The organism is Mycobacterium sp. P7213, assembly GCF_900604305.1.
Classification (GTDB): domain Bacteria; phylum Actinomycetota; class Actinomycetes; order Mycobacteriales; family Mycobacteriaceae; genus Mycobacterium.
The window spans coordinates 1-55578 of sequence record NZ_UWOA01000020.1 but is presented as its reverse complement, the minus strand read 5'-3'; the positions used below and the strand labels follow the sequence as shown (position 1 = coordinate 55578).

Sequence of the window (55578 nt, the reverse complement as noted above, 5' to 3'; positions counted from 1 at the left end):
AGCCAACCGTCGTCCTCCGCGGTGGCGTTGGGCCGCGGGGTGAAGACGGGCTCGCAGAAGCTGTCGCCGGTCCCCTGGGCGGTGTAGGTGGTTTCGGTGCGCTCGATCAAGTCGAGCTTGGTGATCGAGTCGTAGAACGAGCCCAGTCGCCTGCGGCTGCTGACATAGGCGTATCGGTGCGGCCGTCCCTCGTAGCCGCCGTGGTGGCGGGGAAACTCGCAAGGCGTGTCACTCAACGGTTCACGGGTGACACGACCCGATGCGGTGATGCGGAATCGGGTGAACTCCGACCGGGCATCCACCAGGGTGCTGGTGTGAAATCGTGCGATGCGCTCCAGCAGCCGGCCGTCGGCGTAGGTGATCGAGTCGACGACCACATCGCTGCCGTCGTCGTAGGCATTGCTCAGATGGAACTGGAGCACGGGGTCGCACCCGACCTGGCGGATGTCACCGCCGTCGCGCGGGACCAGGATGAACGCGCTGCCACGCTCGGGTCGATAGTGCATGGCGTCGCCGAGCGGCTTGAGCCCTAAGGCGATCGGCACCGCGTCGGGAATGATCGGCGACACCAGGAACACCAGGTAGCGCTCCGTGAGCGCGAAATCGTGCACCATGGCGACGTAAGGCAGCCCCGCCGAGCGAAAGTGCGTCAGGCGTCCACGCACATCGGTGCGGTAGATGCGCAGGTGCGGCCGCGGGATGAATTCGACCCCGAAGTTGAACATCTCCCCGCTGCGGGGGCACAAGCTCGGGTGCGCCGAGTAGGAACCCATCCATCGCAGCCGCCCGCCGAATCGGCGAACGCCCCGCGTCTCCAAGGTGACGGGGTCGATCTCGTGTGGCGGACCGCCCTCCCACAGTGCATAAAGGTGGCCGGCATGCTCAACAATGTTGGTGTTGGCCAGATTTGGCGGGATCCTGCCGATGTTGGTCCGCCAGCCGCCGGCCGCGGCAGTGCCCAAGTGTCGGGTTCCCGTTTTGCCGAGGTAGTGGCGCGTGCGGACGTAGCGATTGCGGTAGTGCACGTTCCCGTCGCCGATGGTGAACGCCGAGACCATGCCGTCGCCGTCGAAGAGGTGATGCAGCGGCCGCCCGGTGTGGTCCTCCCACCGTCCGGGGCCATTGCGATAGAGCGTCCCAGCCAAGTCGGCGGGCAGCGATCCCTCGATCTCGGTGACGCGGTAGTCGTACTCGACGGGTTGCGGTTCACTGACTCCGAGGCTGCAGTAGTCGGCGTCGGCGAGGCCGGCGAGCCGTGCTGCCGCACAGTGCCGCTCGCCGGTCGTCAACGTCGCCAGATATCGCTCCAGGCCCGGGTGCGCGGCGGAGGCTGCATTCGGCGTCGGACTGTAGGACCTCACGGGAACTCCTCACCTAGCGGCGCTCGCCAACGAACCAAACTGAAGACGCAGCTGCAGATTAGTCTCAGTTTGAGCGCCGGAGCATCGACACCGTCGTTGACACGATCTGGCTTGCCACAAAACGAGAAAAGCCACCTGTCACCAGGTGGCTTTCTTGTGGTCCCGGCTGGGATCGAACCAGCGACCTTCCGCGTGTGAGGCGGACGCTCTCCCCCTGAGCTACGAGACCGGATGAACGAGGACGAACACTAGCACGCCGAACCCGCTAAGCATCAATGCGCAGGCCGCCTTTCGGGCGACTCGCCGCTCTGACATGCAAAGTTGTGTTGTCTCACATCAGTCGGCTAATGTTCTGCATCGCGCCGGGCGACGATCTCGCCCGAGGCACGCGGATGTAGCGCAGTTGGTAGCGCATCACCTTGCCAAGGTGAGGGTCGCGGGTTCGAATCCCGTCATCCGCTCGAGGGTGTCAAGTGGCATCAACCCCTTGCGGTGGAGTGGCCGAGTGGTGAGGCAACGGCCTGCAAAGCCGTGCACACGGGTTCGATTCCCGTCTCCACCTCCGTCCCAAGGCTCTAAGCGCGGTTAGCTCAGCGGGAGAGCGCTTCCCTGACACGGAAGAGGTCGCTGGTTCAATCCCAGTACCGCGCACCAGACTCAACACTGTGAAGACCCCTGCCGCCACCGCGTGACGACAGGGGTTTTTCCGTTTCGAACAACTAGGCCTTGTTCGCCTTTGAGCGCCATGCCGACGAGCGCGGTCACGATGGTGCCCCACACGCTGCCCCCGACCAGCCCCCCGAGGCCGCAACCGAGCAGACTCCCCAGCCCGCCCGSACGGGGACCTTTGCCGAGGTGTCGACTCTGTTGCTCCCGTGCGGGCCGCCGTAGCACCTGCGAGCAGCGAATCGAGCATCGCCCGGACCATCGCGGACGTTGCGCGGCTTTGTTAGCTGCATCCACAGACCGGATCACGCTGCACAAAGTCGCATTAGCGGCAGATCGAGCGGAATCCCGGGCCGGGACGAGGCCATCAGCCGGGAAGCACCACAATCGTTAGCAATGCACGAAGCGGGAATTGCGAAAGGTGGCCCATGAATCGACCCATCGCCGCCCTGTCGGTATTGGCCCTGGCCGCCGCCATGTCAGCGGCATGTTCGAGCCACACCGACTCGACGAGTGCGCCACCCGCGGCCGGCACCCTCAGCGGATCGAGCCCGGCCACCCCGAAACCTGCGGGGCACACCGGCGACACTCTGTCCCTGACCCGAGTCGATGGCAGCACCGTCACCGTCACCTTGGACAAGGTGATCGACCCCGCGACCATCACGCCCGGCCCCGGCGACCCGGGCATCAGTTACATCGCAACGCAGTTCACGATCGCCAACCCGGGAACCGCAACCATGAACGGCGACGTCAACACCAACGTCTGGGCGTTCGGTTCCGACGGGCAGCGCTACGCGCCGAATCTCAAAGATGTCGGCGAGTGCACGAACTTCGACGCCGGCATGTTCCACATCGCCCCCGGCGAGTCCGCGACCGGCTGCGTGGTGTTCGCCTTGCCTGCGGGTGTCAGCCCGGCGAAAGTCAGGTATGCCCCGTCATCCGGGTTCGCCGACGGCTTCGGGGAATGGCTGTTGCCCTCCCCCAGCCGTGCCGTCCCGTCCCCGGTCGTCAACTAACCGTTGACGATTCTCTAGCGTCAACCTAACGTTGACGGCATGGCCGATCCGACGCCGCTCGTGCCCTCCGTCCGCCTCGACGACCTGATCAACGCCATCACCGGCGTGCACGACGACGCCCTGAAGCGGTTGACCGATGCCGTACTGGCCGCCGAGCACCTCGGCGAAGTCGCCGACCATCTGATCGGGCACTTCGTCGACCAGGCGCGCCGATCAGGGGCTTCGTGGACCGATATCGGAAAGTGCATGGGCGTCACCAAGCAGGCGGCGCAGCAGAAGTTCGTCCCGCGTCCCGAGGTCGCCACGCTCGATCCCGAACAGGGCTTCGCCCGCTTCACCCCGCGGGCGCGCAGTGCCGTGGTTGCGGCCCAGAACGCCGCCCACCGAGCACGCAACACCGAGATCACCCCCGATCATCTGGTCTTGGGACTCCTGCACGATCCCGGCGCGCTGGCCACCGCATTGCTCACCGCGCAGCAGATCGACCCGCAATCCCTTGCCGCCGCCGTCACCCTTGAGCCCGGCGACACCGAACCGCCCGCACTCATCCCGTTCAACGGCCCAGCCCGCAAGGCACTGGAGCTGACCTTCCGCACCGCACTTCGCCTCGGCCACAACTACATCGGCACCGAACACCTGCTGCTGGCGCTGCTGGAAGCCGAGGATGGCACCGGCCCCTTACACCGTGCCGGCGTCGACCGGGGCCGGGCCGAAGCCGATCTGGCTCGAGCACTGGAGGCGATCACCGTGAACCCGGCCTCCCCCGGTCCTGAAACCGCGAACTGACCCGTCAAACCCCAAGGCCGCTGCACCCGCGATCTCGATGTGCCATCATGCCCAGATGCACCGCTGGATTCTGGCCCTGGTCACTTCCGTCGTCACCGCGTTGACTGCCCTGATTGCGCCGGCCGCCGGGTACGCCACGCCGACCACCACCCCGGAAGCGCCGATCGGTCGCCTCGGCGACACGCTGCGCATCTCCTACCACGATGAGGCATTCGGCCCGATCGTCGCCGACGTCACGGTGCATGACGTGGTGCCCAGCGAGATCCCCCCGGGCTGGGGCGCGAACGGCTCGCCGCGCTGGCGCAACCAGGGCGGGCCGTGGCGGGCGAACGTGACCGTGCACCCGATCTCGGTGCCCAACCCCTACATCATGGCGGCCTCAGTCACCTTCGACGGTGTCACGCCCGGCGGCGACGCATACGTGGCCAAGCACACCGATGACCCGACCACCCTGGACGCGGTGCTTACCAACGCTCCCGCGGGCTCCACCGTCGACGGTGGCGTGTACTGGGACGTCTACCGCGGCTTGGTCACCCACGTGGTGATGCTGTCGCGCAATACCGGCCTGCGCCTGGCCCAATGGAATCTGTGAGTCCTACGTCGAGGCTCGCTAACCCCCGGGTTTGATGCGGTGGTCCAGCGTCGCCTCTCCTACGTCGAGGCTCGCTAACCCCCGCTGCTGAGCGCAAGCAGCCGGGAGGTGGCCCGCAGGTACTTCTTGCGATAACCGCCCGCCAGCATCTCGGCGCTGAAGATCTGGTCGAGTTTGGCCCCGGACGCCACCACCGGAATGCCCGCGTCGTACAGACGGTCGGTGAGAGCGACCAACCGCAGTGCCACATTCTGATCGTCAATGGGGTGCGCACCGGTGAGAAACACCGCGGTGACCCCCTCGATCAGAGTCAGGTAGCGCGACGGATGCATGGTGGCCAGGTGGACACACAGCCCGTCGAAGTCGTCCAGTGTCGCCCCGGGGCTCGCCGCTGCGCGCTGCGTGACCTGTTCCGCTGAGGGCGGTTCGGGCGCCGGCGGCAGATCCCGGTGCCGATAGTCCGGACCGTCCACGCGTACCGGGGTGAAAATACTTGCCAGCGCACTGATCTCGCGTAAAAAGTCCTGCACCGCGAAACGACCTTCGCCGAGCTGCTCAGGCAACGTATTCGAGGTCGCGGCAATCGAGACCCCGCGCGCCACCAGCTCCGACAACAACCGTGACACCAGGGTGGTGTTGCCCGGATCGTCGAGTTCGAACTCGTCGATGCACACCACGGTATAGCCGCCGAGCAACTCGATGCACTCGGTGAAACCGAACACCCCGGCCAACTGGGTCAGCTCCATAAACGTCGCAAATGCCGTGCCAGGCGCCTGCCCAGCGCCATCGCCGGCGCCGGTGATCGTGTGATAGATCGAGGCCAGCAGGTGCGTCTTGCCGACACCGAAACCGCCGTCGAGGTAGATACCCACTCCCGGCAACACCTCACGCTTGCCCAGCAGCTTGCGCCTTCCGGCGCGCCGGGTCACGGCCTGCGCGCAGAACGCGGTGCACGCGGTCACCGCGGCCGCCTGGCTGGGTTGCGCCGGGTCTGGCCGGTAGCTGGCGAAGCTGGCACCCGCGAACGTCGGCGGCGGCTTGAGCTGCGCGATCAACCGTTCTGGGGATACCGCCGGATGCCGGTCCACCAGATGGTCTATCGACTCGGCGGCTGGATTGGGCACGCACGAACTGTAGTCACATGGTGCAATCGAGGCCATGTCCGACCTCACCGCAGACCCCGGATTCATCCTGCTGGGCTCCACGGCGCCCGTCGACGACGCCGAACTGGGCCGGCTGTACGCCTATCCCGAAACCGACGCGCCACGCGTGTGGCTGCGCGCCAATTTCATCGGCAGCATCGACGGCGGCGCAACGGTGGCCGGCACCTCCGGCGGGCTGGCCGGAGCCGGTGATCGATCCTTGTTCATGCTGCTGCGGGCGCTGGCCGACATCGTGCTGGTCGGCGCGGGCACGGTCCGAGTCGAGAACTACGGCGGAGCGCGGCTCGGTGTTGCCCAACGCCAGGGCCGCCGTGACCGCGGACAGTCCGAGCTACCCCGGCTGGCGATCGTCACCCAGTCCGGGCAACTGGACCGAGACCTGCGGGTGTTCAACGACACTGAGCTGGCACCGCTGGTGTTGACCTGTTCCGCGGTCGCCGACGACACCCGGCGGCGGTTGGCCGGTTACGCCGAAGTACTGGACTGTTCGGGCGATGACCCCGGGCGGGTCGATGAAGCCGTAGTGCTGGCCGAGCTGGCGCAGCGCGAGCAGTTCCGGGTCCTCACCGAAGGCGGCCCGACCCTGCTGGGATCGTTCATCGAGCGAGAGCTGCTCGACGAGCTGTGCCTGACCATGGCCCCCTATCTGGTCGGTGGCCTGGCCCGCCGGATCGCCACCGGCCCGGGTGAGCTGACGACGCCGATGCGATGTGCGCATCTGCTCTCCGACGAATCCGGCTACCTCTACGGCCGCTACGTCAAAAGCGCGCGCCTATAAGGTGAACGGCATGACCAGCTCTTCGAGGTTCGCCCGGATCGCGGTGGTGACGGCTGCCGTCGTGCTGGCCGGGTCCGCGCCCCTGCTGGCCGGTTGCGCGCCCGGGCTGGCCGCCGACCCGCGTTTCGCAACCAACTCCGGCGCGGGACCCCAGGGGCAACCGGAATCCACCTCGGATCACGCCGGGCCGCCGCCGGTGGAGGTGCCCAAGAACGACCTGCCGTGGCATGACTGCACCGCCCGGGTCTTCGGCGACGCCGCGGTTCCCGCCACACCCGGGGTGCGGCTGGACTGCGCCAGTTACGACGCCGACGTCGACCCACTCGGCGGCGGCTCCGGGTCGATCGGCATCGGGGTGGTGCGGGCGCGCTCCGTGCAGACCCCGGGCGATGCCGGTCCCGTCGTGTTCACCACCGGCTGGGACCTGCCGTCGTCGCTGCAGCTGCCGATCTGGCTGGCGCGGGCCGGCGCGGACGTGCTCAAGAGCCACCCGATCGTCGCCGTGGACCGGCGCGGCATCGGGATGTCCAGCCCGGTGGATTGCCGCGATCGCAGCCAGCGCGACGAAATGTGGAATCAGGCGCAATTCGCCCCGGGCGACGACCCGGTGGCCAGTCTCGGCACGGTCACCATGGAAGCCACCACCGACTGCACCGACTCCATCTCGCCGGGTGAATCCTCCTACGACAACACCCACGCCGCCACCGATCTCGAACGGCTACGCAGCATTTGGGACATCCCCGCGCTCGCGCTGGTCGGCATCGGCAACGGCGCTCAGATCGCCCTGGCCTACGCCGGTTCGCATCCCGGGAAGGTGGCCCGGCTGGCACTGGACTCCCCCATCCCGCTCGGAGTCGCCGCCGAGGCCGCGGCCGAGGAACGGGTCAAGGGCCAGCAGGCGGCCTTCGAGGCGTTCGCCGCGCAGTGCGTCGCGGTGAGCTGTGCACTGGGTCCGGATCCGAAGGGTGCGGTCAACGCGGTGCTGGACTCCGCCCGCTCCGGGCAGGGTCCCGGCGGCGCCTCGGTGGCCGCGGTGACCAATGCGATCGTGACGTCCCTGGGTTATCCCACCGGCGATCGCGTCAACACCACCAACGAGTTGGCCAAGGCGCTGGCCTCGGCCAATTCCGGCGACGCCAACCTGTTGAACAACCTGATCAACCGGGCCCAAGGCACCACCGGCAGTGACGGCCACTTCATCAACTCATGCGCCGACGCGCACAACCGGCCTACGCCAGACCGGGTCCGGGAACTGGTGGTCGCCTGGGGCAAGGAATACCCGCAGTTCGGCACGGTCGGCGCGCTGGACATGGCGCAATGCCTGAGCTGGCCCAGCAGCAGCACCCCGGACCTGCCCAAGGAACTCAAAATCGATGTGCTGCTGCTGGGAGTGCAGAACGATCCGATCGTCGGGGAGGAAGGTGTGGCGGCCACCGCCGCGGCCGTCATCAACGCCGGATCGGCCAGCAAGCGGGTGATGTGGCAGGGCATCGGCCATGGCGCCGCGGTGTATTCGGCGTGCACGCTGCCGCCCCTGATCGGCTACCTCGACAGCGGCAAGTTGCCCGACACCGACGTCTACTGCCCGGCCTGACCCGGACTCCTGAGTCCGGTCCGGGGTACGGTTCGCTGGTGACGGCAGCCGACTCCTTGACACACCGGGCGGGCAGCGCCCTACAGGCCGCGTTCCGGCCCCCCACGTCCCCGCCGAGCACCGCCACCGTACTGCGTTCGGTGCTGTGGCCGGTGGCCATCATGTCGTTGATCCATCGGGCCATCATCCTGCCGCTGAACGGCAACATCACCGATGACTTCAAACCGGTGTACCGGGCCGTGCTGAACTTCCGGCACGGCCTGGACATCTACAACGAGCACTTCGACTACGTCGATCCGCACTACCTGTACTCCCCCGGCGGCACCCTGCTGATGTCACCGTTCGGGTATCTGCCGGAGACCCTGTCGCGCTACACGTTCATCGCCACCAACACGATTGCGATCGTGCTCGCCGCCTACCTGCTGTTGCGGATGTTCGGATTCGGATTGAGCTCGGTGGCCGCGCCGGCCCTGCTGGCCGCGATGTTCCTCACCGAAAGCGTGAGCAGCACACTGGTGTTCACCAACATCAACGGCGTGATTCTGCTGGCCGAAGTGTTGTTCCTGCGTTGGCTGCTGGACGGCCGGGAGAGCCGCCAGTGGTGGGCCGGTGTCGCCATCGGGCTGACCATCGTGGTCAAACCGGTGCTGATACCGCTGCTGCTACTGCCGCTGCTGAGCCGGCAGTGGCGGCCGTTCGTCGGGGCGATAGCGGTGCCGGTGTTGTTCAACGTGGTGGCGTTCCCGCTGGCCAGCGATCCGAAAAGCTACTTCACCCAGACGGTGCCCTACATCATGGGCACCCGCGACTACTTCAACTCCTCGATCCTGGGTAACGGCGTGTTCTTCGGGCTGCCGTCGGGTCTGATCCTGTTCCTGCGGGTGCTGTTCACTGTGTTGGCCGCCGTCAGCCTGTGGTTGCTCTACCGCTACTACCGCACCCGCGACCCCCGGTTCTGGATGCTGACCTCGTCGGGTGTGCTGCTGACCGCGTCGTTCCTGGTGCTGTCACTGGGGCAGGGCTACTACTCGATCGTGCTGTTCCCGTTCCTGATGACCGTGGTGCTGCCGAACTCTGTGCTGCGCAACTGGCCGGCGTGGCTGGGGGTCTACGGCTTCATGACCCTGGACAAGTGGCTGATCTTCCGGTGGATGAACATCGGACGACCGCTGGACTACCTCAAGATCACCTACGGCTGGTCACTGCTGCTGATCGTGATCTGCACGGTGCTGTGTTACCGCTACCTGGACGCCAAGGAGCAGGGCCGCCTGGATGACGGGATCGATCCGGCGTGGCTGACGGCGGAGCCGGGCGCAGCGGGTCACCGCGAACGCTAACGTGGAGGCATGACCTCTCCCAAGGTGTCGCTCACCGACGACGAGTGGCGCGCGAAACTGACCCCCGAAGAGTTCGCGGTGCTGCGCCGCGCCGGTACCGAACCGCCCAACACCGGCGAATACACCGACACCACCGCCGAAGGCGTCTATGAATGCCGGGCGTGCGGTGCCGAACTGTTCCGCAGCACAGAGAAATTCCCTTCTCACTGCGGTTGGCCCTCGTTCTTCGACCCGGCCGATTCCGACGCGGTGATACTTCGCTCTGATGACTCACTGGGGATGCGGCGCACCGAGGTGCTGTGCGCGTCCTGCCACAGCCATTTGGGCCACGTGTTCACCGGCGAGGGTTACCCCACCCCCACCGACCAGCGCTACTGCATCAACTCGATTTGTCTGCGGTTGGTGCCGCCGTCCTGACGAACGCGTCGCGTCCTGAACACCGAGCCTGTTGTTACCGTGGCCACCACCTAGCACTTTCCCGCGCTAACTACAGCTTCGAGGGCCGCTACGGCAGCGACGCCACCAGTTGGTCTACCTCGACCCGGGGGCCGGTGAAGAACGGGGTTTCCTCCCGGGCATGCAACCGGGCCTCGGTGTTGCGCAGATCGCGCATCAGGTCGACGATCCGGTCGAGTTCGGGCGCCTCGAACGCCAGAATCCACTCGTAGTCCCCCAGGGCGAACGCGGGCACGGTGTTGGCCCGCACATCCTTGTACTCCCGGGCCGCCATGCCGTGCTCGGCCAGCATCCTGCGGCGGTCCTCTTCGGGCAGGACGTACCACTCGAGCGACCGCACGAAGGGGTACACGCAAACGTACGCACCTGCCGGTTCACCGGCGATGAAGGCCGGGACATGACTGCGGTTGAACTCGGCCGGCCGGTGCAACGCCACGCTGCTCCACACCGGCGCGCAGGCCCGGCCCAGTGCGGTGCGGCGGAACCCGGCGTAGGTGGCCTGCAGATCCTCGATGCGCTCGGCGTGCGTCCAGATCATGAAGTCGGCGTCGGCGCGCAGACCGGCGACGTCATACACCCCACGGACCACCACGCCGCGCTCTTCCTGCTGCTTCAAGAAGGTGGCGACCTGGTCGGCGATCGCCTCTCGGGTCTGCGAACCCGCGTCGAGTCCACTCGGATTCACCGAGAACACCGAGAACATCACGTAGCGGAGAGTGGAGTTCAGCTTGTCGTAGTCGAGGTGCGCCATGGCCCATATGCTGCCACGATGCGCTGTGAAGTTCGCTAGGGCGCCGGGGTGGCGCTGATCACGGCCGCTACGGCCCGGTCGGCCGCGGCGATGCAAGCCGGCACCCCGATGCCGTCGAGGTAGTTGCCGGCCACTGCCACGGTCGGTGGCAGCGCGGCGCGCAGTCCGGTGACCAAAGCGGCATGGCCGGATCGATATTGCGGCATCGCCGCAGGCCAGCGTTGCACGCGCACGTCGATAGGGTCCACCGTGAGGCCGAAGACGGCTTCCAGGTCCTGCACCGACCACGCCACCAGTTCCGCATCCGAGGCGCTGGTGCGGGGGTCGCCGAACCGACCGAAGGACAACCGCAGCACCTCGACCCTGCCGCCGTATCCCCGGTCGCCCCATTTGCGCGATGTCAGAGTGATCGCCTTGGCGTGCAGTCGTTCCCCGGTGGCAACCAGCACTCCGGAGTTGTTCGGGAACGCCGCACCGGCGGGTACCGCCATCGCCACCACCACCGAGGACGCGCTGCCGATCCGGCTGGCCGCTGCCGATGCACGCGGCGCGAAGCCGGTGGCCAACCGGGCCAGCACGGGGGCGGGCACCGCGACCACCACCCGGTCGGCGCGATGATGCCCGCCGCTGGCGTCTCGTAACAGCCAGCCATCGCCGGTCGGGTCGATCTGGGTCACCGCCGACTGCACCCAGCGCGGCCTGGCGCTGCGCACCAGCGCGTTGACCAGCACTTGATACCCGCCGGTGATCGCCCCGAACACCGGCCTACCAGTGGTCGTGGGCAGTGCTCGCCGCACGGCCTCGGTCAGACTGGACGCACCCTCATCGAGCAGGGTGGCCAGGCCCGGAACCGCCGAGCGCAGCCCGATGGTCGCCGCCGAACCCGCATACACCCCGCCGATCAGCGGATCCACCGAGCAGGCGACCACCTGTGCCCCGAATCGGTCGGCCACCAGCGCTCCCAGAGCCGGATCACTGCCCGGTTCGAACGCCAACGGCCGGGTGGGCTCGCTTGCCATCCGGGCGAGAGTTCCGTTGTCGACCAGCCCAGCCATCGACTCCGGCGACGACGGAATCCCGCTCAGGGTGTCCGGCGGCAACCGATGCAGCAGCCGGCGGCTGTAGAGCAACGGCCGCACTCCGGTGGTACTGCGCTGCCGATCGGCCAAACCCAGCTCGGCCAGCAGTACCGGTACTTCGGGCCGGCGGGCGATGAACGCCTCGGCACCCACGTCCACGGCCATCCCGCCCAGGGTCTCGGTGCGCAACAGCCCCCCGAGCCGGTCGGCCGGATCGAAAATGGTGATGTCGACTGCGTCGCCGAGTGTCGCCCGCAGGCGGTGGGCGGCGGCCAGACCGGAGATTCCGCCCCCGACGACGCAGTACGACGTGGTCACAATGAATGAACCAGCGAGACCAAGTCGGTCAGCACCCCCGGGTCGATCTCCGGCAGCACGCCGTGGCCGAGGTTGAACACGTGCCCCGACGCCCCGGCCGCGACAGCGGCACGCCCGTCGGCGACGACGGCCTTGGCGGCACGCTCCACGGCGGGCCAGCCCGCCAGCAGCACCGCCGGATCCAGGTTGCCCTGCAAAGCCCGACCGGCGCCCACTCGGGCGGCGGCGTCGGTCAGCGAAGTACGCCAGTCCACACCGACGACCGTGGCGCCGGCGGCGGCCATCTCACCCAAGAGCTCACCGGTCTGCACTCCGAAGTGCGTCATCGGCACCTCCCGGTCGGCGAGTGTGGCGAACACCCGGGCACTGTGTGGCGCCACGAAGCGCCGGTAGTCGGCCAGGCACAGCGTTCCGGCCCAAGAATCGAACAACTGGATGGCGTCCACGCCGTGGTCGAGCTGCACCGTCAGAAACGCGATAGTCAAGTCCGTGAGCCGGGTCATCAACTCATGCCAGGTGTCCGGATCGGCCAGCATCATCGCCTTGGTGCGGGCATGGGTGCGGCTGGGGCCGCCCTCGACCAGATAGGAGGCCATGGTGAACGGCGCGCCGGCGAAGCCGATCAGCGGCACCGTTCCGAGCGCGTCCACCAGCAGCGATACCGCCGCCGCGACGGCTGTCACCTGCTGTGGTTCCAACGGCCGCAGGGCGGCGACGTCGGCCGCGGTGCGCACCGGGTTGGCGATCACCGGGCCGACATTGGGCACGATGTCCAGATCCACCCCGGCGCCGCGCAGCGGCACCACGATGTCGGAGAACAGAATCGCCGCATCGACGTCGTGGCGACGGACCGGCTGCAGCGTGATCTCGCAGACCAGTTCGGGGTCAAAACAGGCCGCCAGCATGCTGTGCTGGGCCCGCAGCTGACGATATTCCGGCAGGGATCGGCCGGCCTGGCGCATGAACCAGACCGGTATCCGGTCGGGTTGCCGGCCGGTAGCGGCGGCCAGGTACGGGGAATCAGGCAGTTCACGACGGGCACTCATCGAGCTCAATGCTGCCACGCCGGGTTGCCGCAGGCCGAACCGTGCCGTTTCCTGCGGCGGTCCCGGCTTCCCCTCGCCTCCGCCGACCCTCGCCGAACCGTGCCGTTTCCTTCGGCGGTCCCGGCTTCCCCTCGTGCCGTTTCGGCGCGCCTGTCTGCGCCGATCGGCGACGGGGGTTAGCGTGAGATTCGGTGACCCGCGTCGCGGCGGTGCGCAACAGAGTCCTGTGTGCCGGCCGCCGGCGGCGTGGCGCACGGCAATCAGTTAAGGAGCGGCACCAGTGACATCAGCCGAGCCTGCACCCTTTCGGGAAGCGGTGGCAACGATGCACGCCGCGACCGTGCGGTCGGAAATCGAGCTGGGCCCGATCCGGCCGCCGCAGCGCCTGGCACCCTACAGCTACGCGCTGGGTGCCGAGGTCAAACATCCCGAGACCGACTTCGTCCCGAAAGACTCCGACGGCGACGCCTTCGGCCGGCTGATCCTGCTGTACGACCCCGACGGCACCGACGCTTGGGACGGCACCATGCGGATGGTGGCCTTCATCCAGGCTGACCTGGACCCGCACGAGGCAATCGACCCGTTACTGCCCGAGGTCGCCTGGAGTTGGCTGGTCGAGGCGCTGGGCGCCCGCACCGAGCACGTGACCGCATTGGGTGGCACCGTGACCGCCACTACGTCGGTTCGGTACGGCGACATCTCCGGCCCGCCGCGGGGGCATCAGTTGGAGCTGCGCGCGTCGTGGACCGCCACCACCCCGGAGCTGGGCACCCATGTCCAGGCGTTCTGTGAGGTGCTGGAACACGCCGCGGGCCTACCGCCGGTCGGGATCACCGATCTGAGCTCGCGAACCCGCGTCTGAGATGTCCGACCAGACCACCGAACCGGCCGTCACCGAAGAGCCCGAGCTGACACCACTGCCGCATCCTGCCGATGGGGTGCCGGAGGTGTCGGTCACCCGCAGGCAGATCGATGCCGCCGCCGGCCTGCTGGCAGGCGGCCACGGTCCGTTCGCCGTGGACGCCGAGCGGGCGTCGGGTTTCCGCTATTCCAACCGGGCCTACCTCATCCAGATACGCCGAGCGGGAGCCGGAACGGTGCTGATCGATCCGGTCGGCGCCGGCGAGGACCCCGCTGCCCTGCTGCGGCCGGTGGCCGAGGTGCTCGACGACGACGAGTGGATTCTGCACGCCGCCGACCAGGACCTGGCCTGCCTGGCGGAGGTCGGCATGTGGCCCAAGGCGCTCTACGACACCGAACTGGCGGGACGGCTGGCCGGCTTCGACCGGGTCAACCTGGCCGCGATGGTGCAGCGACTGTTGGGACTGGGCCTGGCCAAGGGCCACGGCGCCGCCGACTGGTCGAAACGACCGCTGCCGGCCGATTGGCTCAACTATGCGGCTCTCGACGTCGAGGTGCTCATCGAACTGCGCCAGGCGGTCGCGGAGGTACTGTCCGAGCAGGGCAAAACCGATTGGGCGGCACAGGAATTCAATCACGTCCGGGTAACCGACTTCACCACGACCACGCGCCGGGACCGCTGGCGGCGGACGTCGGGTATCCACAAGGTGCGCGATCGGCGCGGCTTGGCCGCCGTCCGAGAGCTCTGGACGGTCCGCGACCAGATCGCAGCGCGCCGTGACATCGCGCCCGGACGCATCCTGCCCGACTCGGCGATCATCGCCGCTGCCGTCGCCAACCCCACCACCGTCGAAGAGCTGCTCGCCCTGCCGGTCTTCGGCGGACCCAATCAGCGGCGCAGCGCATCGACCTGGCTGGCAGCGCTGGCCGCGGCGCGTGACAACCCCGAGCCGCCGGAAGCCGGCGAGTCCACCAGCGGCCCACCGCCGCCAACGCGCTGGGCGCGACGCAAGCCCGAGGCCGCCGCACGACTGGAGGCCGTCCGCGCCGCGCTGGGTGCGCTATCCGAGCAGGTGCACGTGCCGACCGAGAACCTGCTCACCCCGGACCTGGTGCGCCGGTTGTGCTGGGATTGGAAACCGGCGGCGCCGAACGCGGCAGCGGTGATCGAGGAGTTCTTGGCCGCCGGCGGCGCGCGCCCCTGGCAGCGCGAGCTGACGGTGCCGGTGCTGGCACAGGCTCTCGGCACCTAGCCGGGCCGAACTCTCGGCAGCCGTGGCCCGGCGCAGCGGTTGCTAGACTTGTCTGTGGAGCAAGCCGTATTCACGTTTCGGCCAGTGCTTCTCACGTCACGCTGACCGTGGACGCGAACCGTCAAGGACTTCCCATGGTTGATTTTCCTGGGAGGACCTCGTGTCACCAATTTTTCGTCGCATCGTCTACGTCAGCAGCTACGAGCTTGTCGCTGTTGCGCTGACCACCTTGGGATTGACCCTGCTGGGGTTCGGCAGCGGCGGTTCAGGTGCCGTCGCGGTGGCGGCATCAACAGTCGCGGTGGTGTGGAACTACGTCTGGACCACCCTCTTCGAGGCATGGGAGCGCCGGCAGGACTCCGCGACCCGCACGGTGGGCCGCCGGATCGTGCACGCCATCGGCTTCGAAGGTGGCCTGGTGGTGCTGTTGTTGCCGATCGTGGCCGCGCTGTTGAAGGTCTCGCTGGCGCAGGCGTTCGGTCTTGAGATCGGCCTGCTGGTGTTCTTCCTGGCCTACACGTTCGTGTTCGCCTGGTTGTTCGACGCGGTGTGGCCGCCGGTCAGGGCAGCTAGTCCAGCCGCTCGCTGACCTCGGCGACGCAGTTGGTGGCGCCCATCGCCGCCACCCAACCGGTGATCTGGCGGGCCACATCCTGAGCGGTCAGGCCGACCTCGGCCAGCAGCTCACCGCGCGAGGCGTGCTCGTAGAAACGCTGCGGCAGCCCTACGTCACGGCAGGGCACGTCGATGTCGGCACGCCGCAGGGCCGCCGAGACCGCCGAGCCGATACCACCGGCCACGCCATTGTCCTCGCAGGTCACCACCAGCTTGTGTGCGCCGGCCAGATCGACGAGCACCTCCGGCACCGGAAGCACCCAACGCGGGTCGATCACCGTCACCCCGATGCCCTGGTTGTGCAGCCGGTCGGCCACCGCCAACGCCATGGGCGCGAACGCGCCGACCGCGACCAGCAGGACGTCTTGGGGCAATCCGTCGGCCGGCAGCGCTAGGACGTCCACCCCCGAGCGTCGCTCGATGGCGGGAATGTCTTCGCCCACATCGCCCTTCGGGAATCGCAAGGCAGTGGGCCCGTCATTGACGTCGAGCGCTTCGCCGAGGGCTTCGCGCAGCCGGATGCCGTCGCGGGGTGCGGCCACTCGGATACCGGGCACGATCCCCAAGATCGACAGATCCCACATGCCGTTGTGACTGGCACCGTCTGGCCCGGTGATCCCGGACCGGTCCAACACCAGCGTGACCGGTAGCTGGTGCAGTGCGACATCCATCACAAGCTGGTCGAAGGCACGGTTGAGGAACGTCGAATACACCGCCACCACCGGGTGCAAGCCGCCCATTGCCAGCCCGGCCGCGGACGTCATCGCGTGTTGCTCGGCGATCCCGACGTCGAACATCCGGTCCGGAAAGCGCTGTCCGAACGGCGCGAGCCCGGTGGGACCCGGCATCGCGGCGGTGATGGCGACGACGTCGCGGCGCTTGGTGCCGTACTCGATCAGCGCGTCGGAGAACACCGCCGTCCAGCCGCGCCCCGCGGTTTCAGTTGCGTAACCGGTCAGCGGATCGATCACCCCGCAGGCGTGCATCTGCTCGGCCTCGTCGTTCTCGGCCGGGCCGTAGCCCTTGCCCTTTTGCGTGACCACGTGAACGATCACCGGCCCGCCGAACCCCTGCGCGCGGCGTAGCGCGGATTCCACCGCGGCCTCGTCATGACCGTCGATCGGCCCCAGGTATTTCAGGCCCAGATCGGTGAAGAGTGCCTGCGGCGCCAGCGCATCTTTGAGACCCGCTTTGAAGCTGTGGATCACCTGGTAGCCGAGTTCTCCAACGACCGGCACCCCGCGGATCGCGGTGCGGCCCCGCTCCAGTAGTCGCTCGTAGGCGGGCTGCAACCGCAGCGCGGCCAGATGGTCGGCGAAGCCACCGATGGTGGGCGCGTAGCTCCGGCCGTTGTCGTTGACCACGACCACCACCGGTCGGTTGCCTGCGGCGATGTTGTTGAGCGCCTCCCAGCACATCCCGCCGGTCAGGGCGCCGTCACCGACAACGGCCACCACATGCCGGTTGCGGTGCCCGGTCAGCTCGAAGGCTTTGGCCAGGCCGTCGGCGTAGGACAGCGCCGAGCTGGCGTGACTGGACTCCACCCAGTCGTGCTCGCTCTCGGCGCGCGACGGGTAACCCGACAGTCCGCCCCTTTTGCGCAGGGTGTCGAAGTCGCGGCTACGCCCGGTCAGCATCTTGTGCACGTAGGACTGATGCCCGGTGTCGAAGATGATCGGGTCATGTGGGGAGTCGAACACCCGGTGCAGCGCCAAGGTCAGCTCCACCACACCCAGGTTGGGGCCCAGATGCCCACCGGTCGCGGCGACCTTGTGGATCAGGAACTCACGGATCTCCGCCGCCAGATCGGTCAGTTGAGCCTGCGAGAGGTGCTGCAGATCGGCGGGGCCGCGGATCCCTTCAAGCATCCGGCCAGTCTACGCATGGCTGCGGGCACCCCCCGTATGGTCGTCGTATGCGCGCCCAGGAGATCACCGAAGACTTCCCAGTGGTGACCATCGACTCCAATGCGTTGGAGGCCGCCAAATTATTGGCCGAGCACCGGCTACCCGGGATCGTCGTCACCGACTCGGCCGGCAAACCGTATGCGGTGCTGCCGGCCTCTCAGGTGGTGCGCTTTATCGTGCCGGGCTACATCCAAGATGACCCATCTCTGGCGGGAGTCCTCAGCGAGACCATGGCCGACCGTGCCGCCGAGAAGCTACGCGGCAAGACCGTGCGCGACGTGCTCCCCGAGCACCTCCATGACTTCCCGACCGCCGATGCCAACGAAACCATCATCGAAGTCGCCACTACGATGGCCAGAATGCGCAGTCCACTAATTGCCGTCGTCAAGGGCGGCGAATTGCACGGGGTGATTACCGCGTCGCGGCTGCTGGCCGCGGCGCTGAAGGTCTGATCCCGCGGATGGCCTTTATCGCGGTAGCGGTGTTTCTGACCGCCTACGCGTTCATCGCCGCCGATCGGATCAACAAAACGGTGGTAGCGCTGACCGGCGCGGCGGCAGTCGTCATCTTGCCGGTCATTTCCTCCGATGACATCTTCTATTCCCGCGAGACCGGCATCGACTGGGATGTCATCTTCCTGCTGCTGGGCATGATGATCATCGTCAGCGTGTTGCGCCAGACCGGCGTCTTCGAGTACATCGCCATCTGGGCGGCCAAGCGCGCCAAGGGTTCTCCGCTGCGGATCATGATCCTGCTGGTGCTGGTGACCGCGGTGGCCTCAGCGCTGTTGGACAACGTCACCACGGTGTTGTTGATCGCCCCGGTGACGCTGCTGGTCTGCGACCGGCTCGAAATCAGCCCCGCGCCTTTCCTCATGGCCGAGGTGTTCGCATCCAATATCGGCGGCGCCGCAACCCTGGTCGGTGATCCACCCAACATCATCATCGCCAGCCGAGCGGGATTGTCGTTCAACTCCTTTCTGCTTCACCTGGCACCGATCGTCGCGATTGTCATGGTGGTGTTCATCGCCATGCTGCCCCGGCTGTTTCCCGGATCGTTTTCCGTCGAGGCCGAACGGGTCGCCGACGTGATGGCCTTGGAAGAAGGTGAGGCGATCCGAGACCGCGGCCTGTTGATCAAATGCGGTCTGGTGCTCGCCGCGGTGTTTTCCGCGTTCATCGGGCATTCGGCGATGCATCTGGAGCCCTCGGTGGTGGCGCTGCTGGGTGCCGGCGTGCTGATCGTGATCTCTCGCTTGGAGCGCTCGGAGTACCTGTCCGGAGTCGAGTGGGAGACGCTGTTGTTCTTCGCCGGGCTGTTCGTGATGGTCGGCGCCCTGGTAGACACCGGCGCGATCGCCGCCCTGGCCAAGGCCGCCACCCAGGTGACCGGCGGTAATGCGCTGCTGACCACGATGGGGATCCTCGGAGTGTCCGCACCGGTGTCCGGAATCATCGACAACATCCCCTATGTCGCGACCATGACGCCGATCGTGGCGGAGCTGAGCACCACCCTCCCGAACGATCTGCATCCCGATTCCCTGTGGTGGGCCCTGGCGCTGGGCGCCGACTTCGGGGGCAACCTGACCGCAGTCGGCGCGAGCGCCAATGTGGTGATGCTCGGAATCGCCCGTCGGGCAGGAAGTCCCATCTCGTTCTGGGAGTTCACCCGCAAGGGAATTGTGGTCACACTGGTGTCGGTGACGTTGTCGGCGCTGTACCTGTGGTTGCGCTACTTCGTATTCGGCTGACAGCGGCCGCCCCCGGATCGCGACCCCAGACCCACCCGCGCTACGCGGCCGCTGGCACCGGGAGTCAGCGGGTTAGCAGCGCCACGCACTCCACGTGATGGGTCAACGGGAACGCATCAAACACCCGGATCTGCTCCACGGCATACCCCTGGGCACGGTACAGACCGATATCCCGAGCGAAAGACGCTGCCTCACAACCGATGTGCACAATTCGCGGTACACCCGCGGCGGCCAGCGCCTCGATCACCTCCCGCCCGGCACCAGCGCGCGGCGGGTCCAGCACCGCGACGTCGGCGCCGGAGTGCGCATCACTCAACACCCTGCGCACCGAATCGGTACGCACCGAAACCTGCGGCAGGTCGGCCAACGCGGCCCGCGCGGCCCCGGTCGCGGCCCGCGACGTGTCGGCACTGATCACCCGGCCCGACTCCCCCACCGTCTCGGCCAGCGCCGCGGCGAAGATCCCGGCGCCGCCGTAAAGATCCCAGGCCGTCATCCCGGTGTCGGCCTGCGCCCACTGGCCGACCAGCGCGCTGTAGAGCGCGGCCGCCCGGCGATGCGCCTGCCAAAACGAGGTCACCGGAATCTGCCAACGCCGCCGGCCCACCCACTGAGTGGCGTGGTAGTCACCCTCCAGGACCTGCGGACGGTGACCGCGCCCGGTGCTGACCACATGCCGGACACCGTCGTCGTCGGCCACCACGTGCAGGTGATCGCCGGGCCGCCAGCTCTGCTCGGCCAGTCCTTTGATCATTCCGGCTGGAAGCTGCCCGCACCGCAGGTCGGTGACCAGCTCATCACTGTGATACCGGTGAAATCCGGCCCGGCCGTCGGCACCGACGTCCAACCGGACCCGGGTGCGCCAGCCGGTCGGACCGTCCTCACCGACGGGTTCGACAGATCCCTCCCAGTCGTAGCCGCCCAGCCTCGCCAGTTGGTTGGCCACCACCTCACCCTTGAGAGCACGCACCGTGGCCGGCTCGGCGAACGCCAGATCACAGCAGCCGGCGCCGTCCACCCCCGCGATCGGGCACAGCGAGTCGATCCGGCCCGCCGCGGGTTCGAGCACCTCGACACATTCACCGTGCCAATACGATCCCCGCTCGGCGGTGATCCGAACCCGAACCTGCTCACCGGGCAACGCGTAGCGCACGAAAACAACTCGGCCGTCGTAGCGGGCCACACAACTGCCGCCGTTCGCCGGTGCGCCGGTCGTCAAAACCAACTGCTGGTCGATCACTCCAAGAAACCTCTCCGGGTGTCGCCGGGCGCGTGATGCGGTTCCAAGACCTTGCGCCGCTCCGAAGAGTTCAGCTGCCAGGGCACCGAGGTGACCATGACCTGCGGCATGAACAACAGCCGGGTCTTGAGCCGCAGCGCACTCTGGTTGTGGAGCAACTGCTCCCACCAGTGGCCCACCACGTATTCGGGGATGTAGACGGTCACCACGGTGCGCGGCGACTCCTTGCTGATGCGTTTGACGTAATCGAGCACCGGCCGGGTGACCTCGCGGTACGGCGATGCGATCACCTTGAGCGGGACGGTGACTTCGCTATCCTCCCACTCGCGCACCAGCGCGCGGGTTTCGGTGTCATCGACATTGACCGTGATCGCCTCCAGTGCGTCGGGTCGCGTCGCGCGCGCGTAGGCCAGCGCGCGGCGAGTCGGCAGATGCAGCTTGGACACCAGGACCAGAGCGTGGTTGCGGCTGGGCAGCACCGCCTGGTCGTCCAGAGCGGCCGACTGCTCGGCCAACTCTTGACTGACGGTGTCGTAGTGCCGGCGGATCATTTTCATCAAGAGGAACAGCACCGACATCGCGACGATCGCGATCCACGCACCGGACACGAACTTAGTGGCGATCACCACGATCAACACCACCCCGGTAGCGAGGAATCCGATCGTGTTCACCACCCGGGAACGCATCATCTTGACTCGGGCGGCATGGTCGGTTTCATTGCGCAACAACCTGTTCCAGTGCCGAACCATACCGATCTGACTCAGCGTGAAGGATACGAAGACCCCGACGATGTAGAGCTGGATCAGCGCGGTCACCTCCGCCCCGAACGCCACGATGAAGGCGATGGCCACCACCGCGAGGAACACGATGCCGTTGGAGAACGCCAGCCGGTCGCCGCGGGTGTGCAGCTGGCGGGGCAGGTAGCGGTCCTGCGCCAAGATCGAACCCAGAACCGGGAAGCCGTTGAACGCGGTGTTGGCGGCCAGCGCCAGGATCAGCGCCGTGACTCCGGCGATGATCCACAAACCGGGCGGAAAGCCCTGGAACACCGTTTCGGCCAGCTGAGCCAGCAAGGTCTTCTGGTCATAGTCCGCCGGCGCCCCGATCAGCTGTTCGTGCGGGCGCGCGGCGATCTTCACCCCGGTCTCGCGGGCCAGCACGATGATGCCCATCATCAGGGTCACCGCGATCACCCCCAGCATCAGCAGCGTGGTGGCGGCGTTGCGGGACTTCGGCTTGCGGAAGGCCGGCACACCGTTGCTTATCGCCTCCACCCCGGTCAGTGCGGCACATCCCGACGAGAATGATTTCGCCACCAGGAACACCAGGGCAACCCCGACCATTTCGCCCTGGGTGGAGTGGATTTTGAACTCGGCCGACTCGGCCTGCAATGGGTTGTCCATCACGAAGATCTGGAACAGCCCCCACCCCAGCATGGCGAAGACCCCGATCATGAACGCGTACGTCGGGATGGCGAACGCGGTGCCCGATTCTCGAATGCCCCGCAGATTGGCCGCCGCCACCACGATCACGGTCCCGACCGCGAACGCCACCTTGTGGTCGGCGATGAACGGTATCGCCGAGCCGATGTTGGCGATCCCCGATGAGATCGAGACCGCAACCGTCAGAACGTAATCCACCATCAACGCGCTGGCCACGGTGAGGCCCGCGGTAGCACCCAGGTTGGTGGTGACCACCTCGTAGTCGCCACCACCGGAGGGGTAGGCGTGCACATTCTGGCGGTAGGAGGCCACCACGGTGATGAACACGAAGGCGACAGCCAGGCCCACCCACAGCGTCATCCGGTAGGCGGCCAGACCCGCCACCGACAACACCAGAAAGACTTCTTCGGGTCCGTAGGCCACCGAGGACAGCGCGTCGGAGGCGAATACCGGCAGGGCGATGCGCTTGGGCAGCAGCGTGTGACTCAGCCGATCGCTACGAAAGGGCCGACCCAGAAGCAGGCGCCGCGCAGCGGTGGAAATCTTCGACACGAGAGCCAAGGGTAAGCCAGGCGGGCACTGGCGGTAGCGTTCACCGAATACGGGCACTATCGCAGTCGATAACCAGCCGAAAGTCGGCCCAGAGGACCTGAAAGGACACAACACGTGCGGGTAGTTGTGATGGGTTGCGGCCGGGTGGGAGCCTCGCTCGCCGACGGGCTGTCCCGGATCGGCCACGAGGTCGCCATCATCGACCGAGACAGCACCGCGTTCAACCGGCTCAGCCCGGAGTTCAACGGTGAGCGAGTGCTCGGTATGGGTTTCGACCGCGATGTGCTGCTGCGGGCCGGCATCGAGGAAGCCGCTGCGTTCGCGGCGGTGTCCTCGGGCGACAACTCCAACATCATCGCGGCGCGGCTGGCCCGAGAGACGTTCGGCGTTTCGCGGGTGGTCGCCCGCATCTACGACGCCAAGCGGGCCGCGGTCTACGAGCGCCTGGGCATTCCGACCATCGCCACCGTGCCCTGGACCACCGACCGGCTCCTCGACGCCCTCACCCGGGAAAGTGAGACCACCAAGTGGCGTGACCCCACCGGCACCGTCGCCGTGGCCGAGGTCGTCCTGCACGAGGACTGGATCGGGCGGCCCGTCACCGACCTGGAGGCCGCGATCAACGCCCGTGTGGCGTTCTTGATCCGATTCGGCACCGGAATCCTGCCCGAGCCCAAGACGGTGATTCAGGCCAGCGACCAGGTGTACATCGTGGCGGTGTCCGGCCGGGTCGCCGAGGCGATCGCGATCGCCGCGTTGCCGCCGAGTGAGGATCTGGACAAATGATGCGCGCCGTCGACGAAGGCGCTGGCGGAGCCCGCGTAGCCCGGGTTGAGGAGCGGCGCAAATGAAGGTAGCGGTAGCCGGCGCCGGCGCGGTTGGACGATCGATTGCGCGCGAGCTGCTCGACAGCGATCACCAGGTGACGCTGATCGAGCGCAACCCGGACCACGTCGACCGCGAGGACATCGCCGACGCGGCGTGGCATCTGGGCGATGCCTGCGAGCTCAGCCTGCTGGAGTCGGTGCACCTGGAATCCTTCGACGTGGTGATCGCCGCCACCGGCGACGACAAGGCCAACGTGGTGCTGTCCTTGCTCGCCAAGACCGAGTTCGCGGTACCGCGGGTGGTGGCCCGGGTCAACGATCCCCGCAACGAGTGGCTGTTCACCGACGCGTGGGGGGTAGATGTCGCGGTCTCCACGCCGCGCATGCTGGCCTCACTGGTCGAGGAGGCGGTCGCGGTCGGAGACCTGGTCCGGCTCATGGAGTTCCGCAAGGGTCAGGCCAACCTGCTGGAGATCACCCTGCCCGACGACACCCCGTGGGGCGGAAAGCCGGTGCGCAAGCTCGTCCTACCGCGCGATGCCGCGCTGGTGACGATCCTGCGCGGGACACGGGTGATCGTGCCGCAGGACGACGAGCCGCTCGAAGGCGGCGACGAGCTGTTGTTCGTCGCATCCAGTGGCGTCGAGACCGAACTGCGCGCGCTGCTGCTACCGGCCCACTGAGCGCGGTTCGGGCTCGGCCTCGCCGACGGCCGGGCGCTCATCCAGCGCGCGCTGCACGTATTTGACCGCCAGGTAGGTGACCACCGCTGCCACCGCGGTCAACGGCCAGCCCATGGCGATGCGCGCCACTCCCAGCCAGCCGGTCTGATCGGCGTTGTAGAGCAGTCGCTGGACCACGAAGCGGGAGCCGAACACCAGCGCCCAGGTCAACGTCGCGAGATCATAGGCGTAAATGGCCGACCGCAGCTCGCGCCAGGTCTGGGGCTGGCCGCTGGCCCATGACCAGATGTAGCCGACCGCTGGACGGCGGATCAGGATCGATGCGGCGAACACGACCGCCCACACCAGCGATGTCCAGATTCCGAGCAGGAAATAGCCCTTGGAGTCGCCCATCAGATAGGCGATCAGGGTGCAGACGGCGACCCCGAAGAACCCGGAGATGGCCGGTTGGCTGGATTGCTTGCGGATTAGGCGCCAGACCAGCACCGCCGCGGCCACACCCAACGCCGCCAGGACGGCGGCGCGCAGTCCGAAGAGATTGGAGGTCGGCACGAACACCACGATCGGTAACGAGGAGTAGATCACCCCGGCCAGGCCGCCGATCTGTTCCAGGAGCCGCTGCGGTCCCTGGGCGCCCTCGGCGCTGTATTCCTCGCTCATCGCTGCACCGGCCCGAAGGAAGGCGCGATCACTGCTGGATTTCGTAGTGGGGGTTGTAGATGGCCTTGCAGCCGCTTTCGAGTTTGCCCAGCCGGCCGTGCACCCGCAACGTGCGGCCGGAGTCGATTCCGGGGATGCGTCGCTGCCCCAGCCATACCAGCGTCACCGTGTCGGTGCCGTCGAAAAGCTCGGCACGGACCCCACCCACGCAGCCCTTGGCGTTGGCTTCGACGCTGCGCAGTACCCCGACCATGGTGACCTCTTGGCCGCGTTGGCAGTCGATCGCACGCTGCGCGCCGGTATTGAGCGCCTCGTCCGACAGCTCTTCGACGTCACGCAGCTCGGGATCTTCTGTCAATCGCCGAGTCAGCCGGCGCAGGTACCCTTTCGGAGCAGCCATTGCCCTCTCCCTCAATCGTGTGCGCACGCTACGGTAGACCTGTTGAATATCGAATGCCACATGACCTGCCCACGGGGTGGCTGACAACACCCAAACACGATCAAGGGGTGGCATGGTTCTGCGCGGCGTGACGGCCGTCCTGCTGCCGGGGACCGGATCCGACGACGACTACATCCGCCGAGCGTTCTCGTCTCCGTTGCAGCAGGTGGGTGCCGAATTGGTCACTCACCGCCCGCAGCCCGGCCGTCTTGTCCAGGGCTACCTCGAGGCGCTGGATGCGGCGGCCACGCGCTGTGGCCCGATCCTCGCCGGCGGGGTTTCGATCGGCGCGGCGGTGGCCACGATGTGGGCTCTGCGCCATCCCGAACGCGTGGTCGGGGTGCTGGCTGCGCTGCCCGCTTGGAGCGGCACCCCCGAGGACGCCCCGGCAGCCCAGGCCGCGCGCTATAGCGCCGGGCAGTTGCGCAGCGACGGCCTGGCCGCCGTGCTGGCCCAGATGCGGGCATCGAGCCCGACGTGGCTCGGCGACGAGTTGACCCGCTCATGGACTGCTCAGTGGCCGCAACTGCCCGACGCGCTGGAGGAGGCCGCGAGCTACGTCGCGCCGACGCACGCCCAGCTGGCGGGCCTGACCGTGCCGATGGGTCTGACCGCGGCGGTTGACGACGCGGTTCATCCGCTGCAGACCGCCGCCGAATGGGCCGCCGCCGCGCCGCGCGCGGCGCTGCGCACCGTCACCCTGGACCAGATCGGCGCCGATCCGGCCGCCTTGGGCGCCGCCTGCGTCACCGCGCTGACCATCGCGGCCGGCTGATCGGCGGTCCAGCTTCGCCTCTCCTGCGTCGAGGCTCGCTAACCGCACCGGCTGATCGGCGGTCCAGCTTCGCCTCTCCTGCGTCGAGGCTCGCTAACCGCACCGGCTGATCGGCGGTCCAGCTTCGCCTCTCCTGCGTCGAGGCTCGCTAACCGCACCGGCTGATCGGCGGTCCAGCTTCGCCTCTCCTGCGTCGAGGCTCGCTAACCGCCGGTGATAGTGCGCAACTGCTGCATCGCGGATCCCTCCACGCTGCGGCGTGCGGCCGGCGCCGGCGGTACGTCCCCGCCGCCGCCGAACACGCCGGCCTGCTGCGCCGCGGCCAGCTGTTGGGCTGCGGCCTGCTGGGCCGCCGCCTGCTGCGCTGCGGCCTGCTGCGCCGCGGCAGCCCGCAACTGCTCGGCCATCGGCTCAGGTAGCCGGACCGGCAGCGGGGTGCGCACCGGCAGCGGAGTGTCGCCACGCCGGACGACCGTGTCCGCCAGCGCGTCTCGGGCCTGCTGTGCGAGCACATCCATGGTCTCGGGCCGACCGTTGATGACACAGCGCACCATCCAGCGGTAGCCGTCGACACCGATGAACCGGACAGCACCGGTGGCCGAACCGAGCACTTCCCGGCCCCACGGCCCGTCGACGATGCTGACCATCGCGTTGTCCCTGCGCAGCGCGTCGGCCAGCTCACCGGCCACCTCGCGCCACAGACCCGGCGACTTCGGCGCCGCATAGGCGGCGATGTTGAACCGGCCGTTGGGCGTCACCAGCCACACCGCGCTGGGGACACCCGCCTCACTCAGTTCCACCTGGACCTGAGCGCCCGCGGGCATGGGCAGCAGCACCGAACCCAGGTCGAGTCGGGCCGTCGTCGCCGCTGCGGGGTCGTCGAAATCTTCGATGTCGAAGGGGCCCTCCAGCTCCTCCGCATCGGATGCGAACTCGTCCGCTGCTCCGGAGGCTTCCGGCTCGGCGCTCGTCGGCTCCTCGGCCTCGCGCTTGCCTTTACCCCTACCGAATGCCATCACAGCCGCCCATCTTCATCGCTTCTTCGTCACAAGCCATCACAGGCTCGCGTGCCCACCGGAGGACCCGTGTCCACCGGAACCACGGGTCGTCGGTTCCAGCCCGGCCTCATCGAACGAGGTCACCTCGACCAGTTCCGGAAGCTCGACCCGCTGTACCAGCAGCTGGGCGATCCGGTCGCCGCGGTGGATCTCGATCGGCACCGCAGAGTCCAGGTTGATCAATGAGACCTTTATCTCACCACGATAGCCCGCGTCGACGGTGCCGGGACTGTTGACAATCGAAAGGCCCACCCGCGCAGCCAAACCCGACCGAGGGTGGATGAGGCCGACCATGCCGAACGGAATTGCCACGGCGATTCCGGTGGGTACCAGGGCACGTTGACCTGGGCCCAACTCGACATCGATCGCGCTGCAGAGGTCGACGCCGGCATCGCCGGCGTGCGCACGGCTCGGCAGTGGAAGATCCGGATCCAGGCGAACAACCGCAAGACTGGGTGACACGAGGCGCAAGACTACTCTTAGCCGGATGTCGGGGTCGCGCGTGAACCATCGGGCATCGCAAACAGTGCGCTACAGCGAACAGCTGTGGGTGCCGTGGTGGTGGTGGCCACTGGGGTTCTTGGGTAACGGTCTGATGGCCTACGAAGTCCGCTTGGGCCTGCGCAATCTGCCCGGCTGGCTGCCGTTCGCGGTGTTCTTCGCGATCACCGTCGGCGCCCTGTTGTGGCTGGGACGCATCAAGGTCCGCGTCGTCGAATGCGGCGGGGAAACGCAGTTGTGGGCAGGTGACGCGCACCTGCCCACCACGGCGATCGCGCGCTGCGCCGAGGTCCCGCAGTCGGCCAAGTCAGCAGCGCTGGGCCGCCAGCTCGACCCGGCGGCATATGTCGTCCATCGCGGCTGGGTGGGGCCCATGATCTTGGCCGTCCTCGATGATCCCGACGACCCGACGCCGTACTGGCTGGTCAGCTGCCGCAATCCGCAGCGGCTGCTGGCGGCGTTGCAGGCCTAGCGCCGATCATCGACGCGACGGGGTCAGGCACTGCGGAACGCCCACACCTACCGGGTGGGCCGGCCCTCCCGGGAAAGGGCCGTCGCCGCCGGACTAAGCAGGATTGAGCGGGACAGGCCCGGTCAGGCCGCGCAGTCGGTGCAGATCATCACACCGTTCTTCTCACTGGCCAGACGGCTGCGGTGCTGAACCAGGAAACAGCTGGAGCAGGTGAACTCGTCGGCCTGCTTCGGAACGACACGCACCGACAGTTCCTCACCGGACAAGTCGGCGCCCGGCAGCTCGAACGACTCGGCCGATTCGGACTCGTCGACGTCGACCACAGCGGACTGCGCCTCGTTCCGCCGCGCCTTGAGTTCCTCTAACGAATCCTCGGAAACGTCGTCGGTCTCGGTGCGCCGCGGGGCGTCGTAATCGGTAGCCATGGTCTTCATCCCCTCAAGTCCCCTCGAAACCCTGCGCGAGCTTTGTACCAGCGTCGAACGCATCCACCAAATGATTCGTGCCCGGATCGCGGTCAGATTAAGTGTGATTTACGTCACATTGCATTCCTGACCACGGTGATCGCCCCCGCGGACGCCCTCTAGAGTGCGTACGTGGTCGCGCAAATCACTACCGGTACCGAGTTCGACAAGCACGGTCGGCCGTTCCGGCGACGCAACAACCGACCGGCCGCCTACGCCCTGGCCGCGTTGGCATTGCTGACCGCCGTGGCATGGGGGGTAGCACTCACCCGGCCGGTCGATATCCATGAGGTCGCGGTGTGCAACGCGCCGCCGGCGCCGACTGAGCCCGACCAGCCCCGCCTGGGCACTCAGGTACCGCGTGCCGCCATGATCAGCACCACCCCCGCCAAACTGGCCGACATCAAGTCCCGCGTCCTCAACGCCAGCGGCCGAGCCGGGCAGGCCGCCGATGTCGCCGACGCGCTGCGCGACGACGGCTTCGCCCAACCGACCGCCGCCAACGACCCCATCTACGCCGAGGACCGGCTGGACTGCCAGGGTCAGATTCGGTTCGGCCCGGCGGGCCAGGCCGCCGCGGCAGCACTGTGGCTGGTGGCGCCGTGCACGGAACTGTTCCGCGACGACCGCGCCGACGATTCGGTGGATCTGGCGGTCGGCAGCGACTTCGTCAGCCTGTCGCACAGCGATGACATCGAGGCCGCGCTSGCCGGCTTGCGGCCGGACGCCACCGGGTTGCCCGACCCCGCATTGCTGACCAAGATTCATTCCGGCACCTGCTGACGACCTCTCGCCGAACAGGAGATCCGATGACCGGCCCCGACCCCGTCCCCGCCCCGATCGAGGACCGTCCGATCGCCGGTGCGCGACGTCAGCGACGGGCCTTCGGCGTCGACGTCGGCGGCAGCGGCATCAAGGGGGGCGTCGTCGATCTGGACACCGGCGCTCTGATCGGTGAGCGGTTCAAGCTGCCCACGCCCAGCCCCGCCACTCCGGTCTTGGTCGCCCAGACCGTCGCCGCGGTGGTCCGGGACTTCGGGTGGACCGGCCCGCTGGGTGTCACCTATCCGGGCGTGGTGGTCAACGGCGTCGTACAGACCGCCGCCAACGTGGACAAGTCCTGGATCGGGCTGAACGCGCAGGAGACGATCGCCGCCGAACTCGACGGTCAGCGGATCGTCATCCTCAACGACGCTGACGCCGCCGGGCTGGCCGAGGAGCGGTTCGGGGCAGGCAAGAACAACAGCGGCGTAGTCGTGTTGCTCACCTTCGGGACCGGAATCGGTTCGGCGGTGATTCACAACGGAAAGCTGCTGCCCAACACCGAACTCGGCCACATCGAGGTGGGTGGCAAAGAAGCCGAACACCGGGCCGCCGCGTCGGTCAAGGAGCGCAAGAACTGGTCCATGGAGAAGTGGGCCAAGCAGGTGACCATGGTGCTGATCGCGATTGAGGACGCACTGTGCCCGGACCTGATCATCGTCGGCGGCGGTATCAGCCGCAAAGCCGATCGGTGGGTGCCGCTACTGGGCAACCGGACCCCGGTGGTCGCCGCGACACTGCAGAACACCGCGGGCATTGTCGGGGCCGCGATGGCGTCATCGGCCGACGTGACCCGCTGAATAACGCCCGCTCGACGATTACTGCCTCACCCTGTCGTTACAATGGTCGACGGCGGCCGCCTAACCGATAGCGGCGACTATCCCAGTTGATCACCAACTGAAATAGAGCCGACATTCGACATACCCGACACTTTCGGTTGCGCACGACGCTGCGACCCGAAAGTCAGTCCGACCGAAGGGGTGGACGTGGCAGCGAGCAAGGCACAGCCGGCGACTGAGGAGCCCAAGAAGGGCAGTGCCACCAAGGCACCCGCCAAAGCCGCCGTGAAGTCGCCTGCCAAGGCTCCCGCCAAAGCTGCCGCCGCGGCGCCCGCCAAGCGGACCGCGGCCAAGGCCACCAAGGCAGCGGCGCCCGCCAAGAAGGCCGCCAAGTCGACGACGCGTGGCGCCGCCGCTGACGGCGCCGCCAAGCCCGCGACCCGGTCGACCCGGGGCCCGGCGAAGAAGGCCGCCAAGGCCACCAAGGCCAGCGCGAAGAACGCCGACGCCGGCGCGGCACCCGAAGATCTCGACACCGACGTAGAGCTGGACGGCGAGCCCGGCGTTGACGACATCGACGACGCCGACCTGAGCCTGGACGAACTCGATGACGACGACACCGACTCGGCTGCCGAGGGCGACGGCGCCACGTCAGGCGCGTCGGCGGACTCGGCCGAGGACGGCGAGGAGGGCGACGACGACGAGATCGCCGAGCCCAGCGAGAAGGACAAGGCTTCCGGCGACTTTGTCTGGGACGAAGAGGAATCCGAAGCGCTGCGGCAGGCCCGCAAGGATGCCGAGCTCACCGCCTCGGCCGACTCGGTGCGCGCCTACCTCAAGCAGATCGGCAAGGTCGCGCTGCTCAACGCCGAGGAGGAAGTCGAGCTGGCCAAGCGCATCGAGGCCGGCCTGTTCGCGACCCAGAAGATGGCCGAGCACACCGAGAAGGGCGAGAAGCTCGCGGTCGCCTACCGGCGTGACATGGCGTGGATCTGTCGCGACGGCGACCGGGCCAAGAACCACCTGCTCGAGGCCAACCTGCGACTGGTGGTCTCGCTGGCCAAGCGTTACACCGGCCGCGGGATGGCGTTCCTGGACCTGATCCAGGAGGGCAACCTCGGTCTGATCCGCGCGGTCGAGAAGTTCGACTACACCAAGGGCTACAAGTTCTCCACCTACGCCACCTGGTGGATCCGCCAGGCCATCACCCGTGCCATGGCCGACCAAGCACGCACCATCCGTATCCCGGTGCACATGGTCGAGGTGATCAACAAGCTCGGCCGCATCCAGCGCGAGCTGCTGCAGGACCTGGGCCGCGAGCCCACCCCCGAGGAACTGGCCAGGGAGATGGACATCACCCCGGAGAAGGTGCTGGAGATCCAGCAGTACGCCCGCGAGCCCATCTCGCTGGACCAGACCATCGGCGACGAGGGCGACTCGCAGCTCGGTGACTTCATCGAGGACTCCGAGGCTGTCGTCGCGGTCGACGCCGTGTCGTTCACCTTGCTCCAGGACCAGCTGCAGTCGGTGCTCGAGACGCTCTCCGAGCGTGAGGCCGGCGTGGTGCGGCTACGGTTCGGCCTCACCGATGGCCAGCCGCGGACCCTCGACGAGATCGGCCAGGTCTACGGGGTCACCCGTGAGCGCATTCGCCAGATCGAGTCGAAGACGATGTCAAAACTCCGGCATCCCAGCCGGTCCCAGGTCTTGCGCGACTACCTCGACTAGCGCGCGGCGATATGGCCAAGACACCCCCGGCGGCAGTGCTCAGTGCCGTCAACGCATTTCGTGGTGGCCTGCAGCGCCTACGCCAGGCCACCGTCCCGGCGTCGGTGGCGATCATGGAGCTGGGCTTCGGCGGATGGCTGACCCAGGCGCTTGCCGCCGCGGTGCGACTCGGTATCGCCGACGCGCTCAGTGCTGGTCCGCTGAGCGCGGACGAGGTCGCCCGCCGCGTAGGCACCGATCCGCGCGCCACCTACCGCCTGATGCGCGCACTGGCCAGCCACTCGGTGCTGAAGCTGCGCCGCGACGGCCGGTTCGCCCTGACCCGTACCGGGCGAGCGCTGGTCTCTGACAACCCGGCCGGCGTGGCGCCGATGCTGGCGTTCGTCGGCCACCCGGCGCACCGGGAGCACTGGTCGAACCTGGAGCACTCCGTACGGACGGGTGAAACCGCCGTCACCAAGGTGCGCGGAATGTCGTTCTTCGACTACACCGACACCGACCCCGAACTGGCGCAGGTCTTCAATGACGCCATGACCGGCGCGTCCGCTATGGCGATCGAAAGTGCGGTTCCCGCCTACGATTTCAGCAAAAGCAAGCTGATCGTGGATGTGGGCGGCGGTCACGGCGCGCTGCTGGCTGCGGTGCTGCGTCAGGCGCCGAATGCCCGCGGCGTGCTGTTCGACCTGCCGCAGGTGGTGGCCGGCGCCGGTGCGACGGTGGCCGACGTGGCGTCACGCTGCGATCTGAGCGGCGGGTCGTTCTTCGAGTCGGTCCCCGCCGGTGGCGACACCTACCTGCTCAAGACCGTTATCCACGATTGGAACGACGAGCAGTCGTTGGCGATTCTGCGCAATGTCCGGGCCGCCATCGCGCCGGGCGGCAAGGTGCTGCTGTTCGAGATGGTGCTGCCCGAGCGCGCGCCAGCCCACCTGGGGATGGTGCTCGACCTGGAGATGCTGGTTGCCGCCGGCGGACAGGAGCGCACCCGGCGGGAATACGCCGAACTGCTGTCCCAGGCGGGATTCGAGCTGCGACGGGTGGTGGCCACCGCCAGCCCGCTGGCGATCGTCGAGGCCCGAGCGGTCTAGGACGCCGATGCCTACGTTGCGGCGTAGGATCGCCCAGCATGCCGACCGAGGACGCAGCGCAGGCGACTTTTGCCGCGTTGTTGAAGCGTGCCGCCACCCACGGCCATCGGGTGCCACCCGAGGCCGATCTCAATCCCGCCGTGCTCGATGCGATCAACGCGGTCGCCGCCGCCTGGCCGCGAGTGCCCGCGATTTTGATCACCAAGGCGCAGACCACGTTCGCCCGTAGCGAACTCACCCGAGTGTCGGCAGCCAAGCCGACGACCCCGTTCCACCTCAACCGGCCGGAGCGAACACACCGTCCGGGCCGGGCCGGTAATCACTGACACCGATCACCGCCTCGACGGGCAACGGCCCGTACAGGTGCGGGAACAGCATGGACTCCGGATCGCTCGGTACGCCTGGCTCCCAGCGCACCGGTGCGCCGACTTTAGCCGGATCCACCTGCAGCAACACCAGATCCGCACAGCCTCGATACAGCCGGTTCGCGGGCAGGTGCACCTGTTGCGGGGTGGACATGTGCACGAAACCCACGCTGTCCAACGACTCCGGGCGCACTGTTCCGGAAGCCTGCGCCTGCGCCCAGTCCCCGGCGCTGCACAGGTGTACCAGCACATCGGGCGGGATCACGGATCGTGTCATGGCACCGATCCTGCCGCACCGGCGCTGGGGTGAGACACGACACAGCCGAACCGGGGAACAACGCCGAACGCTCAAGCGTCTGACACACTTGAGAACAACCGCGAGAAACGGAGGAGCCCATGAACGCGACTCTGACCAGTCCTGAGCTCACTCGGGCTGATCGATGCGACCGGTGCGGTGCCGCCGCACGGGTACGAGCCACGCTGCCCTCCGGTGCCGAACTTCTTTTCTGCCAGCACCACGCCAACGAGCACGAAGCCAAGCTGGTCGAGCTGGCCGCCGTGATTCAGGTCAGCGCAGCGACTGACGCGTAACCGGAGCCGGCACGCAACACGCCCGGCTGCGCGATTGTGCAATAGCAGCACCCGTCAGGAATGCTGGGCTGGTCATGAGTGACCAGATCCCCAAACCTTCCCGTCATCACCTGCTCCGTATTGCACGCCGCACTCTGGTCAAGAGCTGGGACGATTCGATCTTCGCCGAATCGGCGCAGGCGGGGTTCTGGTCGGTGTTGTCACTGCCACCGTTGTTGCTGGGAATGCTGGGCAGTCTGTCCTACATCGCGCCGCTGTTCGGACCGGACACGCTGGCCACCATCCAGGACCGGTTGATCGGTATGGCCAGCAGCTTCTTCTCGAAGAACGTCGTGGTGGAGATCATCGAGCCGACCGTGCGGGACATTGTGGCCAATGCCCGCGGCGAGGTGGTCTCGCTGGGATTCGTGATCTCGTTGTGGGCCGGCTCGTCGGCGATCTCGGCGTTCGTCGACTCAGTGGTCGAGGCACACGATCAGACGCCGCTGCGACACCCGGTGCGACAACGCTTCTTCGCGTTGGGTCTCTACGTGGCGATGCTGGTGATCGCCGTGGCCACCGCGCCGTTGGCCGCACTGGGACCGCACGCGATCGCCGAGCACCTGCCGGCCCAGTGGACCGACGTGCTGCGGTTCGGCTACTACCCGGCACTGGTGCTGGGATTGCTGCTGGCGGTGACGGTGCTCTATCGGGTGTCGCTGCCCAAGCCGCTGCCCTCACATCGGCTGGTGTTCGGCGCGCTGCTGGCCACCACGGTGTTCGTGGTGGCGACGATGGGGCTGCGGATCTACCTCCGCTACATCACCAGCACCGGCTACACCTATGGGGCGCTGGCGACGCCGATCGCCTTCTTGTTGTTCGCGTTCCTGCTCGGCTTCGCCATCATGCTGGGCGCAGAGCTGAACGCAGCGGTGCAAGAGGAGTGGCCGGCGCAGGCCACTCACCTGCACCAGCTGCGTACCTGGGTGGTGTCACGAGCCGGCCAGACCGGTCCAGACCGCGATGACACCGATCCGGTCAAGCCTGCTTGAGCGTCGCGTAGATCTTCTTGCAGTCCGGGCAGACCGGGGAACCCGGCTTGGCCGACTTGGTCACCGGGAATACCTCACCGCACAGCGCCACAACGTGCGTGCCCATGACCGCGCTTTCGGCGATCTTGTCCTTCTTGACGTAGTGGAAGTACTTCGGGGTGTCGCCGTCGGTCCCGTCATCAACGCGTTCCTCGGAATCGGTGCGCTCAAGGGTGTCGGTCTGTATGCCCATATCCCCATTGTGCCCAGAACTGGAGTTGATCCAAAACCCCTCGTGCCACCGAATCGCTCGTGTGGGACAGTGGAGTAATGAAGCACGGCCCCGAGCTGGGTTTCGACGACGACGGCAGACCGGTTCTGATCACCGCGGCCGCGCCGTCCTTTGAGCAGCAGCACCGCGAACGGGTACGCAAGTACCTGACCTTGATGGCGTTCCGGGTGCCTGCCCTGATCCTGGCCGCGATCGCCTACGGAATGTGGCACAACGGCCTGATCTCCCTGCTGATATTGGTGGCGTCGATCCCGCTGCCGTGGATGGCCGTGTTGATCGCCAACGACCGGCCTCCTCGCAGTGCCGACGAGCCCCGCCGCTACGACGCAGCCCCGACCCGCACGCCGCTGTTTCCCACCGGCACCCGCCCTGCCCTGGAGCGGCCGAAGCACCCGGAATCGGGAGACGACGCCCCAGGCGAAGCGCCGCACGGTACCGGTTCTTAGCACATTCTCAAAGTCATTCCCGTATTTCCGCACGTCAAGTGGTGTGGAAAAGCGGTCGGCCGGGAACTCTGCACGCGTGTCGGACGTTGACACCTGTGACAGCAGAAGCCGATCAACGGGAGGCCGCAATGGCAAAGGCAGATGCCACCACCAGTCGGATCGACGGCGATTTGGACGCGCAGAGCCCAGCCGCAGATCTAGTGCGGGTGTACCTCAACGGGATCGGCAAGACAGCATTGCTCAATGCCGCTGACGAGGTAGAGCTCGCCAAACGGATCGAGGCCGGACTGTACGCCCAGCACCTGCTCGACACCCGCAAGCGTTTTGGCGAGAAGCGCAAGCGCGAACTCGCCGCGGTGGTACGAGACGGCGAAGCCGCCCGCCGGCACCTGCTGGAGGCCAACCTGCGCCTGGTGGTCTCCCTGGCCAAGCGCTACACCGGCCGGGGCATGCCACTGCTGGACCTGATCCAGGAAGGCAATCTGGGGTTGATCCGCGCAATGGAGAAGTTCGACTACGCAAAGGGTTTCAAGTTCTCCACCTATGCGACCTGGTGGATCCGCCAGGCCATCACCCGCGGGATGGCGGATCAGAGCCGCACCATCCGGCTGCCGGTCCACTTGGTCGAACAGGTCAACAAGCTGGCTCGGATCAAACGGGAAATGCATCAGCAGCTGGGCCGCGAGGCCACTGACGAGGAACTGGCCGCCGAGTCCGGCATCCCAGCGGAGAAGATCAACGACCTGCTCGAGCACAGCCGCGACCCGGTCAGTCTCGACATGCCGGTCGGCTCCGACGAGGAGGCCCCGCTGGGTGACTTCATCGAGGACTCCGAGGCGATGTCGGCGGAGAACGCGGTGATCTCCGAGCTGTTGCACACCGATATCCGCAGCGTGCTGGCCACCCTCGACGAACGCGAGCATCAGGTGATCCGGCTGCGGTTCGGCCTCGACGACGGACAGCCCCGCACGCTGGACCAGATCGGCAAGCTGTTCGGTCTGTCACGCGAGCGGGTCCGCCAGATCGAGCGCGAGGTGATGGCCAAGCTGCGCCACGGTGAGCGGGCCGACCGCCTGCGCTCGTACGCCAGCTGACACCGCCCGTCCCCGTGTCCGGCGGGCCACCGACCTCGGTGGCCCGCCGGACGCGCGTTGCCGCCGGAGCGCCGAACGTCGCTCGCTAACCGTCTCCTTAGCCGCCGAAGTAGACTCGGCTGCGACGGAAGGTGCGGAATGAATGACCTGGTTGATACCACCGAGATGTACCTCAGGACGATCTACGACCTTGAGGAAGAGGGTGTCACCCCGCTGCGTGCGCGGATAGCCGAGCGACTGGAGCAAAGCGGGCCGACCGTCAGCCAGACGGTTTCCCGGATGGAGCGCGACGGCTTGCTCAAAGTGGCCGGCGACCGCCACCTCGAACTGACCGAGAAAGGCCGCACCCTGGCCGTCTCGGTGATGCGCAAGCACCGACTGGCTGAGCGCCTGCTCGTCGACATCATCGGGCTGCCGCTGGAAGAGGTACATGCCGAGGCCTGTCGCTGGGAACATGTGATGAGCGAGGACGTCGAGCGCCGCCTGGTTCAGGTACTCGACAACCCGACCACGTCGCCGTTCGGCAACCCCATCCCGGGCCTGCCCGACCTCGGCTTCGGCGCGGACTCCGCCGGTTGGGATTCCGATCTGGTGCGGCTGACCCAGTTGCCGGCCGGTTCCCCGGTGGCCGTGGTGGTCCGTCAGCTCACCGAGCACGTCCAGGGCGATATCGACCTGATCACCCGGCTCAAGGAGGCCGGTGTGGTGCCCAATGCCAGGGTGACCGTGCAGGCCGACGGCGACGACGGCGTGACCATCGTGATCCCCGGCCACACCGACGTCAGCCTGCCCTACGAGATGGCGCACGCCGTCAAGGTCCAGAAGGTCTGAGCGCTCCACGGGTCAGCCGGCTTGCTGACTGAACCCCTGCCGCTGCGGCAACGGCACCCCGATCTGCCGGGCCAGACGATAGCCGGTGTCCGCCAGCCCGCGGATGCGCTCCGGCCGCAGCCCGGACTGCAAAGCGGTGTCGAGTAGGCCCGCCATCCGATGCCCCGGCTTGCCGCGCAAGGCGGCCTCCAGTGACACGCCGGCCAGCGGGCCGTCGCCGCGTGCGTAGGCGCTGAACGCCAGCAGCACCAATGCCTCGGCCCGCCACGGCTCGGGCAACGCCCGGGCCAACATCGACCAAAGCCGCTCGGCCTCATCTGCGCGCTCGCTGATTGCCAACGCGCACAAGATGTCCCGGACCACCACATCGACGAGCGGGCATCCGAGCCGGGCCAGCTCCGCAGCGGTGGGCTCCCGGCCGCCCGCCAGCGCGACGATGGCGGCCAACACCTGCTCCACGTCGCGGCGGGCCCGGACCCGGGCATCTCCCTCCCCCGCCGCCCACTGCGCCGCACAGTCCTCGATCGCCGCGGCCACCGCGGCACAGCGGGCCGCGTCATCCGCAGTGATGACCGCCTGCAGGTCTGCTCGCCGGGCGTACAGTCGCCTGCCCTCCAGCACCGCGGCGGCCGCAAGCGGCGACGCCTCCGGGTCGTCGACGGGGCCGCCGGCGCCGCAGCCGTCCACACAGTGCCACCGCCCACCGTGGGCCACCCGGTCCACCACGTGCGCACTGAGCAGCACGATGTTGTGGTCCGACAACTCCTCGCTCAGCGCAGCGATCAGCCGGCGGTGCTGGTCGTTGCAGACCGGGCAGCGCGCCCCCGCAGCATCGACGACCACCGCGATGGCCGCGGCCGGAGCGGCGGCCGCCGCGACCTCCGCGAGCCGGCCCACGCTGTCGACGAGTGTGTCGGACAGGTCGACCCGCAGCACCGAGCCCAACTCGCCCTTGTCGAGCGCCACCAGGATCAGGGACTTCTCCGGTACGAAGCCAAGGATGGCCGGCAGCGCAGCGATAAGGGCGCCGGGCCGATTCAGCGTGAATTGCGATTGTCTGGTTGTCATGGCAGCAACGTTGACGACCACCCCCGTCACCGGGGGCGCGCGTACGCCTGCTCGCCCACCAGGTTGGGGATGAACCGACAACTGTGAACAGATCGCGTTCGAGGTGCACGACCGGGCGAATGGGCGTAAGTGTCTGTGTCATGGATGCCAAGCGCGAGTACGACATCATCGTGATCGGTTCAGGTCCAGGGGGGCAGAAGGCCGCCATCGCATCGGCCAAGCTCGGCAAGTCGGTTGCGGTGGTCGAACGCGGCCGGATGATCGGCGGCGTCTGTGTGAACACCGGCACCATCCCGTCCAAGACGCTGCGCGAGGCGGTGCTGTACCTGACCGGGATGAACCAGCGCGACCTCTACGGCGCCAGCTACCGGGTCAAGGACAAGATCACTCCCGCGGATCTGTTGGCACGCACCCAGCATGTGATCGGCAAGGAAACCGAGGTGGTGCGCAACCAGTTGATGCGCAACCGCATCGACCTGCTGCTGGGACACGGCCGGTTCATCGACCCGCACACGATCGTCGTCGACGGCCATGGCGGCACCGAGAAAACCACCATCACAGGCGATTACATCGTGATCGCCACCGGAACCAAGCCGGTCCGCCCCGCCGGCGTGACCTTCGACGAGGAACGGGTGCTGGACTCCGACGGGATCCTCGACCTGCGATTCATCCCGGCGTCGATGGTGGTCGTCGGCGCCGGTGTGATCGGGATCGAGTACGCCTCGATGTTCGCCGCGCTGGGCACCCGGGTGACGGTGGTGGAGAAACGAGACTCGATGCTGGAGTTCTGCGACCCGGAGGTCGTCGAAGCCCTGCGTTTTCACCTGCGCGACCTGGCCGTCACCTTCCGGTTCGGCGAAGAGGTGACCGCCGTCGACGTCAGCTCCAGCGGCACCGTCACCACGTTGGCCAGCGGCAAGCAGATTCCCGCCGAGACAGTGATGTACTCGGCCGGTCGCCAAGGCCACACTGCCCACCTGGAGTTGGCCAACGCCGGCCTGGCCACCGACGAGCGGGGCCGCATCGTCGTCGACGCAATGTTCCAGACCGCCGTCGAGCACATCTACGCCGTCGGTGATGTGATCGGCTTCCCGGCCCTGGCCGCGACATCCATGGAGCAGGGCCGACTGGCGGCCTACCACGCATTCGGCGAGCCGACCGACGGGATCACCGACCTGCAGCCGATCGGGATCTACTCGATCCCAGAGGTCTCCTATGTCGGTGCCACCGAACTGGAACTGACCCGCAGCGCGATTCCCTATGAGGTAGGGGTGGCCCGGTATCGCGAGCTGGCCCGCGGTCAGATCGCCGGTGACTCCTACGGAATGCTCAAGCTGCTGGTCTCCACCAGCGACCTGAAGCTGCTCGGCGTGCATATCTTCGGCACCAACGCGACCGAGATGGTGCACATCGGCCAGGCCGTCATGGGGTGCGGCGGCACGGTGGAATACCTGGTAGATGCGGTGTTCAACTACCCGACCTTCTCCGAGGCATACAAGAACGCCGCATTGGACGTGATGAACAAGATGCGGGCGCTCCAGCAATTCCGCGGCTGAGGCGCCCGGTAAACATTTTCCTCGCTCAGCGAACGCCGAGGCACCGTGGAATCCGACGGCGTCCGCGTACGTTGTGCACCACATACGCGCACCGTTTTCGGCGTGCGGTCCCCGGTGAGGGAAAATAGACGGTGCGATCCACTGCGATCTGCACGAAGAGGAGGCGAAGGCGATGGCCGACCACCCGGACACCGGTCCCGACCGGGACCGGCACTACCAGATCGAGCCGAGCGGCATGTACGAGCTGGAGGTGCCGGCTCCGCAGCTGATGTCGGCGGATGGCGAGGGGCCGGTCCTGATCCACGCGCTGGAAGGGTTCTCCGACGCCGGCCACGCGATTCGGCTGGCCGCCAAGCACCTCAAGAGCAAGCTGGACAGTGAGTTGGTGGCGTCCTTCGCGATCGACGACCTGCTCGACTACCGCTCGCGGCGGCCGCTGATGACGTTCAAGTCCGACCACTTCACCCACTACACCGAACCGGAGCTGAGCCTGCACGCGTTGCGGGACAGCGCGGGCACCCCGTTTCTTCTGTTGGCGGGTATGGAGCCCGACCTGAAGTGGGAGCGGTTCATTACCGCGGTGCGGCTGTTGGCCGAGCAACTCGGGGTGCGTCGGACCATCGGCTTGGGCACGATCCCGATGGCCGTTCCGCACACCCGGCCGGTGACGCTGACCGCACATTCCAACAATCGCGACCTGATCAGCGAATTCACCCCATGGATCACCGAGGTTCAGGTTCCCGGCAGCGCGTCCAACCTGCTGGAATACCGGATGGCTCAGCACGGCCACGAGGTGGTCGGCTTTACCGTGCATGTGCCGCATTACGTCGCCCAGACCGACTACCCGGAGGCCGCTGAGGCGCTGCTCAAGCAGGCCGCCCAAACCGGCGCGCTGGAGCTGCCGCTGAGCGACCTCCGCGACTCCGCCGCCGAGATCCGGACCAAGATCGACCAGCAGGTCGAAGCGAGCGCCGAAGTGGCCCAAGTGGTGTCGGCCCTGGAACGCCAGTACGACGCCTTCATCACAGCCCAGGAAAATCGCTCGCTGCTTTCCCGCGACGAGGAGCTGCCCAGCGCCGACGAGCTCGGCGCCGAGTTCGAGCGCTTCCTGGCGCAGGAGGCGAAGAAGAACCTCGACGGCGACGACTGATCGTCCCGGATGCAGCTATGTCGGGCCAGTGGTTCGACGAAGCGTGGCGGTGAGGTGGTTCTGGGCGGGCTGGCCGACTGCTCCCATATCCAGGGTGTAGGACAAGTCATCACCGTCGAGGCGATAGTGGCGGCTCAGGACGGTCACTTCTTTGGCCGTCGGCGACAGCCCGATCGTCGGCGCGGACATCTGCAGGTCCACACCGTGGGGGGTGACCGTGTAGCTGCCTACCTCGATCTCGGTGATACCGCTGGGGTGTGCCAGCACCCACTCGATCTGACCGGGTTGCGGCACCCGCAGGTAGCCGGTCTCGGCATGCATAGGCAGGCCCTCGGCGGGCGACTTGGTCTTCTGGCCGTAGATCAGGAACGGCTTGCCGACGTGTGAGAACACCACCTCTTCGAGGTAGTCGAATGCCGTGATCGTGGGATACACCCCGGATCCACGGCCTGACCAGGTGCCCAACAGCGGGGCGAGCTCCACAAGGTTTGGGTGCAACTCGGGTGCCATGTCGCCAGCGTAGTGCGCTTGGCCGCCCGCACGGCTCAACTGGTAGTGGGCATCTCGCGATGTTCGCGCAGGGCCTCGATCTCTCGTTCGAAGTCGGCGGCCGATGAAAAGGACCGGTAAACCGAGGCGAATCGCAGGTAGGCCACTTCATCGAGCTCGCGCAGCGGACCCAGAATCGCCAACCCCACCTCGTGACTGGGAATCTCCGGCGAACCGGCCGCTCGCACAGCATCTTCCACCTGCTGAGCCAGCAGGTTCAGCGCGTCGTCGTCTACCTGGCGGCCCTGGCAGGCCCGGCGCACCCCGCGCATGACCTTCTCCCGGCTGAAGGGCTCAGTGACGCCACTGCGTTTGACCACGGCCAGCACTGCGGTCTCCACCGTCGAGAAACGGCGGCCGCATTCCGGACAGGACCGACGACGCCGAATGGCCTGGCCTTCATCGGCTTCGCGGGAATCCACCACCCGGGAGTCCGGATGGCGACAAAACGGGCAGTGCATTGCCGCTCCTTCGCCGTGCCGGGAACCCGCGCCCTCAGAAAGCTGGGGCATCATGGGCCATTGGGACAACTGCGAGCGTACCTGCGCGGGCTGCCGCCGGCGCTGCGCAGTGGCCGCAATCGGCGACCGAACCGACATGACCACCCTCAGCCCAGTGGAGCGATCAGCGTCTGGCCGGCGTCCAGTGCCACCGACTCCAGGCTGTTGAGCTCGCGGATGCGCTCGATGACCTCTCCGGCCGGCGCGTCCGGCGCTACGCGGGCCGCCAGGTGCGCCAGGCTCTCCCCACTCTGGACGCGCACCACGCCGAGCTGGTCGGGCACCGCGGAGGTAGTGCCCGCCGCTGCCGCCCCGAACTGGGCGATCAGCCCGAGCCACACGGTGATCCCGGCGGCGATCAAAGCCAGCACGACGGTGGTCACCGGGGTGATGGCCTTGACGGGCTGCGGCCGGTGCGGGGCACGTGACATCAGTACCCCGGAACCGCGGTGGCGCAGCGGCGCACCGCCCGGCCGCTGCCGAACCAGCCGTGCGGGCTGGGTGCGGATCGGGTAGGCGCGACCCGAGGTCCGGGGACCGCGTTGCACCTGGGGCCGCTCGGCGCTGCGGGCCGGCTCGAACGTCGGAGCGAACGTGTCGATGAGCATCATGTGCGGTTCTCCCTCACTCGGCGCCGGCGACCCTGTTCGCTCGACTGTTCGAATAGTAATCGATCGTACGTTCGATGTCCGAACATGTGATCGATTCGTTGTCGAAAACATTAGCGAAAGGGTCCGACAAGCCCCCGGCAGTTTCGAACGTCCGCGCGACACACCTCGAACACATGTTTGATTTAACGCAGTTATGCGACTAGATTTGCGCCCATGAGTGACAGCAGCAGCAACCTGGCGGGCCCGGACTCAGCGCTGACCGCCCGGCAGCGAACGATCCTGAATGTCATCCGCGCCTCGGTGAACGAACGGGGTTACCCGCCGAGCATCCGCGAGATCGGCGACGCCGTCGGGCTGACCTCGACCTCTTCGGTTGCGCACCAGTTGCGCACGCTCGAGCGCAAGGGCTACCTGCGCCGGGACCCCAACCGTCCCCGCGCTGTCGACGTCCGTGGCCAGGACGACGTGGCCGGCGCCGCCGAGGCCGCCCAGCGCACCGAGTTCGCCGGTTCGGATGCGCTGCCCGAGCCCACCTTCGTCCCGGTTCTGGGCCGGATCGCGGCCGGCGGGCCGATCCTGGCCGAGGAGGCCGTCGAGGATGTCTTCCCGCTCCCCCGCGAGTTGGTCGGCGAAGGCGAACTGTTCTTGCTCAAGGTGGTCGGCGAATCGATGGTGGACGCCGCGATCTGCGACGGCGACTGGGTTGTGGTGCGCCAGCAGAATGTCGCTGACAACGGCGACATCGTGGCCGCCATGATCGATGGCGAGGCCACCGTCAAGACGTTCAAACGCACCGGCGGTCAGGTCTGGCTGATGCCGCACAACCCCATTTTCGATCCCATTCCCGGCAACGACGCGGTGGTGCTGGGCAAGGTCGTGACCGTCATCCGCAAGATCTGATCGTGTTCGCGCGCCCACCGTTCGATGAGGAGTCGGCACGCCTCAAGGTGCAGGCCGCCGAGGACTCCTGGAACACCCGGGATCCCGCACGTGTGGCGCTGGCCTACACCGAGGACTCGGTGTGGCGGAACCGCGACGAATTTCTCGCCGGGCGTGCGGAGATCGAGGCATTCCTGCGGCGCAAATGGGCCGCCGAACGCGACTACGCACTGCGCAAAGAGCTCTGGTGCTACCAGGGCAACCGAATCGCGGTGCGTTATCAGTACGAATGCTGCGACGCGGACGGCCAATGGTGGCGCAGCTACGGCAACGAGCTGTGGGAGTTCGCCGCCGACGGCCGAATGAGTCGCCGCGAGTCCAGCATCAACGACATCGCGATCACCGCGGCGCAGCGGCGCCTCTTCGGGCCTCGGCCGCAGCGCGAACGCGACCTACCGCTGCCGCTGCGATGATCAGCCGGCCCTGGTGAAGCCGTTAAGCCGGGCCGCATCCTCGGTGGCGAACCAGATCTCGGCCAGGGTGTCGTCATACAGCGCGTTCTGCGGGGTGTAGTAGAGCCCCGAGCCGATGTTCGCCTTGATCGGGTAGCCGTTCGGCTGCTGGTACGGGTCGTCCAGCGGAAGGTGCATCACCGGATGCACGGTTTCGTCGATACCGACCGTGCGCGCTTCGCCGCCACCGCCGAAGGTGCGGGTGTCCGCGCCGCCGCCGAACCTGCGGGGCTCTGGGACAGCGCCGAACCCGCGTGGGTCCGACCCGGCACCGCCGTGACCCACGGCGTGCCGACCGGTGCCGAAATCTTCTTCGGTCACCACCCGCGTGGGGGCGGTGTCGGTGTCGTCATCGTCGTCGACCTCCGCCTCGCTCTCGTGCTCGCCGTAGTGCAGCCACGGCGCATCCGGGATCGAGGAGACGGGCAGTTCAGGCTCGGAGGGATACGGCGATGCGGAGGCTCCGTAGCGACTCGGCAGCCGGACGGTGCCCTCGTGCTCGCGGTGGTCGTCGCGGTGCTCATCACGGTGGTCATCACGTCGGTCGTGGTGGGCCCACTGCTCGTCATCGTCGTCGTAGTCGTCGGCGACCGGGGCCGGCACTGCCACCGGCGAGCCCGGCAGTACAGCGGCCGGCCGACGCCGCTGCCACCACATCGCCACGCCGGCGAGCGCCCCCAGCACTGCCAGCACCACCACCGGGATCAGCACCCACATCCAGTTCCAGTGCGTCTCCTTGGCGGCGCCAGTCGATGTCGACTTGCTGCCGTCGGGCAGATTCGTACCGGGAATTTGCAAGCCCGACAACGATTGCGCGAGCTCGGCCGGTTCGGTGCTGTAGGTGTTGTTCGCCTGGTTCCACGCGATCGAGCCGCCGGTGAACTTCTGCGACACCACGTCACCTTCGACGCTCTGGTCGCCCACGGGGGCGCCCAGCTTTCCGGAAGCTCCGTCGAGCTTGTCCCACGCCGACTTGATCGCCCCGCGTACCACGAAGGCGCCGTTGTCGGGGCTGAAGAAGATCACCGGCTCGTCGTCGGCGGCAAAAGAATTGAACTTGCTGCCCGCCAGCGCTCCGTCAGCCGTGCCGGTGATCGGGAAGCCGAGATCGCTGCCGGCAGGACCGCCCAGCGACTCGTACTTGGCCAGCACGTCGCCTTCAACCGCATTGGCTCCGGTGAGCGGACTGAAATAGACCTTGCCGTGGGCAAAGTCCTGACCCACCCCGCCGTTCTCGCCTATCGCGTACTGATCGCCCTGCTTTGGCCCCAGTGCGCCGGCGGGTCCGCCGGCGCTGCGCCAGACCTGATCGATGGCCGCGGTCGCGTCGACCTGGGCCTGCACATCTGCCAGCTGCGCTGCCAGCTCCGGCGGCACCGTGGTAAACGTCCTGGTCGCGCTGTCGAAGGACAGCGTCCCGGCGCTGAACTTCTGGGTGACGACAGCTCCGTCGTAGCTCTCGTCCTCGACCGGGACGCCGAGCGCACCGGTGGAGCTGCCCAGCTTGTCCCAGCCGGCATTGATCGGCCCGCGCACCACGTGGGCGCCATGTTCGGGTGTCCAGAAGATCACCGGGTTGTCGGGCCCGGAAAGGATGGCCACCCGGCTGTCGGGAACAAGCCCGGGCACCTCATCGCTGCTGGGGAAGCCGAGTCCATTGTCGGCCGCACCGCCCAGTGCCTCGTATTTGTCCAGGATCGCCCCGTACAGCGCCTTCGCGCCGGTCTCCGGGGTGAAGAAGATGGTGCCCCCGGCGAAGTCCTGGGCGAATCCGACACCGGCCGGGTGTACGTCGCCGTTGGGCGCCCCCAGCGGGGATCCGTCCCCGCCGGCCGCCTGCCACGCCGCCGTGATGGCGTCGCGGGCATCGCTGTCGGGCGTCGCCGCAGCGGTTTGCACCGACAAGAGCACGGTGACCGTCGCCGCCAGGCCGAGCGCCATGCGCACCGCCGTCTTGCCGAACCGATCTTTCCGACTAGTCACCAGCCCTCCCAGGCATCATTATCGACATTATCGACGCAAATGTTTCCGGCATAGACTTTCCCGCAATCGGCCCGAGTTTCGAAGCCAAGTCATCGATATTGCGGAAACAGATACCCAGCCGATGCTGAAATGATGCAAAAGCCGCTGCCCCGAACGGAACGAGGGGCGCTACCAAACATGCAGGTAGCGCCCCTGTTGGGGCGCCAAATCGTTCCCGATTGCCTCGGCTAGACGCCGAGGCTGCGGCCGATGATCTCTTTCATGATCTCGGTCGTGCCGCCGTAAATGGTCTGAACGCGGGCATCCAGATAGGCCCGCGCGACCGGGTATTCGCGCATGTAGCCGTATCCACCGTGCAGCTGCAGGCAGCGGTCGATCAGGTGCACCTGCTTCTCGGTGGAATACCACTTGGCCATCGCGGCCTGCTCGACGGTCAACTTCTTGTCCAGGTGGAGCCGCACGAACTCGTCGACCATCATCCGCACCACGGTGGCCTCGGTGGCCAGCTCGGCCAGCAGGAACCGGCTGTTCTGGAAACTGCCGATCGGCTTGCCGAAGGCCTTGCGCTCCTTGGTGTACTGGATGGTCTGCTCCAGCACCGCCTCCATCGCCCCGGCGGCCATGATCGCGATCGAAATGCGCTCCTGCGGCAGGTTCTGCATCAGGTAGATGAAGCCCTTGCCCTCCTCGCCGAGCAGGTTCTCCACCGGGACATGCACGTCGGTGAAGGACAGCTCCGCGGTGTCCTGGGCGTCCAGACCGATCTTGTCCAGGTGGCGGCCACGCTCGAAGCCCTCCATCCCCCGCTCCACGACCAGCAGGCTGAAGCCCTGCGCACCCTTGTCGGGGTCGGTCTGGGCGACGACGATCACCAGGTCGGAGTGAATGCCGTTGGTGATGAACGTCTTGGAGCCGTTGAGCACGTAGTGGTCACCCTGCTTGACCGCGCGGGTCTTGATGCCCTGCAGGTCACTACCGGTGCCCGGCTCGGTCATGGCGATCGCGGTGATCAGCTCACCGGTGCAGAACTTCGGCAGCCAGCGCTGCTTCTGCTCCTCGTTGCACAGTTCCAACAGGTACGGCGCGCAAACGTCGTTGTGCAGGCTAAAACCCAGCCCGCTGTAGCGGCCCGCGGTGACTTCCTCGGTGATGATCGTGTTGTAGCGGAAGTCCGGGTTGCCGCCGCCGCCGTACTCCTCGGGCACCGCCATGCCCAGGAAGCCCTGTTTGCCGGCCTCGAGCCACACGGAGCGGTCGACGATCTTGGCCTTCTCCCACTCCTCCTGGTTGGGCGCGGCGTGCCGATCCAGGAAGGCGCGGAACGACTCCCGGAACAGCTCGTGTTCGGGCTCGAACAGGGTTCGCTGGTACTTGACTGCGGCACTCATTGCCTGACCTCCGGTCGACTGATCTTTCCGACGAGAATAGACCAACCGGATGGTTGGGCGACGCAGTGGTGGGTGTCAGCGCTAGCGCGCCACCCCATCGTGCCGCCGCTGGCCGGCACCGCCCCGCGGCCGGCGCCGGCCACCGGCCTGAGATGCCGGCTGTGCAGCACCGCTGCCGCCACGACGGCGTCGCGGACGGCCGGACCCGCCCGGTGAGGTCTGGCCCGGCGAGGTCTGGCCCGGCGCACTCTTGGCGCGGCCCGGCGGAGCGGCCTTCGGGGCCACCGGGGCGGGCACCCGCAACGGCGCCACCTCCCCCACCAAGTCGCGCACCGAGGCGGAATCTGCTGCCACCTGTTGCGGGGCGACGCTGATGCCCGCGCGGCGCAACAGCACCTGAGTCTCGCGCCGCTGCTCGGGCAGGACGACGGTGACGACATCGCCGGCGCTGCCGGCGCGTGCCGTACGCCCGGAACGGTGCAGGTACGCCTTGTGCTCGGCGGGCGGGTCCACGTGAACCACCAATTCGACCTCATCGACGTGCACCCCGCGGGCGGCGATGTCGGTGGCCACCAGAACCCGCACGTCCCCCTCGGCGAACGCCGCAAGATTGCGCTCGCGGGCCGGTTGAGACAAGTTGCCGTGCAGGTCGACCGACGGCACACCGGACTCGGTGAGCTGGCGGGCCAGTTTCCGGGCCTGATGCTTGGTCCGCAAGAACAGGATTCGCCGCCCGGTGCCGGACGCCAACAGCTGCACCAGATCCTTCTTGTCCTGCAGCCCGGCCACGTGGAACACATGATGGGTCATCGCCGGAGGGGGCGCGTCGAGTTCATCGACGGAGTGCGACACCGGGTTCCGCAGAAAACGCCGAACCAGCTTGTCGACCCCGTTGTCCAGCGTGGCCGAGAACAGTAGTCGCTGACCGGTTTCGGAGGTCGCGGCCAGAATGCGGGTGACTCCGGGCAGGAAGCCGAGGTCGGCCATGTGGTCGGCTTCGTCCAGCACGCTGATGCGTACCGCGTCCAGCGTGATCAGCCGTTGCTTCATCAGGTCTTCGAGCCGGCCGGGGCAGGCCACCACGATGTCGGCGCCTGCGTTGAGCGCGGACACCTGGCGGTTCTGCGAGACGCCACCGAAGATGGTGGTCACCTTCAGCCCACTGGCGGCCGCCAACGGTTCCAGCGTCGCGGCGATCTGGGTGGCCAGCTCCCGCGTGGGTGCCAGCACCAGGCCGGTCGGCCGGGCGGGGCGACGCTTCTCGCCAACCAGCCGAGCTACCAGCGGCAGGGAGAAGGCCAGCGTCTTGCCGCTGCCGGTCTTGCCGCGACCCAGCACATCACGGCCGGCCAGACTGTCCGGCAGGGTCGCCACCTGAATCGGGAAGGGAGCAGCAATACCGCGATTGGCGAGCACACTGACAAGTTCAGCGGGCACGCCGAGTTCGGCGAATGAATTGGTGGTCATGACATGCCTTTCCGGCATCGGCTGTGCCACAGCGGCCGTCAAGGCGGACCGATCTGTCTGCAACACAGAGTTGGCGAGATTGCCTGTTGGCAATAGCGATCGCCGCGAGAAGAGCTTCACACGCCAGCTGAAATCGGCATCAGGGGCCGGACGGCGGTGAGTAAGCGTTCCACGACGCGTGAGCACCAGCCTATAGCACCGGTGCGGCAATACCTAAAAGGCGGCGAATTCCCGCAGACTCGCTGCCAGTGCCGCGGGAACCCGCGCACGGATTCGGGTACCGCCCTCGCCGTGCTCTGCCAGCTGCACCCGGCCTTGTTCATGCACCCTGGCCACCAAATCGCCACGACCGTAAGGGATGACGACATCCACTGCGGTGTCGACCGGGGCCACCAACTGCGCCATCCGTTGGCGCAGCGCGTCAATGCCGTCTCCGGTGTGCGCCGAGACGAACACCGCGTCGGGCAAGGCCCGTCGCAGCTGCGCCAACGCCAGATCTCCGGCGGCGTCAATCTTGTTGACCACCAACAGTTCCGGAGCACGCTGGCCAGTCGGTCCGGAATCGTGCTCGGCGATGACGTCGGAGATCACCTCACGGACCGCGGCGATCTGCGCCAGTGGCGCCGGATCAGAGCCGTCGACCACATGCACCAGCAAGTCGGCATCGGCGACTTCTTCCAGGGTGGAACGGAACGCCTCCACCAACTGCGTGGGCAGGTGCCGAACGAACCCGACTGTGTCGGTCAACACAAAAGGACGGTCATCGTCGAATTGCCCACGGCGCGTAGTCGGTTCCAGGGTGGCGAACAGCGCATCCTGAACGAGCACTCCGGCACCGGTCAGTGCGTTGAGCAGGCTGGATTTGCCGGCGTTGGTGTAGCCGACGATGGCCACCGAATGGACGTCACTGTGCCGGCGGCGGCTGCGCTGGGTGTCGCGCACCTGCTTCATAGCCTTGATCTCGCGCCGCAGCTTGGACATCCGTTCCCGAATACGCCGCCGGTCGGTTTCGATCTTGGTCTCACCGGGACCGCGGGTGCCCACCCCACCGCCGGCGCCGCCGGCCCGCCCACCGGCCTGACGTGACATCGACTCACCCCAGCCGCGCAGGCGCGGCAGCATGTACTGCATCTGCGCGAGCGCCACCTGCGCCTTGCCTTCGGCGCTGGTGGCGTGCTGGGCGAAGATGTCGAGGATCAGCGCGGTGCGGTCGATCACCTTGACCTTGACCGCCTTTTCCAGCGCATTCAACTGGGCCGGGGACAGCTCCCCATCGCAGATGACGGTGTCGGCGCCGGTGGCCAGCACCATCTCGCGCAACTCTTGCGCCTTGCCGGAACCGATATAGGTGGCCGGGTCGGGCCGTTCGCGACGCTGGATCAGGCCTTCGAGCACTTCCGAGCCGGCGGTTTCGGCCAGCGCGGCCAGCTCCACCATGCTGGCGTCGGCCTCGGCGGCGGTGCCTTCGGTCCACACACCGACCAACACCACCCGTTCCAGGCGCAGTTGCCGGTATTCGACCTCGGAGATGTCGGCGAGTTCGGTGGACAGCCCGGCGACACGGCGCAGTGCCGCGCGGTCGTCGAGGTTCAGCTCACCGGTGCTGGGCTGGGGCCTCGAGTCGGGATAGCTCACTGCGCCGCCCACCACCGCGGCGCGATGTCGCCCCGGGCCACCAGCTCCGACGGCCCGCGCAAATAGCTGCCCGCCTCGGTGACGGTGACGCTGACTTGTCCGCCGGGGATGTCGACCCGCAGCGTGCCGGTCGAGACTCCGCTGTACGCCAGGGCCGCCACCACGGCGGCCACCGTGCCGGTACCGCACGAGCGGGTCTCGCCGACACCGCGCTCATGCACCCGCATCGCCACCGCACCCTGGCGCGGAGCGGTCAGGATCTCCACGTTCACCCCATTGGGGAACTGGGCGGTGTCGAACACCACCGGCGCACCGACATCAAGGGCGGCCAGATCGGCCACGGACAATCTCGGATCCACGCAGGCCAGGTGCGGGTTGCCGACGTCGACGCCCAGGCCCGCGAAGCGCTGCCCCCCCACCAGTGCCTCGAAGGCCGGTCCGGAGCTCCCGAGCAGGTTCGGCTTGCCCATGTCGACGGTCACCTCGGCGTGCACGTCGTCGGCGTGGTGCACGACCACCGGTCGCGGGCCGGCCAAGGAACCGACGACGAACTCGTCGGCCGATTCCAGGCCGGCGGCGCGCAGATAGTGCGCGAACACCCGGACTCCGTTGCCGCACATCTCAGCCACCGAGCCGTCGGCGTTGCGGTAGTCCATGAACCAGTCGCCGGGCGCGACTCCCTCGGGCAGCTGGTCGAGCACCCCGGCGCCCGCCGCCGCACCGGCGGTGGTCACCCGCAACAGACCGTCGGCGCCCAGGCCGCGACGGCGGTCGCACAGCGCGGCCACCGCGGCCGGGGTCAACTCCAGTGCCGCGTCCAGGTCCGGCAGCAACACGAAGTCGTTCTGGGTGCCGTGGCCCTTGGCGAAAAGCATGTGCTCAGGATACGTGCCGCACCGCGGCCAGCGCCGCGTCGAGCAGGCCACCGCCGGCGGCGTCGAGCCAATGGGTGCGATGGTCGCGGCGGAACCAGGAGCGCTGGCGGCGCACATACCGGCGGGTGCCGATGAAGGTCGGTTCCTGGGCGCCAGCACCGTCGCCTCCGGCATCGAGGTCGGCGATCACCTGGGCGTAGCCCAGCGCTCTGGCGGCGGTGACCCCGTCCCGCAACCCCGACTGCAGCAGTCCCTGAACTTCGGCGACCAGCCCCTGGGCAAACATGGTCTCGGTGCGAACAGCCAGTCGCTGGTCGAGAATGGCTGTGTCGCAGTCCAATCCGATGATCACGGTATCCCAGCGCGGCGCTCCGATCGTCGGTGCGGAGGCGGCGAACGGCGCTCCGGTCAGTTCCACCACTTCCAGTGCCCGCACGATCCGCCTGCCGTCCGTGGGCAGGATCGCCGCGGCAGCGGCAGGGTCGGCGCCGGCCAGTTCGGCGTGCAGGGCGGCAACCCCGACCTCAGCCAGCCGCTGCTCATAGCGGGCCCGCACCACCGGATCGGTGGCCGGGAACGACCAGTCGTCAAGCAGTGCCTGCAGGTAAAGCATCGATCCACCCACGATGATCGGCACCGCGCCGCGATCCATGATCGCCTCGACGTCCGCCGCCGCGGCCTGCTGATAGCGCGCCACCGTCGCGGTCTGGACGACATCGAGCACGTCGAGTTGATGATGCGGAATGCCGGCACGCTCACCGGGTGGCAGTTTCGCGGTGCCGATGTCCATGCCACGGTAGAGCTGCATGGCATCGGCGTTCACGATCTCGCCGCCCAGCTGTGCGGCCAGGTCCAGTGCCAGTTGTGATTTGCCCGTCCCAGTCGGCCCGACGACCGCTATCGGCCTCACGGTCGCCAGACCCCCACGAAGTAGCCGACGCCATACGGGGCGTCACGGTAGAGCTGCGTGACAGCGCGCGGTGCCGTCCGGGCCAGCCCGGCCAGGGCCGCGAATCCTGCCCGGCCGACGACCTGCGGGGGCAAGCCGGTCAGTGCGGTGACGTCGCCGCCGGCCAGCGCATCGTCGATGGCGCGCTGGCATTCGACGTCGGCCGGGTGGTGACCGCCCGGGGCTGTCGGGGTCAAGGTGTTGGCGCCGTCGGCAACCAGCAACACGCCGGTGAGCTCGCCGGCTTGGTCGATCTCGGTGCGCACCCTCCTGCCGGTGGCCAGCGCCGCGTCCGGGTCCGCGCAGCAGTGCACCCGCACCTCGGCATCGGGTGCGACCTGGTCGCGCACCCACCCGGCGACCAGGGCGGTCAGCGGCAGATCGGCAGGTTGCTGGGCGGTCGGTGACAGCCGCACCGCGACATCAACGCCGAATCCGGCGAATGTGCCGGCGCTCTCGGGCCCGTACACCGCGTCCGGTCCGGCCCCGAGGACGACCCAGCGCGCCGGTAGCGCTCGGGCAGCGGTCAGCGCAGCGGCCCGCAACTCGGCGGCTTCAGCGGCGGTGCCGGCCAGCTCGGGCACCAGCACCGGCGCCGACGGCATGATCGCTATCGGTCCCAGCACGGCACCAAGCTAGCTGGTGGTTGGCGCCGCCACCGGCTCGGCTAGGTCGGCGCCGGCATCGGCGACGATGGTGGCGGCCTCGCCGCGCGCCAGTGCCGCTGTGGCGATCACGATCAGCACCACCCCGATGATCACCGCGACGTCCTCGGTCCCGCCGGCCTGGATGGTCTCGTTGAGCAGCAGTACGCCCAGCGCGCTGGCCACCAGCGGTTTGGCCACGATCATCGTCGGCATGGAGGCGGTCAGCGCACCGGCGCGAAACGCCGACTGCTGGAAGATCATCCCGGCCAACGTCGCCACCAGCCAGGGCACCAGGGCGGGCGCCCGCAGCACTGCGTCGATGCCGTCGGCTTTGAGCACCTCGACCAGGACCTTCGTCAGCAAGGCGAATACCGCCAGCGAGGTACCGGCCACCACCGCCAGGAGCACCGCCGCCGCCGGCCGGCCCTTGTAGATCCGGGCGGCCAGCACACAGCCCACCAGCACCGCGGACAGCACTATTGACACGATGATCCAGGTGGCCGCCGGCGCGTGTTGTTTGCCTTCGGTCGGATCCCCCACCACGACGACCACCGCCAGCGCCGCAGCCAGCAGGATGGCCCACATCCACTCCCAGTTGGTCACCCGGCGATGAGTCAGCCAGGCATACATCGGCAGCGCGAACAGCAGCGCGGTCACCTGCAAACCCGTCACCAGCATCACCGAGCCGACCGCCAGCGCCACCGCCTGCAGCGCGTAGTTCGCCACCGCCGCTGCACCGCCGCCCCACCACCGTGGGTCGCGCAGCGACAACCAGAACAGCTCCAGGTGGCCAACCTGCTGGTCAGTGATCTCCTGGGCCGACCGCTGCCGGATCACGTCGCCGATCGCGGACGCCAGTGCGGCGCACAGCGCGAGCAGCGCCGCTAGGAAATTCCCTGTCGACATGGCCCCCTCCTCAATCGGGCAACGATACCCGCTGTTCACCTTCCGGCTCGGGAGCGAGGGCACCGGCGGCCGCGTACCTGCACCTCCGAAGTCAGTACCGTCAGGCCACCACGACGGCCGGCTCGCCTGCGGTGACCGCCTGATCCCGCGACAGCGCTGCGACCGCGGCGACCAGCGTCGCCACCGCCAGCACCAGCGCGAACGCGGCATCGCGGCCAGGGTCGAGGACCTCGCCGAGCAGGACCACGCCCAGTGTCGCGGCCACTATGGGTTCCAGCACCGTGATCGTCGGCAACGAGGCTGTCAGGGCTCCGGCCCGAAACGACGACTGCTGATACACCGCGCCGGTCAGTGCGACCGCTCCCCATGCGTACAGCTCCGGTGCGGTGAACATTGCGCGCGGGCCGTGGCCGATCAAGTCGACCACTCCCTTGGTCAGCACCGCGAAGATGCCCCACGAGATGGCCGACACCGCTGCCAGCATCACGGCCGCCGCCGCCCGCCCCGCGTAGGCTCGCGCCCCGATCAGACACAGCAACACCGTCGGCCCCAATACCGCGATCACCCCGACCCAGTCATCCAGGGAGGCTCGTTCCTGCCCGGCGGTCGGATTACCGACGGCGATGATGACGAAATCGGCGGCCACCAGCAGCGCCGACCACAGCCAGACCGATCGCCGCAGGCGATGACCGGATTGGCGGGCACCCAGCGGCAACGCGAACAACAGTGAGGTGACCAGCAACGACTCCACCAGCAGCACCGACCCCAGGCCCAGCGCCACGGCCTGCAGGCTCACAGCCACCAGACCCGACACCGAGCCCACCCACCACTGCCGATCGGTCAGCAGCCGGGCGAACAGTGCGGCGGCCCCGATCCCCTGGTCACCGACCCGGTGGGCACTGCGCTGCTGTATCACGTCGCTGATCGCGCCGAACAGCGCGGCGCCGAGCGCAAACAGCACGGCGATGGTCTCTTTCGCCAAGGCCTGCCTCCTACAGGTCTGCGGGTGCCGCGGGCAATACCAGCGGCGATCGGACAGGCTACCGCCCGGTTCACGCGGCGGGCCCAGCTTCGCCTCTCCTCCGTCGAACCTCGCTGAACCGCCGTGCCCATGCGCCGGTCCCAGCTTCGCCTCTCCTACGCCGAACCTCGCTGAACCGCCCCGCCCCTGCGGCGGCCCCAGCTTCGCCTCTCCTACGCCGAACCTCGCTGAACCGCCCCGCCCCTGCGGCGGCCCCAGCTTCGCCTCTCCTACGTCGAACCTCGCTGAACCGCCGAGTTGGCGGCACAGTGTGGCGGGCAACTGCTTGAATACTCTTGAATGCCTCTAGGCAGATCGAAGGCGCCGCGGTGCGCGGCAGATGCGCGGGTTACCCCGCGAAGGGTTAGGTGACGACAGCGATGACCACTGACAG

General features: G+C 67.7%; 58 protein-coding genes and 4 tRNA genes (1 of these 62 only partly in view). 33 read left to right on the top strand and 29 right to left on the bottom strand.

From position 1 onward, the window contains the following. Positions 1-1361, bottom strand: partial view of a carotenoid oxygenase family protein gene (locus tag EJK91_RS09795; RefSeq protein WP_125078826.1) — the 5' portion only. 145 nt of this gene lie to the left of the window's left edge; only the first 1361 of its 1506 coding nucleotides appear in the window; its start codon is at positions 1359-1361; its stop codon lies beyond the left edge, outside the window. Positions 1362-1518: 157 nt separating this feature from the next. Beyond that, positions 1519-1590 (bottom strand) — tRNA-Val (locus EJK91_RS09790). A 159-nt stretch (positions 1591-1749) separates the two neighbouring features. Here EJK91_RS09790 and EJK91_RS09785 point away from each other — a divergent pair. The 6 genes from EJK91_RS09785 to EJK91_RS09760 all read left to right on the top strand — a co-directional run bounded on the left by EJK91_RS09785 (position 1750) and on the right by EJK91_RS09760 (position 4421). Then, positions 1750-1822, top strand: a tRNA-Gly gene (locus EJK91_RS09785). A gap of 30 nt (positions 1823-1852) precedes the next feature. Further along, positions 1853-1923 (top strand) — tRNA-Cys (locus tag EJK91_RS09780). Positions 1924-1940: 17 nt separating this feature from the next. Further along, positions 1941-2015 (top strand) — tRNA-Val (locus tag EJK91_RS09775). Between the two features lie 440 nt (positions 2016-2455). Next, positions 2456-3043 (top strand): hypothetical protein, encoded by a 588-nt coding sequence (locus tag EJK91_RS09770; protein ID WP_125078825.1) that lies wholly within the window; start codon positions 2456-2458, stop codon positions 3041-3043. Positions 3044-3082: 39 nt separating this feature from the next. After that, on the top strand, positions 3083-3829 hold the full coding sequence (locus EJK91_RS09765; protein WP_024441587.1) for a Clp protease N-terminal domain-containing protein: 747 nt from the start codon (positions 3083-3085) through the stop codon (positions 3827-3829). Positions 3830-3884: 55 nt separating this feature from the next. Next, positions 3885-4421, top strand: coding sequence for a hypothetical protein (locus EJK91_RS09760; RefSeq protein ID WP_024441586.1), 537 nt, complete (start codon positions 3885-3887; stop codon positions 4419-4421). Positions 4422-4495: 74 nt separating this feature from the next. Here EJK91_RS09760 and zapE read toward each other — a convergent pair whose 3' ends face one another. Beyond that, positions 4496-5581, bottom strand: a complete 1086-nt coding sequence (gene zapE / locus EJK91_RS09755; RefSeq protein WP_046300303.1) for a cell division protein ZapE — start codon at positions 5579-5581, stop codon at positions 4496-4498. Here zapE and EJK91_RS09750 point away from each other — a divergent pair. From EJK91_RS09750 to msrB, 4 genes are read left to right on the top strand one after another with little or no spacing between them, the layout of a single operon-like run. Continuing rightward, entirely contained in the window at positions 5580-6362 is a 783-nt protein-coding gene (locus EJK91_RS09750) for a pyrimidine reductase family protein (protein ID WP_046300302.1), read from the top strand. The genes zapE and EJK91_RS09750 overlap by 2 nt on opposite strands. Before the next feature lie 10 nt (positions 6363-6372). After that, complete coding sequence (locus EJK91_RS09745) at positions 6373-7956, top strand: alpha/beta hydrolase (RefSeq protein ID WP_125078824.1); 1584 nt, start codon at positions 6373-6375, stop codon at positions 7954-7956. Continuing rightward, the gene (gene aftC, locus EJK91_RS09740) at positions 7953-9293 is read left to right on the top strand and encodes an arabinofuranan 3-O-arabinosyltransferase (RefSeq protein WP_125078842.1); all 1341 of its coding nucleotides are present in this window, start codon (positions 7953-7955) and stop codon (positions 9291-9293) included. The genes EJK91_RS09745 and aftC overlap by 4 nt, the downstream gene beginning before the upstream one ends. 9 nt (positions 9294-9302) lie before the next feature. Further along, entirely contained in the window at positions 9303-9710 is a 408-nt protein-coding gene (msrB, locus tag EJK91_RS09735; protein WP_024441582.1) for a peptide-methionine (R)-S-oxide reductase MsrB, read from the top strand. An 88-nt stretch (positions 9711-9798) separates the two neighbouring features. Here the strand turns inward: msrB and hemQ are convergent, their stop codons facing one another. From hemQ to hemE, 3 genes are read right to left on the bottom strand one after another with little or no spacing between them, the layout of a single operon-like run. Then, complete coding sequence (gene hemQ / locus EJK91_RS09730; RefSeq protein WP_024441581.1) at positions 9799-10500, bottom strand: hydrogen peroxide-dependent heme synthase; 702 nt, start codon at positions 10498-10500, stop codon at positions 9799-9801. Positions 10501-10535: 35 nt separating this feature from the next. Continuing rightward, entirely contained in the window at positions 10536-11900 is a 1365-nt protein-coding gene (locus EJK91_RS09725; protein ID WP_125078823.1) for a protoporphyrinogen oxidase, read from the bottom strand. Then, positions 11894-12943 (bottom strand): uroporphyrinogen decarboxylase, encoded by a 1050-nt coding sequence (gene hemE / locus EJK91_RS09720; protein ID WP_024441579.1) that lies wholly within the window; start codon positions 12941-12943, stop codon positions 11894-11896. Before hemE ends, EJK91_RS09725 begins: the two co-directional genes overlap by 7 nt. A gap of 325 nt (positions 12944-13268) precedes the next feature. Here hemE and EJK91_RS09715 point away from each other — a divergent pair, with 325 nt between their 5' ends. From EJK91_RS09715 to EJK91_RS09705, 3 genes are all read left to right on the top strand, one after another. After that, entirely contained in the window at positions 13269-13805 is a 537-nt protein-coding gene (locus EJK91_RS09715) for a DUF3000 domain-containing protein (RefSeq protein ID WP_241178670.1), read from the top strand. Position 13806: 1 nt separating this feature from the next. After that, complete coding sequence (locus tag EJK91_RS09710) at positions 13807-15057, top strand: HRDC domain-containing protein (RefSeq protein ID WP_125078821.1); 1251 nt, start codon at positions 13807-13809, stop codon at positions 15055-15057. Positions 15058-15217: 160 nt separating this feature from the next. Continuing rightward, a complete protein-coding gene (locus tag EJK91_RS09705; protein ID WP_024441576.1) occupies positions 15218-15646 on the top strand; it encodes a PACE efflux transporter in 429 nt (142 codons plus the stop codon). On the opposite strand, the gene dxs is transcribed toward EJK91_RS09705, so the two are convergent. Then, positions 15627-17540 carry a 1-deoxy-D-xylulose-5-phosphate synthase gene (gene dxs, locus EJK91_RS09700; protein WP_125078820.1) on the bottom strand — a complete coding sequence of 638 codons (1914 nt, stop codon included), beginning with the start codon at positions 17538-17540 and terminating at the stop codon, positions 15627-15629. The genes EJK91_RS09705 and dxs overlap by 20 nt on opposite strands. 47 nt (positions 17541-17587) lie before the next feature. Here dxs and EJK91_RS09695 point away from each other — a divergent pair, with 47 nt between their 5' ends. After that, positions 17588-18031 (top strand): CBS domain-containing protein, encoded by a 444-nt coding sequence (locus tag EJK91_RS09695; RefSeq protein WP_024441574.1) that lies wholly within the window; start codon positions 17588-17590, stop codon positions 18029-18031. A gap of 8 nt (positions 18032-18039) precedes the next feature. Next, positions 18040-19329: an SLC13 family permease gene (locus tag EJK91_RS09690; protein WP_125078819.1), complete on the top strand. Its 1290-nt coding sequence runs from the start codon at positions 18040-18042 to the stop codon at positions 19327-19329. A 64-nt stretch (positions 19330-19393) separates the two neighbouring features. Here the strand turns inward: EJK91_RS09690 and EJK91_RS09685 are convergent, their stop codons facing one another. Then, complete coding sequence (locus EJK91_RS09685) at positions 19394-20569, bottom strand: class I SAM-dependent RNA methyltransferase (protein WP_125078818.1); 1176 nt, start codon at positions 20567-20569, stop codon at positions 19394-19396. Then, positions 20566-22563, bottom strand: a complete 1998-nt coding sequence (locus EJK91_RS09680) for an APC family permease (protein WP_125078817.1) — start codon at positions 22561-22563, stop codon at positions 20566-20568. The genes EJK91_RS09685 and EJK91_RS09680 overlap by 4 nt, the downstream gene beginning before the upstream one ends. 114 nt (positions 22564-22677) lie before the next feature. Between EJK91_RS09680 and EJK91_RS09675 the strand changes: the two genes are divergently transcribed. Together EJK91_RS09675 and EJK91_RS09670 are read left to right on the top strand one after the other, a co-directional pair. Then, positions 22678-23349, top strand: a complete 672-nt coding sequence (locus EJK91_RS09675; protein WP_164517925.1) for a potassium channel family protein — start codon at positions 22678-22680, stop codon at positions 23347-23349. 61 nt (positions 23350-23410) lie between these two features. After that, positions 23411-24073 (top strand): potassium channel family protein, encoded by a 663-nt coding sequence (locus EJK91_RS09670; RefSeq protein ID WP_125078816.1) that lies wholly within the window; start codon positions 23411-23413, stop codon positions 24071-24073. Here the strand turns inward: EJK91_RS09670 and EJK91_RS09665 are convergent. After that, a complete protein-coding gene (locus EJK91_RS09665) occupies positions 24059-24733 on the bottom strand; it encodes a DUF3159 domain-containing protein (protein WP_046300294.1) in 675 nt (224 codons plus the stop codon). The genes EJK91_RS09670 and EJK91_RS09665 overlap by 15 nt on opposite strands. A gap of 28 nt (positions 24734-24761) precedes the next feature. Further along, a complete protein-coding gene (locus tag EJK91_RS09660) occupies positions 24762-25133 on the bottom strand; it encodes an OB-fold nucleic acid binding domain-containing protein (RefSeq protein ID WP_024441567.1) in 372 nt (123 codons plus the stop codon). A gap of 112 nt (positions 25134-25245) precedes the next feature. On the opposite strand from EJK91_RS09660, the gene EJK91_RS09655 reads away from it, so the two are divergent. Then, entirely contained in the window at positions 25246-25947 is a 702-nt protein-coding gene (locus EJK91_RS09655) for an alpha/beta fold hydrolase (protein ID WP_046300293.1), read from the top strand. Between the two features lie 203 nt (positions 25948-26150). On the opposite strand, the gene EJK91_RS09650 is transcribed toward EJK91_RS09655, so the two are convergent. After that, positions 26151-26963 carry a DUF3710 domain-containing protein gene (locus tag EJK91_RS09650; protein ID WP_046300292.1) on the bottom strand — a complete coding sequence of 271 codons (813 nt, stop codon included), beginning with the start codon at positions 26961-26963 and terminating at the stop codon, positions 26151-26153. Between the two features lie 39 nt (positions 26964-27002). Then, positions 27003-27467, bottom strand: coding sequence for a dUTP diphosphatase (dut, locus tag EJK91_RS09645; RefSeq protein WP_024443813.1), 465 nt, complete (start codon positions 27465-27467; stop codon positions 27003-27005). Between the two features lie 25 nt (positions 27468-27492). Here dut and EJK91_RS09640 point away from each other — a divergent pair, with 25 nt between their 5' ends. Continuing rightward, a complete protein-coding gene (locus tag EJK91_RS09640; RefSeq protein ID WP_046300291.1) occupies positions 27493-27978 on the top strand; it encodes a DUF3093 domain-containing protein in 486 nt (161 codons plus the stop codon). A gap of 122 nt (positions 27979-28100) precedes the next feature. On the opposite strand, the gene EJK91_RS09635 is transcribed toward EJK91_RS09640, so the two are convergent. Beyond that, positions 28101-28403 carry a DUF4193 domain-containing protein gene (locus EJK91_RS09635; protein WP_013829371.1) on the bottom strand — a complete coding sequence of 101 codons (303 nt, stop codon included), beginning with the start codon at positions 28401-28403 and terminating at the stop codon, positions 28101-28103. A 171-nt stretch (positions 28404-28574) separates the two neighbouring features. Here EJK91_RS09635 and cei point away from each other — a divergent pair, with 171 nt between their 5' ends. From cei to EJK91_RS09610, 5 genes are all read left to right on the top strand, one after another. Beyond that, complete coding sequence (cei, locus tag EJK91_RS09630; RefSeq protein WP_046300290.1) at positions 28575-29225, top strand: envelope integrity protein Cei; 651 nt, start codon at positions 28575-28577, stop codon at positions 29223-29225. A gap of 26 nt (positions 29226-29251) precedes the next feature. Next, positions 29252-30064 (top strand): polyphosphate--glucose phosphotransferase, encoded by an 813-nt coding sequence (gene ppgK, locus EJK91_RS09625; protein WP_046300289.1) that lies wholly within the window; start codon positions 29252-29254, stop codon positions 30062-30064. 186 nt (positions 30065-30250) lie between these two features. Beyond that, on the top strand, positions 30251-31771 hold the full coding sequence (locus EJK91_RS09620) for an RNA polymerase sigma factor (protein ID WP_046300318.1): 1521 nt from the start codon (positions 30251-30253) through the stop codon (positions 31769-31771). An 11-nt stretch (positions 31772-31782) separates the two neighbouring features. After that, entirely contained in the window at positions 31783-32859 is a 1077-nt protein-coding gene (locus EJK91_RS09615; protein ID WP_046300288.1) for a methyltransferase, read from the top strand. A 38-nt stretch (positions 32860-32897) separates the two neighbouring features. After that, positions 32898-33185 (top strand): hypothetical protein, encoded by a 288-nt coding sequence (locus tag EJK91_RS09610; RefSeq protein ID WP_024443819.1) that lies wholly within the window; start codon positions 32898-32900, stop codon positions 33183-33185. Here the strand turns inward: EJK91_RS09610 and EJK91_RS09605 are convergent. Next, on the bottom strand, positions 33136-33501 hold the full coding sequence (locus EJK91_RS09605; RefSeq protein WP_081654639.1) for a DUF952 domain-containing protein: 366 nt from the start codon (positions 33499-33501) through the stop codon (positions 33136-33138). The two genes, EJK91_RS09610 and EJK91_RS09605, sit on opposite strands and share 50 nt — an antisense overlap. A 119-nt stretch (positions 33502-33620) precedes the next feature. On the opposite strand from EJK91_RS09605, the gene EJK91_RS09600 reads away from it, so the two are divergent. Both EJK91_RS09600 and EJK91_RS09595 read left to right on the top strand, forming a co-directional pair. Further along, a complete protein-coding gene (locus EJK91_RS09600) occupies positions 33621-33815 on the top strand; it encodes a DUF7455 domain-containing protein (RefSeq protein WP_046300287.1) in 195 nt (64 codons plus the stop codon). Between the two features lie 74 nt (positions 33816-33889). Beyond that, complete coding sequence (locus EJK91_RS09595; protein ID WP_024443822.1) at positions 33890-34846, top strand: YihY/virulence factor BrkB family protein; 957 nt, start codon at positions 33890-33892, stop codon at positions 34844-34846. Here the strand turns inward: EJK91_RS09595 and EJK91_RS09590 are convergent. Then, positions 34833-35072, bottom strand: a complete 240-nt coding sequence (locus EJK91_RS09590; protein ID WP_036458716.1) for a DUF3039 domain-containing protein — start codon at positions 35070-35072, stop codon at positions 34833-34835. The two genes, EJK91_RS09595 and EJK91_RS09590, sit on opposite strands and share 14 nt — an antisense overlap. Positions 35073-35137: 65 nt before the next feature. Here EJK91_RS09590 and EJK91_RS09585 point away from each other — a divergent pair, with 65 nt between their 5' ends. The 3 genes from EJK91_RS09585 (at position 35138) to EJK91_RS09575 (ending at position 37488) form a co-directional block, all read left to right on the top strand. Continuing rightward, entirely contained in the window at positions 35138-35563 is a 426-nt protein-coding gene (locus EJK91_RS09585) for a DUF3099 domain-containing protein (protein WP_024443824.1), read from the top strand. Positions 35564-35691: 128 nt separating this feature from the next. Further along, positions 35692-36657, top strand: coding sequence for a sigma-70 family RNA polymerase sigma factor (locus EJK91_RS09580; protein ID WP_036458705.1), 966 nt, complete (start codon positions 35692-35694; stop codon positions 36655-36657). A 138-nt stretch (positions 36658-36795) separates the two neighbouring features. Then, the gene (locus EJK91_RS09575; protein ID WP_024443826.1) at positions 36796-37488 is read left to right on the top strand and encodes a metal-dependent transcriptional regulator; all 693 of its coding nucleotides are present in this window, start codon (positions 36796-36798) and stop codon (positions 37486-37488) included. Positions 37489-37500: 12 nt separating this feature from the next. On the opposite strand, the gene EJK91_RS09570 is transcribed toward EJK91_RS09575, so the two are convergent. Continuing rightward, a complete protein-coding gene (locus EJK91_RS09570) occupies positions 37501-38556 on the bottom strand; it encodes a DUF4192 domain-containing protein (RefSeq protein WP_125078815.1) in 1056 nt (351 codons plus the stop codon). 140 nt (positions 38557-38696) lie between these two features. Here EJK91_RS09570 and sthA point away from each other — a divergent pair, with 140 nt between their 5' ends. Continuing rightward, entirely contained in the window at positions 38697-40112 is a 1416-nt protein-coding gene (gene sthA / locus EJK91_RS09565; RefSeq protein WP_125078814.1) for a Si-specific NAD(P)(+) transhydrogenase, read from the top strand. 172 nt (positions 40113-40284) lie between these two features. Further along, entirely contained in the window at positions 40285-41262 is a 978-nt protein-coding gene (locus EJK91_RS09560) for a proteasome assembly chaperone family protein (protein WP_024443829.1), read from the top strand. A gap of 15 nt (positions 41263-41277) precedes the next feature. Here EJK91_RS09560 and EJK91_RS09555 read toward each other — a convergent pair whose 3' ends face one another. The 3 genes from EJK91_RS09555 to EJK91_RS09545 form a co-directional block, all read right to left on the bottom strand. Next, positions 41278-41772, bottom strand: a complete 495-nt coding sequence (locus tag EJK91_RS09555; protein ID WP_125078813.1) for a peroxynitrite isomerase — start codon at positions 41770-41772, stop codon at positions 41278-41280. A gap of 35 nt (positions 41773-41807) precedes the next feature. Beyond that, positions 41808-42272, bottom strand: coding sequence for a transcriptional regulator NrdR (nrdR, locus tag EJK91_RS09550; RefSeq protein WP_024443831.1), 465 nt, complete (start codon positions 42270-42272; stop codon positions 41808-41810). A gap of 146 nt (positions 42273-42418) precedes the next feature. Next, positions 42419-42922, bottom strand: a complete 504-nt coding sequence (locus EJK91_RS09545) for a LysM peptidoglycan-binding domain-containing protein (RefSeq protein WP_125078812.1) — start codon at positions 42920-42922, stop codon at positions 42419-42421. A gap of 213 nt (positions 42923-43135) precedes the next feature. On the opposite strand from EJK91_RS09545, the gene lexA reads away from it, so the two are divergent. Together lexA and EJK91_RS09535 are read left to right on the top strand one after the other, a co-directional pair. Then, on the top strand, positions 43136-43822 hold the full coding sequence (gene lexA / locus EJK91_RS09540; RefSeq protein ID WP_024443833.1) for a transcriptional repressor LexA: 687 nt from the start codon (positions 43136-43138) through the stop codon (positions 43820-43822). Positions 43823-43824: 2 nt separating this feature from the next. Then, entirely contained in the window at positions 43825-44274 is a 450-nt protein-coding gene (locus EJK91_RS09535; RefSeq protein WP_024443834.1) for a nuclear transport factor 2 family protein, read from the top strand. Here EJK91_RS09535 and EJK91_RS09530 read toward each other — a convergent pair whose 3' ends face one another. From EJK91_RS09530 to EJK91_RS09490, 9 genes are all read right to left on the bottom strand, one after another. Then, complete coding sequence (locus EJK91_RS09530; RefSeq protein WP_239651249.1) at positions 44275-46296, bottom strand: LGFP repeat-containing protein; 2022 nt, start codon at positions 46294-46296, stop codon at positions 44275-44277. A 227-nt stretch (positions 46297-46523) separates the two neighbouring features. Next, positions 46524-47684 carry an acyl-CoA dehydrogenase family protein gene (locus tag EJK91_RS09525; protein ID WP_024443836.1) on the bottom strand — a complete coding sequence of 387 codons (1161 nt, stop codon included), beginning with the start codon at positions 47682-47684 and terminating at the stop codon, positions 46524-46526. Positions 47685-47765: 81 nt separating this feature from the next. Beyond that, the gene (locus EJK91_RS09520) at positions 47766-49151 is read right to left on the bottom strand and encodes a DEAD/DEAH box helicase (RefSeq protein WP_024443837.1); all 1386 of its coding nucleotides are present in this window, start codon (positions 49149-49151) and stop codon (positions 47766-47768) included. Between the two features lie 213 nt (positions 49152-49364). Continuing rightward, positions 49365-50786 (bottom strand): GTPase HflX, encoded by a 1422-nt coding sequence (gene hflX, locus EJK91_RS09515; protein ID WP_125078810.1) that lies wholly within the window; start codon positions 50784-50786, stop codon positions 49365-49367. Next, on the bottom strand, positions 50783-51661 hold the full coding sequence (gene dapF, locus EJK91_RS09510) for a diaminopimelate epimerase (RefSeq protein WP_125078809.1): 879 nt from the start codon (positions 51659-51661) through the stop codon (positions 50783-50785). The genes hflX and dapF overlap by 4 nt, the downstream gene beginning before the upstream one ends. Before the next feature lie 4 nt (positions 51662-51665). After that, a complete protein-coding gene (miaA, locus tag EJK91_RS09505) occupies positions 51666-52571 on the bottom strand; it encodes a tRNA (adenosine(37)-N6)-dimethylallyltransferase MiaA (RefSeq protein WP_125078808.1) in 906 nt (301 codons plus the stop codon). Continuing rightward, positions 52568-53236, bottom strand: coding sequence for a hypothetical protein (locus EJK91_RS09500; protein ID WP_125078807.1), 669 nt, complete (start codon positions 53234-53236; stop codon positions 52568-52570). The genes miaA and EJK91_RS09500 overlap by 4 nt, the downstream gene beginning before the upstream one ends. A gap of 9 nt (positions 53237-53245) precedes the next feature. Then, entirely contained in the window at positions 53246-54163 is a 918-nt protein-coding gene (locus tag EJK91_RS09495; RefSeq protein WP_125078806.1) for a DMT family transporter, read from the bottom strand. A gap of 100 nt (positions 54164-54263) precedes the next feature. After that, positions 54264-55145: a DMT family transporter gene (locus EJK91_RS09490; protein ID WP_125078805.1), complete on the bottom strand. Its 882-nt coding sequence runs from the start codon at positions 55143-55145 to the stop codon at positions 54264-54266. Positions 55146-55578: the final 433 nt, after the last annotated feature.

Excerpts from the sequence above, each read along its gene's own strand:
- EJK91_RS09770 (WP_125078825.1), top strand. The coding sequence starts at position 2,456 with ATGAATCGACCCATCGCCGCCCTGTCGGTATTGGCCCTGGCCGCCGCC.
- EJK91_RS09765 (WP_024441587.1), top strand. The coding sequence starts at position 3,083 with ATGGCCGATCCGACGCCGCTCGTGCCCTCCGTCCGCCTCGACGACCTG.
- EJK91_RS09760 (WP_024441586.1), top strand. The coding sequence starts at position 3,885 with ATGCACCGCTGGATTCTGGCCCTGGTCACTTCCGTCGTCACCGCGTTG.
- EJK91_RS09750 (WP_046300302.1), top strand. The coding sequence starts at position 5,580 with ATGTCCGACCTCACCGCAGACCCCGGATTCATCCTGCTGGGCTCCACG.
- zapE (WP_046300303.1), bottom strand. The coding sequence starts at position 5,581 with ATGGCCTCGATTGCACCATGTGACTACAGTTCGTGCGTGCCCAATCCA.
- EJK91_RS09745 (WP_125078824.1), top strand. The coding sequence starts at position 6,373 with ATGACCAGCTCTTCGAGGTTCGCCCGGATCGCGGTGGTGACGGCTGCC.
- msrB (WP_024441582.1), top strand. The coding sequence starts at position 9,303 with ATGACCTCTCCCAAGGTGTCGCTCACCGACGACGAGTGGCGCGCGAAA.
- hemQ (WP_024441581.1), bottom strand. The coding sequence starts at position 10,500 with ATGGCGCACCTCGACTACGACAAGCTGAACTCCACTCTCCGCTACGTG.
- hemE (WP_024441579.1), bottom strand. The coding sequence starts at position 12,943 with ATGAGTGCCCGTCGTGAACTGCCTGATTCCCCGTACCTGGCCGCCGCT.
- EJK91_RS09715 (WP_241178670.1), top strand. The coding sequence starts at position 13,269 with ATGCACGCCGCGACCGTGCGGTCGGAAATCGAGCTGGGCCCGATCCGG.
- EJK91_RS09710 (WP_125078821.1), top strand. The coding sequence starts at position 13,807 with ATGTCCGACCAGACCACCGAACCGGCCGTCACCGAAGAGCCCGAGCTG.
- dxs (WP_125078820.1), bottom strand. The coding sequence starts at position 17,540 with ATGCTTGAAGGGATCCGCGGCCCCGCCGATCTGCAGCACCTCTCGCAG.
- EJK91_RS09695 (WP_024441574.1), top strand. The coding sequence starts at position 17,588 with ATGCGCGCCCAGGAGATCACCGAAGACTTCCCAGTGGTGACCATCGAC.
- EJK91_RS09690 (WP_125078819.1), top strand. The coding sequence starts at position 18,040 with ATGGCCTTTATCGCGGTAGCGGTGTTTCTGACCGCCTACGCGTTCATC.
- EJK91_RS09670 (WP_125078816.1), top strand. The coding sequence starts at position 23,411 with ATGAAGGTAGCGGTAGCCGGCGCCGGCGCGGTTGGACGATCGATTGCG.
- EJK91_RS09665 (WP_046300294.1), bottom strand. The coding sequence starts at position 24,733 with ATGAGCGAGGAATACAGCGCCGAGGGCGCCCAGGGACCGCAGCGGCTC.
- EJK91_RS09660 (WP_024441567.1), bottom strand. The coding sequence starts at position 25,133 with ATGGCTGCTCCGAAAGGGTACCTGCGCCGGCTGACTCGGCGATTGACA.
- EJK91_RS09655 (WP_046300293.1), top strand. The coding sequence starts at position 25,246 with ATGGTTCTGCGCGGCGTGACGGCCGTCCTGCTGCCGGGGACCGGATCC.
- EJK91_RS09650 (WP_046300292.1), bottom strand. The coding sequence starts at position 26,963 with ATGGCATTCGGTAGGGGTAAAGGCAAGCGCGAGGCCGAGGAGCCGACG.
- EJK91_RS09640 (WP_046300291.1), top strand. The coding sequence starts at position 27,493 with ATGTCGGGGTCGCGCGTGAACCATCGGGCATCGCAAACAGTGCGCTAC.
- EJK91_RS09635 (WP_013829371.1), bottom strand. The coding sequence starts at position 28,403 with ATGGCTACCGATTACGACGCCCCGCGGCGCACCGAGACCGACGACGTT.
- ppgK (WP_046300289.1), top strand. The coding sequence starts at position 29,252 with ATGACCGGCCCCGACCCCGTCCCCGCCCCGATCGAGGACCGTCCGATC.
- EJK91_RS09615 (WP_046300288.1), top strand. The coding sequence starts at position 31,783 with ATGGCCAAGACACCCCCGGCGGCAGTGCTCAGTGCCGTCAACGCATTT.
- EJK91_RS09610 (WP_024443819.1), top strand. The coding sequence starts at position 32,898 with ATGCCGACCGAGGACGCAGCGCAGGCGACTTTTGCCGCGTTGTTGAAG.
- EJK91_RS09605 (WP_081654639.1), bottom strand. The coding sequence starts at position 33,501 with ATGACACGATCCGTGATCCCGCCCGATGTGCTGGTACACCTGTGCAGC.
- EJK91_RS09600 (WP_046300287.1), top strand. The coding sequence starts at position 33,621 with ATGAACGCGACTCTGACCAGTCCTGAGCTCACTCGGGCTGATCGATGC.
- EJK91_RS09595 (WP_024443822.1), top strand. The coding sequence starts at position 33,890 with ATGAGTGACCAGATCCCCAAACCTTCCCGTCATCACCTGCTCCGTATT.
- EJK91_RS09580 (WP_036458705.1), top strand. The coding sequence starts at position 35,692 with ATGGCAAAGGCAGATGCCACCACCAGTCGGATCGACGGCGATTTGGAC.
- EJK91_RS09575 (WP_024443826.1), top strand. The coding sequence starts at position 36,796 with ATGAATGACCTGGTTGATACCACCGAGATGTACCTCAGGACGATCTAC.
- EJK91_RS09570 (WP_125078815.1), bottom strand. The coding sequence starts at position 38,556 with ATGACAACCAGACAATCGCAATTCACGCTGAATCGGCCCGGCGCCCTT.
- sthA (WP_125078814.1), top strand. The coding sequence starts at position 38,697 with ATGGATGCCAAGCGCGAGTACGACATCATCGTGATCGGTTCAGGTCCA.
- EJK91_RS09560 (WP_024443829.1), top strand. The coding sequence starts at position 40,285 with ATGGCCGACCACCCGGACACCGGTCCCGACCGGGACCGGCACTACCAG.
- EJK91_RS09555 (WP_125078813.1), bottom strand. The coding sequence starts at position 41,772 with ATGGCACCCGAGTTGCACCCAAACCTTGTGGAGCTCGCCCCGCTGTTG.
- nrdR (WP_024443831.1), bottom strand. The coding sequence starts at position 42,272 with ATGCACTGCCCGTTTTGTCGCCATCCGGACTCCCGGGTGGTGGATTCC.
- EJK91_RS09545 (WP_125078812.1), bottom strand. The coding sequence starts at position 42,922 with ATGATGCTCATCGACACGTTCGCTCCGACGTTCGAGCCGGCCCGCAGC.
- lexA (WP_024443833.1), top strand. The coding sequence starts at position 43,136 with ATGAGTGACAGCAGCAGCAACCTGGCGGGCCCGGACTCAGCGCTGACC.
- EJK91_RS09525 (WP_024443836.1), bottom strand. The coding sequence starts at position 47,684 with ATGAGTGCCGCAGTCAAGTACCAGCGAACCCTGTTCGAGCCCGAACAC.
- EJK91_RS09520 (WP_024443837.1), bottom strand. The coding sequence starts at position 49,151 with ATGACCACCAATTCATTCGCCGAACTCGGCGTGCCCGCTGAACTTGTC.
- dapF (WP_125078809.1), bottom strand. The coding sequence starts at position 51,661 with ATGCTTTTCGCCAAGGGCCACGGCACCCAGAACGACTTCGTGTTGCTG.
- EJK91_RS09495 (WP_125078806.1), bottom strand. The coding sequence starts at position 54,163 with ATGTCGACAGGGAATTTCCTAGCGGCGCTGCTCGCGCTGTGCGCCGCA.